At 71.9% G+C, this 55,265-nt stretch carries 57 protein-coding genes, 1 pseudogene and 1 riboswitch (2 of these 59 running past the window's edge); of the genes and pseudogenes, 37 read left to right on the top strand and 21 right to left on the bottom strand.

The genetic code is table 11. From position 1 onward, the window contains the following. A protein-coding gene (locus ACWEVP_RS36795; protein WP_452067178.1) for a crotonase/enoyl-CoA hydratase family protein crosses the window boundary here: on the top strand, positions 1–484 show its 3' portion. It extends 359 nt beyond the left edge of the window; the window shows 484 of its 843 coding nt (coding positions 360–843); its start codon lies beyond the left edge, outside the window; its stop codon occupies positions 482–484. A gap of 13 nt (positions 485–497) precedes the next feature. Continuing rightward, positions 498–2,201, top strand: a complete 1,704-nt coding sequence (locus ACWEVP_RS36790; RefSeq protein ID WP_452067177.1) for an AMP-binding protein — start codon at positions 498–500, stop codon at positions 2,199–2,201. A 28-nt stretch (positions 2,202–2,229) separates the two neighbouring features. Here ACWEVP_RS36790 and ACWEVP_RS36785 read toward each other — a convergent pair whose 3' ends face one another. Both ACWEVP_RS36785 and ACWEVP_RS36780 read right to left on the bottom strand, forming a co-directional pair. After that, positions 2,230–2,634, bottom strand: coding sequence for a hypothetical protein (locus ACWEVP_RS36785; RefSeq protein WP_452067176.1), 405 nt, complete (start codon positions 2,632–2,634; stop codon positions 2,230–2,232). A 34-nt stretch (positions 2,635–2,668) separates the two neighbouring features. Next, positions 2,669–3,178 (bottom strand): hypothetical protein, encoded by a 510-nt coding sequence (locus tag ACWEVP_RS36780; protein WP_452067175.1) that lies wholly within the window; start codon positions 3,176–3,178, stop codon positions 2,669–2,671. A 317-nt stretch (positions 3,179–3,495) separates the two neighbouring features. On the opposite strand from ACWEVP_RS36780, the gene ACWEVP_RS36775 reads away from it, so the two are divergent. The 8 genes and pseudogenes from ACWEVP_RS36775 to ACWEVP_RS36740 all read left to right on the top strand — a co-directional run. Next, positions 3,496–3,738, top strand: a complete 243-nt coding sequence (locus ACWEVP_RS36775; RefSeq protein ID WP_452067174.1) for a hypothetical protein — start codon at positions 3,496–3,498, stop codon at positions 3,736–3,738. Positions 3,739–3,751: 13 nt separating this feature from the next. Then, positions 3,752–4,408 carry a CDP-alcohol phosphatidyltransferase family protein gene (locus ACWEVP_RS36770; protein ID WP_452067173.1) on the top strand — a complete coding sequence of 219 codons (657 nt, stop codon included), beginning with the start codon at positions 3,752–3,754 and terminating at the stop codon, positions 4,406–4,408. Between the two features lie 100 nt (positions 4,409–4,508). Then, positions 4,509–4,895 (top strand): glycine cleavage system protein GcvH, encoded by a 387-nt coding sequence (gcvH, locus tag ACWEVP_RS36765; protein ID WP_072478753.1) that lies wholly within the window; start codon positions 4,509–4,511, stop codon positions 4,893–4,895. Positions 4,896–5,010: 115 nt separating this feature from the next. Beyond that, positions 5,011–5,481 (top strand): glycogen accumulation regulator GarA, encoded by a 471-nt coding sequence (gene garA, locus ACWEVP_RS36760; RefSeq protein ID WP_086679381.1) that lies wholly within the window; start codon positions 5,011–5,013, stop codon positions 5,479–5,481. Next, complete coding sequence (gene ftsR / locus ACWEVP_RS36755) at positions 5,478–6,224, top strand: transcriptional regulator FtsR (protein ID WP_452067172.1); 747 nt, start codon at positions 5,478–5,480, stop codon at positions 6,222–6,224. The genes garA and ftsR overlap by 4 nt, the downstream gene beginning before the upstream one ends. Positions 6,225–6,440: 216 nt before the next feature. Continuing rightward, positions 6,441–6,914 carry a bifunctional nuclease family protein gene (locus ACWEVP_RS36750; protein ID WP_009078856.1) on the top strand — a complete coding sequence of 158 codons (474 nt, stop codon included), beginning with the start codon at positions 6,441–6,443 and terminating at the stop codon, positions 6,912–6,914. Between the two features lie 41 nt (positions 6,915–6,955). Next, entirely contained in the window at positions 6,956–7,345 is a 390-nt protein-coding gene (locus ACWEVP_RS36745; protein WP_452067171.1) for a MerR family transcriptional regulator, read from the top strand. Beyond that, positions 7,321–7,590: pseudogene (locus ACWEVP_RS36740) on the top strand (thioredoxin family protein); the annotation flags it as partial. The gene ACWEVP_RS36745 and the pseudogene ACWEVP_RS36740, both read left to right, overlap by 25 nt. Before the next feature lie 92 nt (positions 7,591–7,682). Here ACWEVP_RS36740 and ACWEVP_RS36735 read toward each other — a convergent pair. After that, positions 7,683–8,315 (bottom strand): TetR/AcrR family transcriptional regulator, encoded by a 633-nt coding sequence (locus ACWEVP_RS36735; RefSeq protein ID WP_452067170.1) that lies wholly within the window; start codon positions 8,313–8,315, stop codon positions 7,683–7,685. Between the two features lie 279 nt (positions 8,316–8,594). Here ACWEVP_RS36735 and ACWEVP_RS36730 point away from each other — a divergent pair, with 279 nt between their 5' ends. Then, a complete protein-coding gene (locus tag ACWEVP_RS36730) occupies positions 8,595–9,173 on the top strand; it encodes a MerR family transcriptional regulator (RefSeq protein ID WP_308210239.1) in 579 nt (192 codons plus the stop codon). Positions 9,174–9,215: 42 nt separating this feature from the next. Beyond that, a riboswitch (glycine riboswitch) is annotated at positions 9,216–9,314 on the top strand. A 168-nt stretch (positions 9,315–9,482) separates the two neighbouring features. Further along, the gene (gene gcvP, locus ACWEVP_RS36725; RefSeq protein ID WP_452067169.1) at positions 9,483–12,368 is read left to right on the top strand and encodes an aminomethyl-transferring glycine dehydrogenase; all 2,886 of its coding nucleotides are present in this window, start codon (positions 9,483–9,485) and stop codon (positions 12,366–12,368) included. On the opposite strand, the gene ACWEVP_RS36720 is transcribed toward gcvP, so the two are convergent. Next, a complete protein-coding gene (locus tag ACWEVP_RS36720) occupies positions 12,352–13,086 on the bottom strand; it encodes a helix-turn-helix transcriptional regulator (RefSeq protein WP_452067168.1) in 735 nt (244 codons plus the stop codon). The genes gcvP and ACWEVP_RS36720 overlap by 17 nt on opposite strands. Before the next feature lie 68 nt (positions 13,087–13,154). Next, complete coding sequence (locus ACWEVP_RS36715; protein WP_452067167.1) at positions 13,155–13,823, bottom strand: hypothetical protein; 669 nt, start codon at positions 13,821–13,823, stop codon at positions 13,155–13,157. A gap of 124 nt (positions 13,824–13,947) precedes the next feature. On the opposite strand from ACWEVP_RS36715, the gene ACWEVP_RS36710 reads away from it, so the two are divergent. Both ACWEVP_RS36710 and ACWEVP_RS36705 read left to right on the top strand, forming a co-directional pair. Next, the gene (locus ACWEVP_RS36710; protein WP_452067166.1) at positions 13,948–14,895 is read left to right on the top strand and encodes an NAD-dependent epimerase/dehydratase family protein; all 948 of its coding nucleotides are present in this window, start codon (positions 13,948–13,950) and stop codon (positions 14,893–14,895) included. Continuing rightward, positions 14,892–17,066 carry a glycosyltransferase family 2 protein gene (locus tag ACWEVP_RS36705; protein WP_452067165.1) on the top strand — a complete coding sequence of 725 codons (2,175 nt, stop codon included), beginning with the start codon at positions 14,892–14,894 and terminating at the stop codon, positions 17,064–17,066. Before ACWEVP_RS36710 ends, ACWEVP_RS36705 begins: the two co-directional genes overlap by 4 nt. Here ACWEVP_RS36705 and ACWEVP_RS36700 read toward each other — a convergent pair. Then, entirely contained in the window at positions 16,996–17,493 is a 498-nt protein-coding gene (locus ACWEVP_RS36700; protein ID WP_452067164.1) for a GtrA family protein, read from the bottom strand. The two genes, ACWEVP_RS36705 and ACWEVP_RS36700, sit on opposite strands and share 71 nt — an antisense overlap. 137 nt (positions 17,494–17,630) lie before the next feature. On the opposite strand from ACWEVP_RS36700, the gene ACWEVP_RS36695 reads away from it, so the two are divergent. Next, entirely contained in the window at positions 17,631–18,785 is a 1,155-nt protein-coding gene (locus ACWEVP_RS36695) for an NAD-dependent epimerase/dehydratase family protein (protein WP_452067163.1), read from the top strand. A gap of 46 nt (positions 18,786–18,831) precedes the next feature. Here the strand turns inward: ACWEVP_RS36695 and ACWEVP_RS36690 are convergent, their stop codons facing one another. After that, a complete protein-coding gene (locus ACWEVP_RS36690) occupies positions 18,832–19,194 on the bottom strand; it encodes a nuclear transport factor 2 family protein (RefSeq protein ID WP_452067162.1) in 363 nt (120 codons plus the stop codon). Between the two features lie 168 nt (positions 19,195–19,362). On the opposite strand from ACWEVP_RS36690, the gene ACWEVP_RS36685 reads away from it, so the two are divergent. Continuing rightward, positions 19,363–20,157, top strand: coding sequence for a helix-turn-helix domain-containing protein (locus ACWEVP_RS36685; RefSeq protein ID WP_452067197.1), 795 nt, complete (start codon positions 19,363–19,365; stop codon positions 20,155–20,157). Between the two features lie 43 nt (positions 20,158–20,200). Next, entirely contained in the window at positions 20,201–20,974 is a 774-nt protein-coding gene (locus tag ACWEVP_RS36680) for an aldo/keto reductase (RefSeq protein WP_452067161.1), read from the top strand. On the opposite strand, the gene ACWEVP_RS36675 is transcribed toward ACWEVP_RS36680, so the two are convergent. From ACWEVP_RS36675 to ACWEVP_RS36650, 6 genes are all read right to left on the bottom strand, one after another. Next, positions 20,971–22,572: a hypothetical protein gene (locus ACWEVP_RS36675; protein WP_452067160.1), complete on the bottom strand. Its 1,602-nt coding sequence runs from the start codon at positions 22,570–22,572 to the stop codon at positions 20,971–20,973. The genes ACWEVP_RS36680 and ACWEVP_RS36675 overlap by 4 nt on opposite strands. 115 nt (positions 22,573–22,687) lie before the next feature. Beyond that, entirely contained in the window at positions 22,688–23,569 is an 882-nt protein-coding gene (locus tag ACWEVP_RS36670) for a 3-methyladenine DNA glycosylase (protein WP_452067159.1), read from the bottom strand. Next, positions 23,566–24,609 (bottom strand): hemolysin family protein, encoded by a 1,044-nt coding sequence (locus ACWEVP_RS36665; protein ID WP_452067158.1) that lies wholly within the window; start codon positions 24,607–24,609, stop codon positions 23,566–23,568. Before ACWEVP_RS36665 ends, ACWEVP_RS36670 begins: the two co-directional genes overlap by 4 nt. Then, entirely contained in the window at positions 24,606–25,943 is a 1,338-nt protein-coding gene (locus ACWEVP_RS36660; RefSeq protein WP_452067157.1) for a hemolysin family protein, read from the bottom strand. Before ACWEVP_RS36660 ends, ACWEVP_RS36665 begins: the two co-directional genes overlap by 4 nt. A 215-nt stretch (positions 25,944–26,158) precedes the next feature. Further along, positions 26,159–26,725 (bottom strand): TIGR03086 family metal-binding protein, encoded by a 567-nt coding sequence (locus tag ACWEVP_RS36655; protein ID WP_452067156.1) that lies wholly within the window; start codon positions 26,723–26,725, stop codon positions 26,159–26,161. A 23-nt stretch (positions 26,726–26,748) separates the two neighbouring features. Further along, a complete protein-coding gene (locus ACWEVP_RS36650; RefSeq protein WP_452067155.1) occupies positions 26,749–27,330 on the bottom strand; it encodes a TetR/AcrR family transcriptional regulator in 582 nt (193 codons plus the stop codon). 186 nt (positions 27,331–27,516) lie between these two features. On the opposite strand from ACWEVP_RS36650, the gene ACWEVP_RS36645 reads away from it, so the two are divergent. The 5 genes from ACWEVP_RS36645 (at position 27,517) to pip (ending at position 31,663) form a co-directional block, all read left to right on the top strand. Beyond that, entirely contained in the window at positions 27,517–27,918 is a 402-nt protein-coding gene (locus tag ACWEVP_RS36645; protein WP_452067154.1) for a hypothetical protein, read from the top strand. Positions 27,919–27,920: 2 nt separating this feature from the next. Beyond that, on the top strand, positions 27,921–28,541 hold the full coding sequence (locus tag ACWEVP_RS36640) for a DUF3558 domain-containing protein (protein ID WP_452067153.1): 621 nt from the start codon (positions 27,921–27,923) through the stop codon (positions 28,539–28,541). A gap of 3 nt (positions 28,542–28,544) precedes the next feature. Next, complete coding sequence (locus ACWEVP_RS36635; protein ID WP_452067152.1) at positions 28,545–29,879, top strand: WXG100 family type VII secretion target; 1,335 nt, start codon at positions 28,545–28,547, stop codon at positions 29,877–29,879. A 34-nt stretch (positions 29,880–29,913) separates the two neighbouring features. Next, a complete protein-coding gene (locus ACWEVP_RS36630) occupies positions 29,914–30,642 on the top strand; it encodes an ESX secretion-associated protein EspG (RefSeq protein WP_452067196.1) in 729 nt (242 codons plus the stop codon). 79 nt (positions 30,643–30,721) lie between these two features. Next, positions 30,722–31,663 (top strand): prolyl aminopeptidase, encoded by a 942-nt coding sequence (pip, locus tag ACWEVP_RS36625; RefSeq protein WP_452067151.1) that lies wholly within the window; start codon positions 30,722–30,724, stop codon positions 31,661–31,663. Positions 31,664–31,730: 67 nt separating this feature from the next. Here pip and ACWEVP_RS36620 read toward each other — a convergent pair whose 3' ends face one another. Continuing rightward, positions 31,731–32,930, bottom strand: a complete 1,200-nt coding sequence (locus tag ACWEVP_RS36620; protein WP_452067150.1) for a Glu/Leu/Phe/Val dehydrogenase dimerization domain-containing protein — start codon at positions 32,928–32,930, stop codon at positions 31,731–31,733. A 123-nt stretch (positions 32,931–33,053) separates the two neighbouring features. Here ACWEVP_RS36620 and ACWEVP_RS36615 point away from each other — a divergent pair, with 123 nt between their 5' ends. From ACWEVP_RS36615 to ACWEVP_RS36585, 7 genes are all read left to right on the top strand, one after another. Then, entirely contained in the window at positions 33,054–33,980 is a 927-nt protein-coding gene (locus ACWEVP_RS36615; protein WP_452067149.1) for a LysR substrate-binding domain-containing protein, read from the top strand. A 120-nt stretch (positions 33,981–34,100) separates the two neighbouring features. Then, positions 34,101–35,363 carry a glutamate-cysteine ligase family protein gene (locus tag ACWEVP_RS36610; RefSeq protein ID WP_452067148.1) on the top strand — a complete coding sequence of 421 codons (1,263 nt, stop codon included), beginning with the start codon at positions 34,101–34,103 and terminating at the stop codon, positions 35,361–35,363. Beyond that, a complete protein-coding gene (gene egtB, locus ACWEVP_RS36605; RefSeq protein ID WP_452067147.1) occupies positions 35,360–36,697 on the top strand; it encodes an ergothioneine biosynthesis protein EgtB in 1,338 nt (445 codons plus the stop codon). The genes ACWEVP_RS36610 and egtB overlap by 4 nt, the downstream gene beginning before the upstream one ends. A 4-nt stretch (positions 36,698–36,701) precedes the next feature. After that, positions 36,702–37,457 (top strand): ergothioneine biosynthesis protein EgtC, encoded by a 756-nt coding sequence (gene egtC / locus ACWEVP_RS36600; RefSeq protein ID WP_452067146.1) that lies wholly within the window; start codon positions 36,702–36,704, stop codon positions 37,455–37,457. Further along, a complete protein-coding gene (egtD, locus tag ACWEVP_RS36595; protein ID WP_452067145.1) occupies positions 37,454–38,431 on the top strand; it encodes an L-histidine N(alpha)-methyltransferase in 978 nt (325 codons plus the stop codon). The genes egtC and egtD overlap by 4 nt, the downstream gene beginning before the upstream one ends. A gap of 46 nt (positions 38,432–38,477) precedes the next feature. Then, on the top strand, positions 38,478–38,900 hold the full coding sequence (locus tag ACWEVP_RS36590; protein ID WP_452067195.1) for a nitroreductase family deazaflavin-dependent oxidoreductase: 423 nt from the start codon (positions 38,478–38,480) through the stop codon (positions 38,898–38,900). A 143-nt stretch (positions 38,901–39,043) separates the two neighbouring features. Beyond that, a complete protein-coding gene (locus ACWEVP_RS36585; protein WP_452067194.1) occupies positions 39,044–40,648 on the top strand; it encodes an alpha/beta hydrolase in 1,605 nt (534 codons plus the stop codon). Positions 40,649–40,693: 45 nt separating this feature from the next. Here the strand turns inward: ACWEVP_RS36585 and ACWEVP_RS36580 are convergent, their stop codons facing one another. Next, positions 40,694–41,272 (bottom strand): TetR/AcrR family transcriptional regulator, encoded by a 579-nt coding sequence (locus tag ACWEVP_RS36580; RefSeq protein WP_452067144.1) that lies wholly within the window; start codon positions 41,270–41,272, stop codon positions 40,694–40,696. A gap of 90 nt (positions 41,273–41,362) precedes the next feature. On the opposite strand from ACWEVP_RS36580, the gene ACWEVP_RS36575 reads away from it, so the two are divergent. Beyond that, positions 41,363–42,217: an alpha/beta fold hydrolase gene (locus tag ACWEVP_RS36575; RefSeq protein WP_452067143.1), complete on the top strand. Its 855-nt coding sequence runs from the start codon at positions 41,363–41,365 to the stop codon at positions 42,215–42,217. 169 nt (positions 42,218–42,386) lie between these two features. Next, positions 42,387–43,562: an MgtC/SapB family protein gene (locus ACWEVP_RS36570; protein WP_452067142.1), complete on the top strand. Its 1,176-nt coding sequence runs from the start codon at positions 42,387–42,389 to the stop codon at positions 43,560–43,562. On the opposite strand, the gene ACWEVP_RS36565 is transcribed toward ACWEVP_RS36570, so the two are convergent. Then, entirely contained in the window at positions 43,508–46,339 is a 2,832-nt protein-coding gene (locus ACWEVP_RS36565; RefSeq protein ID WP_452067141.1) for an aconitate hydratase, read from the bottom strand. The genes ACWEVP_RS36570 and ACWEVP_RS36565 overlap by 55 nt on opposite strands. Positions 46,340–46,668: 329 nt before the next feature. Here ACWEVP_RS36565 and ACWEVP_RS36560 point away from each other — a divergent pair, with 329 nt between their 5' ends. Together ACWEVP_RS36560 and ACWEVP_RS36555 are read left to right on the top strand one after the other, a co-directional pair. Next, positions 46,669–47,979 carry an NlpC/P60 family protein gene (locus tag ACWEVP_RS36560; RefSeq protein ID WP_452067193.1) on the top strand — a complete coding sequence of 437 codons (1,311 nt, stop codon included), beginning with the start codon at positions 46,669–46,671 and terminating at the stop codon, positions 47,977–47,979. A gap of 44 nt (positions 47,980–48,023) precedes the next feature. Next, a complete protein-coding gene (locus tag ACWEVP_RS36555) occupies positions 48,024–48,737 on the top strand; it encodes an SAM-dependent methyltransferase (protein ID WP_452067140.1) in 714 nt (237 codons plus the stop codon). Here ACWEVP_RS36555 and ACWEVP_RS36550 read toward each other — a convergent pair. Continuing rightward, on the bottom strand, positions 48,724–49,116 hold the full coding sequence (locus ACWEVP_RS36550; protein ID WP_452067139.1) for a DUF1801 domain-containing protein: 393 nt from the start codon (positions 49,114–49,116) through the stop codon (positions 48,724–48,726). The two genes, ACWEVP_RS36555 and ACWEVP_RS36550, sit on opposite strands and share 14 nt — an antisense overlap. A gap of 27 nt (positions 49,117–49,143) precedes the next feature. Here ACWEVP_RS36550 and mobA point away from each other — a divergent pair, with 27 nt between their 5' ends. The 4 genes from mobA (at position 49,144) to ACWEVP_RS36530 (ending at position 52,926) form a co-directional block, all read left to right on the top strand. Then, positions 49,144–49,689, top strand: coding sequence for a molybdenum cofactor guanylyltransferase (gene mobA / locus ACWEVP_RS36545; protein WP_452067138.1), 546 nt, complete (start codon positions 49,144–49,146; stop codon positions 49,687–49,689). A 160-nt stretch (positions 49,690–49,849) separates the two neighbouring features. Continuing rightward, the gene (locus ACWEVP_RS36540; protein WP_086673929.1) at positions 49,850–50,920 is read left to right on the top strand and encodes an AAA family ATPase; all 1,071 of its coding nucleotides are present in this window, start codon (positions 49,850–49,852) and stop codon (positions 50,918–50,920) included. Positions 50,921–50,927: 7 nt separating this feature from the next. Then, complete coding sequence (locus ACWEVP_RS36535) at positions 50,928–51,872, top strand: DUF58 domain-containing protein (RefSeq protein WP_452067137.1); 945 nt, start codon at positions 50,928–50,930, stop codon at positions 51,870–51,872. 73 nt (positions 51,873–51,945) lie between these two features. Beyond that, positions 51,946–52,926 (top strand): VWA domain-containing protein, encoded by a 981-nt coding sequence (locus tag ACWEVP_RS36530; protein WP_452067136.1) that lies wholly within the window; start codon positions 51,946–51,948, stop codon positions 52,924–52,926. A 1-nt stretch (position 52,927) separates the two neighbouring features. On the opposite strand, the gene ACWEVP_RS36525 is transcribed toward ACWEVP_RS36530, so the two are convergent. The 4 genes in view from ACWEVP_RS36525 to ACWEVP_RS36510 are tightly spaced (at most 23 nt apart) and all read right to left on the bottom strand, a layout consistent with a single transcriptional unit that may run on beyond the window. Further along, entirely contained in the window at positions 52,928–53,437 is a 510-nt protein-coding gene (locus tag ACWEVP_RS36525) for a hypothetical protein (RefSeq protein ID WP_452067135.1), read from the bottom strand. 23 nt (positions 53,438–53,460) lie between these two features. Beyond that, positions 53,461–53,922, bottom strand: a complete 462-nt coding sequence (locus ACWEVP_RS36520) for a tRNA (cytidine(34)-2'-O)-methyltransferase (protein WP_452067134.1) — start codon at positions 53,920–53,922, stop codon at positions 53,461–53,463. A 4-nt stretch (positions 53,923–53,926) separates the two neighbouring features. Beyond that, positions 53,927–54,349, bottom strand: a complete 423-nt coding sequence (locus ACWEVP_RS36515; protein ID WP_452067133.1) for an acyl-CoA thioesterase — start codon at positions 54,347–54,349, stop codon at positions 53,927–53,929. 16 nt (positions 54,350–54,365) lie between these two features. After that, on the bottom strand, positions 54,366–55,265 hold the 3' portion of the coding sequence (locus tag ACWEVP_RS36510; protein ID WP_452067132.1) for a TAXI family TRAP transporter solute-binding subunit. Its footprint extends 45 nt past the window's final position; the window shows 900 of its 945 coding nt (coding positions 46–945); the start codon falls outside the window, past its right edge; the stop codon is at positions 54,366–54,368.

Raw genomic sequence — 55,265 nt, 5'->3', positions numbered from 1 at the left:
CGCGGCCGTTTCGGGCTGGTGCATCGGCGGCGGGGTCGACGTGGTCGCCGCCGCGGACATCCGCCTGGCCAGCGCCGACGCCAAGTTCAGCGTCCGCGAGGTGCGCGTCGCCATCGTGGCCGACCTCGGCAGCCTGCAGCGGCTGGCCTCGATCATCGGGGAGGGGCACCTGCGCGAGCTCGCCCTGACCGGCAAGGACATCGACGCCGCCCGCGCCGAGAAGATCGGCCTCGTCAACGACGTCCACGCCGACCAGGAGGCCCTGCTGAAGGCCGCGCGGGAACTCGCCGGGGAGATCGCTGCGAACCCGCCGCTCGTGGTGCAGGGTACGAAGCAGGTACTGGCGACGAACACCGAGCGCCAGGTCGCCGACGGCCTCCGGTACGTCGCGGCGTGGAACTCGGCGTTCCTGCCCAGCAAGGACCTCGGCGAAGCGGTCCAGGCCTTCCTGGAGCGCCGCTCGCCGGAGTTCAAGGGCGAATAACGGAGGAGGCAGCGTGAGCGCTTCGGAAGTCCACCACGCGTTCCGCGTCGCGCGGGACTACCTGCAGGTCCACCGCGAGGACTACGAGACGGCCTACCGGGACTTCGCCTGGCCGGAGTTCGACGAGTTCAACTGGGCGATCGACTGGTTCGACGTCGTCGCGCACGACCCGGCCAACGCCGAGCGGTACGCGTTGTGGATCGTCGAGGAGGACGGCCGCGAGAACCGCTGGACCTACCCGGAGATGTCCGGCCGCTCCAACCAGGTCGCGAACTGGCTGCGCTCGCTCGGTGTCCGCCGCGGCGACCGGCTGATCCTCATGCTGGGCAACCAGGGCGAGCTGTGGGAGACCATCCTCGCCGCGATCAAGCTCGGTGCGGTGATCATCCCGGCGTCCACGCTGCTCGGGCCGGCCGACCTGACCGACCGCGTGGAGCGCGGCGCGGCCAAGCACGTCGTGGTGCGCTCGGTGGACGCGCCGAAGTTCGCGGACGTCTCCGGCGGCTACACGCGGATCGCGGTGGGGGAGCCGGTCGAGGGCTGGCACTCCTACTCGGCGGCGTTCGCCGAGTCCCCGGAGTTCGCCCCGGACGCCCCCACGAAGGCCGGCGACCCGCTGCTGCTCTACTTCACCTCCGGCACGACGGCGAAGCCGAAGCTCGTGCAGCACACGCACGTCTCCTACCCGGTCGGCCACCTGTCCACGATGTACTGGATCGGGCTGGAGCCGGGTGACGTCCACCTGAACATCTCCTCGCCCGGCTGGGCGAAGCACGCGTGGAGCAACTTCTTCGCGCCGTGGAACGCCGAGGCGACGGTGTTCCTCTACAACTACAACCGCTTCGACGCGGGCGCGCTGATGGCGCAGATGGACCGCTGCGGCGTCACGAGCTTCTGCGCGCCGCCGACGGTGTGGCGGATGCTGATCCAGGCCGACCTGACGGCGCTGAGGACCCCGCCGAAGAAGGTCGTCGGGGCGGGGGAGCCGCTCAACCCCGAGGTCATCGAGCAGGTCCAGAAGTCGTGGGGCGTCACCATCCGCGACGGCTTCGGCCAGACCGAGAGCAGCGTCCAGATCGCGAACACGCCGGGCCAGGACGTGGTGCCCGGCTCGATGGGCCGCCCGCTGCCCGGGTTCGTGGTGGCGCTGGTCGACCCGGTGTCGGGCAAGCGCGCCTCGGAAGGCGAGATCTGCCTGGACCTGCAGCACCGCCCGGTCGGTCTGATGACCGGCTACGCCGGCGACGACGAGCGCACGTCCGCCGCGTTCTCCGGCGGCTTCTACCACACCGGCGACGTCGGCTCGATCGACGAACGCGGCTACATCACCTACGTCGGGCGCACCGACGACGTGTTCAAGGCGTCGGATTACCGGATCTCGCCGTTCGAGCTGGAGAGCGTGCTGATCGAGCACGAGGCGGTGGCGGAGGCCGCGGTGGTCCCGGCGCCCGACCCGATCCGGCTCGCGGTGCCCAAGGCGTACGTCGTGCTGGCTTCGGGCTTCTCCCCGGACGCCGGGACCGCGCGGTCGATCCTCGCGTACTGCCGCGAGCACCTGGCGCCGTACAAGCGGATCCGCCGGCTGGAGTTCGCGGAGCTGCCGAAGACGATCTCGGGCAAGATCCGCCGCGTCGAGCTGCGGGGCCGCGAGAACGACCCGGCCCGCGGCGCCGGCACGGAGTTCCGCGAAGAGGACTTCCCGGACCTCAAGTCCTGACCCGAGCGCCCCCAGGTGGCGGCGCTGGTCAGCCGCGGGTGCCCTCGACCTGGCGGCCGTCCTCGGTCGAGCACGCCGTCACCGGGTCGTTCGGGCCGCTGCCGCACGTCCACTCGTCGAGGACCACCGGGCCCGGGCCGTCGGCGGAGGCCGCCTCGGCCGGGGTCAGCTTCGCGAAGTAGTCCTTCAGCAGCTTGGTCGCCGCGGCGCAGTCGACCTGGCCGTGCGCGACGACCGCCGTCTTCGCGCCGCCCGTGCCGGTGACGTCGCCGCAGGGCACGCCGGGAGCCGTCGACCCGGCCGCCGCGGCCGCGGCCGGGACCGGTGCGGGCTCGCCGGAGGACGGCGCGGCGGGTGCCGGGTCGCCGCCGCCGCAGCCGGCCAGGAGGGCGGTCGCGGCGACGAACAGCAGGGGGTAGGCGAATGTCTTCATGGGCCCTTCAGGAGCGGGAACGGATCGGGAGGGGTCACTCGGAGGGCACGACGGCGGCGAACACCGTCTGCTCGCCCTTCGTGCAGGTGGTGCCGCCTTGCGCGGCCGGCGGCCCGGAGGTGCACAGCCAGCCGTCGACGGTCTCGTTCACCGCGTCGTTCGAACCGGCGCCCTGGCGTCCGGCGATCTTGCGGTGGAAGTCGCCGACGAGCTTCGTCGCCGCGACGCAGCTGACGCCGGCCGAGCCGCTGTCGAACACGTAGAGCGTCAGCCCGCTGGCGGCGGTCACCGTGCCGCAGGACCCGGGCACCGACGGCGGCGCGCCGGACGGCTTCGTCACCGGCGCGGGCGCCGACGAGCCGGCGCCGGCGGGCGGTGGCGGGGGAGCGGTGGTCGGGGACGACGCCGCCGCGGACGTCGAAGGCGGGGCCGACGTGGCGGGGGCCTGCGCGGCCGGCTCGCCGGAGCAGGCCGCGAGCGCGGGTGCGGCGAGGCAGGCGGCGAGCAGCGGCCGCCACGTCCTCGTGGTGGTCGGGTGGGGCACCGCGATCGTTTCCTCCCCGGTCAGGTGGACCCGGTCATTCTGGCCCATCCGGGGCGGGGCGCCGTGGAGCGGCTCGCCCACAGGTGTGCCGCAGATTACTCCGGCCGGGTGGCGGCCGGTCACGGTGGGCGGCCCTAGACTGTCCACAATGGACGATTAACATTCCGTTCACGCTCCGAAACCTCACGCTGTCATCAAGAATCGATCGGTCTAATTCCGCCTGTGCCGGTTAACAATCCGGCTTCGCGGGCCGAAGATCTTGGTGGAAGCGCCGAGCGCTTCCCGTCCCCGAAACCCGTCCCGAGCCCGTGAGAGCGATGAACGCCGACGCTGTGACCAGCCCCGAAGCCAGCACCGACGAGACCCCCGACGACACCACCGGCCCGGCCGGCCCGCCGACCGTCCCCAGCAGCGTCGTCTGGTGCTGCGGGCGGCCCTACGTCCTGGAGGCGCGCCCCGGCCGCGCCCGCTGGATGGGCACCGACTACCGGGGCCGTCCCGAGGCGCTGAGCAGCGCCGAACTGCAGCGGCGCGGCTGGAGCCGCCGCCGCGCCTGCTGACTACGCTGAGCGGGTGAGCACAGCCGCACCCGAACCAGCCGCTCAGGCGAGCGCCGCCGAGCCGTCCCTGCTGAAGCAGGCGTTCAACGTCCCCAACATGCTGTCGCTGCTGCGGCTCGCCGGCGTGCCGGTGTTCCTGTGGCTGCTGCTGGGGCCGGAGGAGGACGGCTGGGCGCTCGCGCTGCTGGTGTTCAGCGCGCTGACCGACTGGCTCGACGGCAAGCTGGCCCGCTGGCTCAACCAGATGTCCCGGCTCGGCCAGCTGCTCGACCCGGCGGCCGACCGGCTCTACATCCTCGCGACGCTCATCGCGTTCCTCGTCCGCGGCATCATCCCGTGGTGGGTCGTGGTGCCCCTGGTGCTGCGCGAAGCGGTGCTGGGCGTCTGCGTGATCGTGCTGCGCCGCCGCGGCTTCGCCCCGCCGGAGGTGACCTACATCGGCAAGGGCGCGACGTTCGTGCTGATGTACGCGTTCCCGTTCCTGCTGCTCGCGCAGGGTGGCTCGGACGTGGCCGCGGTGGCCCGGCCGATCGGCTACGCGTTCACGATCTGGGGCGCGGTCCTCTACGTCTGGTCCGGCGTGCTGTACGTCGTGCAAGCGCGCAACGCCCTGCGCGGTGACGCCTCACCCGAGAGCGAGCCGGTCGCGCCCGGCGCCGCCGGCGACTGAGCGCGACCTTTTTCCCGGCCCGTGCCGGGCGGCTGCGCCGTGTGGGTGTAAGACTTCGCCCAGCACGTTTCGCCAGTGAGGGCATGAAAGGGGACCGGCATTGTCCGCTCCTGAAGAGCTTCGCTACACCGAGGAACACGAGTGGGTCGCCACCCGCGGCGAGGACACCCTCGTCCGCGTCGGCATCACCGAGTACGCGCAGGACCAGCTCGGCGACGTCGTCTTCGTCGACCTGCCCGAGGTCGGCCGCCAGGTGAGCGCGGGCGACGTGTTCGGCGAGGTCGAGTCGACCAAGAGCGTTTCCGAGCTGTTCGCGCCCGTCGACGGCGAGGTCGTGGCGGTGAACGACGCCGTCGCCGACTCGCCCGAGCTGATCAACAGCGACCCCTACGGCGAGGGCTGGCTGATCGAGATCCGGCTCGACGACCCGGCGGGCCTGGAAGCCCTGCTCGAAGCCGAGGCGTACGACGCCCTGACCAAGGGCTGAAGCCCGCTCCGCCGGTTCGGGGAGCCGGGGCTCGGAGAATCGATCAGGCACGGTACGTTGGCAGCTACACGTTCTTGAGTACTAGGCATCACAGCATGTGTGGAGGAGAGCTCAGGTGAGCACGAACGACGGGCCCGGCGGCGTTCCCCCGGAGCAGTCTCCGGAGCGGACCTCTGTCTTCCGGGCCGACTTCCTGGCCGAAGCCGAAGGTCACGAGCCCGCCCCGGCCGCGGAGGCGCCGGTCCAGGGTGTCGACGCCCTGCCGCCGGGTTCGGCCCTGCTGGTCGTGAAGCGCGGGCCCAACGCGGGTTCGCGGTTCCTGCTCGACCGCGACACCACCAGCGCCGGGCGGCACCCGGACAGCGACATCTTCCTGGACGACGTCACGGTCTCCCGGCGGCACGCGGAGTTCCGGCGCGAGGGCGGCGAGTTCGTCGTCATCGACGTCGGCAGCCTCAACGGCACCTACGTCAACCGCGAGCCGGTCGACCAGGCCGTTCTCGCGGGCGGCGACGAGGTGCAGATCGGCAAGTTCCGCCTGGTCTTCCTGACCGGCCCGGGTCACGGGGGCCAGGGGGCGCAGTGACGGCGGCCGGGCGGCCACAGAACCACGGACTGAGCATCGGGGCGGTACTCGCGCAGCTGCGCGGGGACTTCCCCGATGTCACCATCTCCAAGATCCGGTTCCTCGAAGCGGAAGGCCTGGTCACGCCGGGCCGGACGCCTTCGGGCTACCGGCAGTTCGCCGCGGCGGACGTGGAGCGCCTGCGGTTCGTCCTGGCCGCCCAGCGGGACCACTACCTCCCGTTGAAGGTCATCAAGGAGCAGCTGGACGCGGTGGATTCGGGCGCCGAGCCCACCGCGGCCCTGCCCCGCCCGCCGCGCCGGCTGGTGCCGATCGACGCGCCGGCGGAGAACGTCGGCCTGCCCGTGGCGGAAGACTTCGCCACCGGCAAGGACCTGCGCCTGACCCAGGAGGAGCTCCTGGAGCAGGCCGGCATCGACGCCGCCGCGCTGGCCGAGCTGCAGCAGTACGGCCTGGTCCGGCCCGGCCCCGCCGGGTTCTTCGACCCGGACGCGGTGCTGGTCGCCCGGACGGTGAAGGCGATGACCGAATTCGGTATCGAGCCGAGACACCTGCGTGCCTTCCGCGCCGCGGCCGACCGCGAGGTCGGGTTGCTGGAGCAGATCGTGACCCCGGTGTATCGGCACCGTGACCCGGAAGCGAAGTCCAGGGCCGACGAGGTGGTCCGGGAGGTCGCGGCACTGTCCGTGACGCTCCACACGCTCCTCGTCAAGGCGGGAATCCGCGGCGTCACGGGGTGTTGATCCGTAACGGGGCAGTGAGATCCTCTTTGCGGTCCCATGTCAATGACTGAATGTTCGGTGCCGCATGCCGTACCGTGAAGGCAGGGGTTTGCGGCAGGCGAACCGAGATAGTCTCGACAGCGAGCACAGCGTGGGAATGACGGGTAGCGTCGGCAGTGGCGGCGCCGAAACGTTCCAGCACCTGCGCCCGCGTGCACGAGAGGGAGGCGAAGCCCGATGAGCGAGATGCGCGTCGTCGGTGTGCGGGTCGAGCTGCCCGCGAATCAGCCGATCTTGCTGCTGCGGGAGACCGAGGGTGAACGGTACCTGCCGATCTGGATCGGCTCGGTCGAAGCGACCGCCATCGCCTTGGAGCAACAGGGAGTCCGGCCCGCCCGTCCGCTGACCCATGACCTGCTGAAAGAGGTCATCGGGGCACTCGGCCGGGAGCTCGAGCAGGTCGTCATCACCGACCTCAAGGAAGGCACGTTCTTCGCGGAACTGGTCTTCGACGGCGACATCCGGGTGTCCGCCCGGCCGAGCGACTCGGTCGCGCTGGCCCTGCGGATCGGCGTCCCCATCCACGCCGTGGACGCGGTACTGGAAGAGGCCGGCCTGATCATCCCGGACGAGCAGGAGGACGAGGTCGAGAAGTTCCGCGAGTTCCTCGACTCCGTGTCGCCCGAGGACTTCCGGGGTGCGGATACGTGAGAACTTGCCTTGACGCGGACGGCAACGTCTAGCGTCGGGGCATGCGGATCGGAGAACTTGCGCAGCGCACGGGTGTGACCACCCGTGCGCTGCGTTTTTACGAGTCCCAGGGTCTCCTGGCGGCGCGTCGCGCGGCGAACGGCTACCGCGAGTACGACGAGGAAGACCTGCAGCTGGTCAAGGAAATCCAGACCCTGCAGACGGTCGGCCTGACCCTGGAGGAGACCCGCCCCTTCGTCGAGTGCCTGCGCAGCGGCCACGAAACCGGCGACTCCTGCGCCAGTTCGATCGAGGTCTACCGCCGCAAGCTCGAAGAAGCCGACGCGCTTCTCGCGCGGCTCGGCGGCATCCGCGGCGAACTGGCCGCGAAGCTCGCCGGCGCCCTCGCGCGGCAAGCACCCGATCCGTGTGTCGTCCGCCCACGCCCGTGAAGGAGCTCCTCGTGTCCGAAAACACCACAGTCAGCGAAGTCACCGACGCCACGTTCGCGGAGGTCGTCGGCAGCGACGTCCCCGTGCTGGTCGAGTTCTGGGCCACCTGGTGCGGCCCGTGCCGGATGGTCGGCCCGGTGCTCGAGCAGCTGGCCGCCGAACGGGCCGGGAAACTCGCCGTCCGCAAGATCAACGCCGACGAGAACCCGGAGACCACCCGCTCCTACCAGGTCATGTCGTTGCCGACGATGATCCTGTTCCGCGGTGGCGAGCCGGTCGAGACGATCGTCGGCGCGTTCCCCCAAGGCCCGCATCGAAGACCGCCTCGACCGGGCCCTCACGGCGCCGTCGCTTTGACGAAGGCGGCCGCCACCTCACGCCCGTACTTCTCCAGGTCGAGCGACGGGTCGGCCGCGTACGCCGCGGCCACCCCGTCGATCGCCTGCGCGACGGACATCGCCATCACCTCCGGCGTGAACTCGCCGAACACCCCCTCGGCCTGACCCTGCTTCAGCTGACGGGCGAGGCCGTGCACGCGCATGTCGTCGACCAGCACCTTCGTCATCACCCAGCCGTCCTCGTCGTCGGCGTTGGCCGACAGCTCGGTCAGCGCGCGGACGCACTCCGGGTACGCGCGCAGGAACGCGATCGACGTCTCGATGTGGGCCCGCAGGTAGCCGGGCCGGTCCGCGGGGTCGACCCCGCCGCCGGTGCGCTCCTTCAGGAACTCGTTCTTCGTCTCGACGACCGTGCTCAGCACGGCCTGCATCAGGCCGGCCTTGTTCGTGAAGTGGTAGGAGATCAGCCGGGTGCTGCTGAGCCCGGCCCGCTCCTTGATCTTGGCGAACGTCGTCTTGCGGTACCCGAGGTCGGCGAGGACGCCGATGGTCGCCCCGATGATCTGCGCGCGGCGGGCCGCCTCGGTGACGCTGAGCCCCAGTTCCGCCATGAGGTCGGTGTTTACTTGCATGAGTAAAAAGTTACTCGGATGAGTAAAACCGCGCAAGAGGTTTGAACCACCGTCGTGGGGGTACGGCGAACGGTGCAAAGGCTCATCCGACCGTTGAGGCTTGCCGCGCGTCGCGTTGACCGGCACTGTCCGGGCGCTTACCGTCGAAGGAGGTAAATCGCCACGGTGTGATTCACGGTCTGGGGCCGGACCGTGGCGGTTGATCTCCGGCGGGTCCCGCTCCTGGGACTCCTCCGGCTGTCATTCGCCGGCCGCCAGGTCGGGCGAGGGGAGGCTTGCGTGGTCGAGGCTGGTTCCGAGAAGCAGCCTGTTGAGGTCGCGAGTGGCGAGCAGGGTGAGCTGTTCCCCGACAACTCGCTGCCGGACGAGCTGGTGGGCTACCGCGGCCCGGCGGCGTGCCAGATCGCGGGCATCACCTACCGCCAGCTCGACTACTGGGCCCGGACGAAGCTGGTCGCACCCAGCATCCGCACCGCACACGGCTCCGGCTCGCAGCGGCTGTACTCGTTCAAGGACATCCTGGTCCTCAAGGTCGTCAAGCGGCTGCTGGACACCGGGGTCTCGCTGCAGAACATCCGCGTCGCCGTCGACCACCTGCGCGTGCGCGGAGTCCGCGACCTCGCGCGCGTGACGCTGTTCTCCGACGGCACCACCGTCTACGAGTGCACCTCGCCGGAGGAGATCGTCGATCTGCTCCAAGGCGGCCAGGGCGTCTTCGGCATCGCGGTCAGCGGCGCCATGCAGGAAATCAGCGGCACCATCCACGAGTTCCCGGCCGAACGCGCCGACGGCGGCGTCGTCGAGACCCACGAACCGGACGAGCTGACCCAGCGCCGCAACGCCCGCCGGACCGGGTGATCACCGCCGCGGGGGTGCGAGTAAGGTTCTCCCCGCGGTCGACGAATCCGCGCGGGAGAGTCCGAGTCACACCTTGAACTCGGCGCCGAAGGAGCAAGTCCTCCCCGGAACCTCTCAGGCACCCTGGACCGCGCGGACGAGACGCCTCTGGAAAGCGGGTCGTCAGGACACAACCTGATGGCCCCGCCGACGGTGCAAGCCCGGCTCAACCTCGGGCGAAACTCTCAGGCGCCCCTCGGGGTCAGACAGAGCGGGGAGGACCAGGACACTGCCGTCCCGGTCCACCCCCGCTGTCCCCAGGAGGCCATCGTGGATCCGTCACTTGCCTCGCTGGAACAGGGCATCCCCTTCGCCGACCGGCACATCGGGCCCGGCCCCGGCGAACTCCGCCGGATCCTCGACGTCATCGGCGTCACCTCTCTCGACGAGCTCTCCGAGCGTGCCGTTCCCGAATCGCTCCGCCGGTCCGCGCAGCCGCTCGAACTCCCGCCCGCCGCCACCGAAGCCCAGGCGCTCGCCGAACTGCGCGAGCTCGCCGGCCGCAACCGGCCCATGGTGCAGATGATCGGGCTCGGCTACCACGACACCGTCACCCCGCCCGTCATCCGGCGCAACGTCCTCGAGAACCCCGCCTGGTACACCGCCTACACGCCGTACCAGCCGGAAATCTCCCAAGGCAGGCTCGAAGCGCTGCTCAACTTCCAGACCATGGTCGCCGACCTGACCGGCCTGCCGGTCGCCAACGCCTCGATGCTCGACGAAGCCACCGCGGCCGCCGAAGCCATGACCCTCGTGCGCCGGGCGGGCACATCGCCGTCGAACCGGTTCGTCGTCGACGAGGACACCCTCCCGCAGACCCTCGCCGTGCTCCGCACCCGCGCCGAGCCGCTCGGCATCGAGCTGGTCGTCGAAGACCTCTCCCAGGGACTCACCGGGCTCGGGCTCGGCGGCGACTTCTTCGGCATCCTGCTCGCCTACCCCGGCGCCTCGGGTGCGGTGCGCGAGCCGGACCTGACGATCGCCGATGCCAAGAAGCACGGCGCCGCCGTGGTCGTCGCCGCCGACCCGCTCGCCCTGACCCTGCTGCGGCCGCCCGGCGAGCTCGGCGCCGACGTCGCCGTCGGGTCGACTCAGCGGTTCGGCGTCCCGCTCGGCTTCGGCGGCCCGCACGCCGCCTACCTCGCCGTCCGGAAGGGCCTCGAGCGGCAGCTGCCGGGACGGCTCGTCGGCGTGTCGACCGACGCCGACGGCGCGCCCGCGTACCGGCTCGCCCTCCAGACGCGGGAGCAGCACATCCGCCGCGAGAAGGCGACCTCGAACATCTGCACCGCGCAGGTCCTCCTGGCGGTGATGGCGTCGATGTACGCGGTCCACCACGGGCCCGACGGCCTGCGCGACATCGCGCTGCGCGCCCACCGGATGGCCACGGTGCTCGCCGCCGGGCTCTGCGAAGGCGGTGTCGAGGTCGTGCACGGCGAGTTCTTCGACACCGTCGTCGCGGCCGTCCCCGGCCGGGCGGACACGGTCGTCGACGCGGCCCGCGACCTCGGCGTCAACCTCCGGCGCGTCGACGACGACCACGTCGGCGTCGCCTGCGACGAGACGACGACCCGCGAGCGGCTTTCCCGGGTGTGGAAGGCGTTCGGCGTCTCGGTGTCCGATGTGTACGGTCTGGACGCCGACACCGCCGACGCGCTCCCCGCTCCGCTGCGCCGCACGAGCGAGTTCCTCACCCACCCGGTGTTCCACGCCCACCGCTCGGAAACCGCGCTGCTGCGCTACCTGCGGCGGCTCGCCGACTCCGACGTCGCGCTCGACCGCAGCATGATCCCGCTCGGCTCGTGCACCATGAAGCTCAACGCCACGGCGGAAATGGAGCCGATCACCTGGCCGGAGTTCGCCGGCCTGCACCCGTTCGCACCCGCCGAGGACGCCGCCGGGCTCCTGGAGGTCGTCGCCGACCTGAGCGCGTGGCTCACGCGGATCACCGGCTACGACACGGTTTCCCTGCAACCGAACGCGGGCAGCCAGGGCGAGTTCGCCGGCCTGCTCGCGATCCGCGCCTACCACCGTTCGCGCGGCCAAGGCGAGCGGGACGTCTGCCTCATCCCGGCCAGCGCGCACGGCACCAACGCGGCGAGCGCCGTCATGGCCGGCATGCGGGTGGTCGTCGTCCGCTGCGACGACGACGGCAACATCGACCTCGGCCACCTGCGGTCCACTGTGGACGACCACCGCGCCGACCTCGCCGCGATCATGATCACCTACCCCTCGACGCACGGGGTCTACGAGGACACCATCGGCGAGGTGTGCGCGCTGGTGCACGACGCGGGCGGGCAGGTCTACGTCGACGGCGCCAACCTGAACGCGCTGATCGGCGTGGCGCAGTACGGCCGCTTCGGCGCGGACGTCTCGCACCTCAACCTGCACAAGACGTTCTGCGTCCCGCACGGCGGCGGCGGACCCGGCGTCGGCCCGATCGGCGCCCGCGCGCACCTGGCGCCGTTCCTGCCGAACCACCCCCTCCAGCCGGCGGCCGGCCCGGCGACCGGGGTCGGGCCGGTCAGCGCGGCGCCGTGGGGGAGCGCGTCGATCCTGCCGATCTCGTGGGCGTACGTCCGGATGATGGGGGCCGAGGGCCTGCGCCGCGCGACGCTCGTGGCGGTGGCCAACGCCAACTACGTCGCCCGCCGCCTCGGCGAGCACTTCCCGGTGCTGTACGCGGGCCACGGCGGGCTCGTCGCCCACGAGTGCATCCTCGACCTGCGGCCGCTGACGAAGGCGACCGGCGTGACGGTCGACGACGTGGCCAAGCGCCTCGCGGACTACGGCCTCCACGCGCCGACGATGTCGTTCCCGGTGGCGGGCACGCTGATGGTGGAGCCGACCGAGAGCGAGGACCTCGCCGAGCTGGACCGCTTCTGCGACGCGATGATCGCGATCCGCGCGGAGATCGACCGCGTCGCGGCGGGGGAGTGGGCTCTGGCGGAGTCCCCGCTGCGGCAGGCTCCGCACACCGCGCGGTGCCTCGTGGGCGACTGGGACCGGCCGTACAGCCGGGAAGTCGCGGCGTTCCCGGCGGGCCCGGCGGCGGCGAAGATCTGGCCCCCGGTCCGCCGCATCGACGGCGCGGCCGGCGACCGCAACCTGGTCTGCTCCTGCCCACCCCCGGAAGCCTTCACCGGGGGCCGGTGAGGTGGACCATCAGCTCCGTGCGGCTGGCCAGCGCCAGCTTGCGGTAGATCTGTTGCAGGTGCTTCTGGACCGTCCGGGGGCTGATGCCGAGCCGGCGGGCGATCTCCCGGTCCGGCGCGGCGCGCGCGACCAGCCCGGCCACCTCCCGTTCCCGGGCGGTCAGCACCCCGACCGGCCCGCCGGTGACCGGCCGGACCGGCGGTGGCGATTCGCGGGCGAACGCCTGGGCCAGGTGCGGCGCCAGCAGGTCCACGAGCTCACGGTCCCGCGCGGCGAACCCCGGCCGTGACCGGCTGAGCGTCAGGACCCGTCCGTGCCGGTCGTCGACCTGGACCACGCACAGCAGCTGGTCCACCGTCCCGCGCGGGCGGTAGAAGTCGGTGTACAACGGCAGCGCGCGCAGCGTCCGCAGGTCGGCCAGGTCGCTCAGCGCGGCGGACGTGCCCAGCCGCAGCGCACCGGAGCGGTAGGCCGCGAAGCCCGGGTGCTGGTGCACGTGCGCCCGGAACTCCGGGTGGCGCATCAGGTTCTGCTCCGGCCGGTCGGTGACCGTGCCGGTCAGCCTGCGCGTCGTGTGCTCGGTGCTCGTGCACGAGACGACGTCGCAGCCGATCAGCCGGCCCAGTCCGGCCAGCCCCTCGCCCGGCCCCGCCGCCTTCAGCTCGCGCACCACTTCGAGGGCGCGGTGCAGGCACCGCGCCGTCAGTTCACTGCTCACCCCAGATCCCCCTCGGTTCTCCCGGACTGGAAAGACCCGGAAGAACCGAGGGAGATACGAACCGGGTGTTACCGGGCGATCCGGACGTTCAGCGTGGTGTTCGAACCGGCGCTCACGATCGACTGGGCGATGCTGGTGATCCCGGCCGGCGCGGAGTACTGGTTGTTGTTGCTGTCGTCCTCGTCGTCGGTGTGGAAGAAGCCCGACGAGTCGACCCCCGAGAACACCAGGTAGCCGAAACCGACGTTCGGGAACGCCGTCGTCGTGGCCACCCCCGGCGCGAACAGGCAGAACCGCAGCAGCGTGTTGCTGTCGCTCACGTTCGGGAAGATGTTGCCCGAGAACGAGTTGTTGTTGCTGTCGTCTTCGTTGTCGAACCGGCGCGAGAACTCCTGCGAGCCGTTCGGGCAGTTCGCGCCGAGCTTCAGCACGGCGTAGGGCCGGAACGAGCCGGACTGCGTGACCCCGCGGAACGCGGTCCCGTCGACCCGGCAGAAGAACATCTCCGTGTTGCTCGTGCTGCTGACGGCCCCGATGAACCCGCCGCGCGAGTTCGCGTTGCCCGAGTCCTCGTCGTCCATCCGGATGACGATCGCCTCGGTGCCGACCGGGCACGACCGGCTGGACGGGATGACGCCGACATCCGTCGTCGCCGCGCTCGCGGGCGCGGCGGACACGGTGAGCGCCCCGGCCAGCGAGGCCAGCAGCAGTGCCGGAACGGTGAAGAGTCGTTTCATGGTGAGCCTTCCTCCCCGGTGCTTCATGACCCGTCCAGGACACCAATCCGGCCGGGACCGCGGCCATACGCAGTTCTGCGTACGCGCACGGCCCCCGCACAGGAACGGGAGGTAGGTTGACGCCATGGCGAATGCGCACGGTCCTGATCGGACGTCCGTGGTCGTGACCGGCGGCAGCGGCTTCATCGGCCGGGCCGTCGTGCGGGCCCTCCGCGACCAGGGCGCGGGGGTCACCGTCGTCGACCGGGTCCCGTTCCCCGAGGAGCTCGAGGGCGTCCGCGTGGTGACCGGCGACCTCCGCGACGCCGCCGTCCGCGAGGAAGCCGTGCGGCAGGGGACCACCGGGATCGTGCACCTCGCGGCGCTCACGTCGGTGCTGAAGTCGGTCGAGCTGCCCGAGGACACCTTCGCCGACAACGTCCTGGTCACCCAGGAACTCCTCGAGCTCGCCCGCGTTCGCGAGGTGCCGGCGTTCCTGCTCGCCTCGACCAACGCGGTGATCGGCGACGTCGGCACCGCGACGATCACCCCGGACCTGCCGCCGCGCCCGCTGACGCCGTACGGCGCCACCAAGGCGGCGTGCGAAATGCTGCTGTCGGGCTACGCCGGCGCGTACGGCATGACGACGTGTGCGTTGCGGTTCACCAACGTCTACGGCCCGGGAATGTCCCACAAGGACAGTTTCGTGCCGCGCATGATGCGGGCCGCGCTCGCCGGCACCGGCGTCAAGGTCTACGGCGACGGCCGCCAGCGCCGTGACCTCGTGCACGTCGACGACGTCGTCCGGGCGATCCTGCTGGCCCTCGGCAGCGGCTACTCCGGCCGGGCGATCGTCGGCGCCGGGCGGTCGGTGTCGGTGCTGGAGATGGTCGAAGCCGTGCGCGAGGTGACCGGCGCCGAACTGCCGGTCGAGCACGTCGACGCGCCCGCGGGGGAGATGCCCGCCGTGGTCGTCGACGTTTCGGCCAGTGCCGGGACCATCGGGTACCGGCCGGAGGTCTCGCTCACCGATGGCCTGGCCACGGCGTGGAAGTACTTCTCCGGCCTCGACCGTCCAAACGCGACACCGTGACCGCTTTTCCGAAGCGCCACTGGCTGCTGCTCGTTCTCCTCGTCCCGGCGATCGCCCTCCGGGTGCTGACCTGGCTCGCCTACCGGCCCGCGCTGCTGTTCATCGATTCGTTCCGCTACATCGACAACCTGCACGCGCTGCGCGCCGACCAGCTCGACCCGATCGGCTACGACCTCGTGCTGCGCCCGCTGCTGGCGGTCGGCGGGCTGGCGTGGGTCACCGCCGTCCAGCACGTCGGCGGGGTCCTGATCGCGATCGGCGTGTACGGGCTGGTCCTGCGTCTCGGCGGCCGCCCGTGGGTCGGCGCGCTCGCCGCCGCGCCGGTGCTGCTCGACGCCTACCAGCTGCAGATCGAGCAGAACATCATGTCCGAGGTGACGTTCGAGGCGGTGCTCCTGGGGCTCCTGTGGCTGCTGCTCGGCTGGGGCACCCCGGGCTGGAAACGCGCCGGCGCCGCGGGTCTGCTGCTCGGGTTCGGCGTGCTGACCCGGCTGATCGGCATCTCCCTGGCCCTGCCCCTGCTGGTCTTCCTGGTCGTCGCCGGGGGAGCGTGGCGGCACTGGGCGGGCTGGCGCCGGGCCGGCGTCGGGCTGCTCGGCCTGCTGGCCGTGCTCGTGCCGTACTCGGCGCGGGTGCATTCGGAGACCGGCAAGTGGGGACTGACCGGGCCGTCCGGGAACATGCTCTACGGCCGCACCGCCGCCGTCGCCGACTGCGCGAACCTGCACCTCGACCCGACGCTGCGGGTCTTCTGCCCGGCCGAGCCGCGCGAGACGCGGCTGGTGGACAACTACACCCACGCCGACCTCGACCCGAACTGGCCGGGCCCGCTGCCCCCGGGCGCGGACAAGGCCGCGCTGGCGCACGAGTTCGCGGTCGACGTGCTGAAGGAACAGCCCGGCGACGTCGCCGACGCGATCCTGACCGACTTCGCCAAGAGCTTCGCCTGGACCCGGGAGCAGGACCCGACCGACGTCCCGCTGGACCGCTGGCAGTTCCAGCTCACCTACCCCCAGTGGGCCGACCAGTCGCTGATCGACCTGGTCACGCAGCAGAACGACGGCGTGAACGCGAGTGTCGACCAGCCACTGGCCAAGATCCTCCGCGACTACCAGCTCGGCGGCGGGTACGTCCCGGGCGCGGTGCTGGGCATCGGCGCGATCCTGGGCCTGCTGACGGTGTTCCGCCGCAAGAAGCCCCTGGACCGGGCGCGGGCGGGCGCGCTGCTGGCGGCGTCGAGCGGGTTGGTGCTGCTCTTCGCGTCAGCGGTGTTCCAGTTCTCCTGGCGCTACCAGATCCCCGCCCTCGTGCTGCTGCCCGTGGCGGGCGCGCTCGGCTTCACCACGCTGACCTCGGCCAGCCGGAAGCGCCTCGCCGCGTTCCCCGACGACGTCGACACCGGCGCCCTCGACGACTTCCGCGGCCGCCACCCGGGACTGGAGCTGGCGCCGCTGACCGTCGTCATCGCCGCCTACAACGAAGCCGGCGGCATCGGCGAAGTCCTGGAGAAGATGCCCGACGAGTGCCTCGGCATGCGCGTGGACGTGCTCGTCGTGGTCGACGGCGGCACCGACGACACGGCCGCCATCGCCGAAGACCACGGCGCGTACGTCTGTGTGGCGCCCCGCAACCGCGGCCAGGGCGCCGCGCTGCGCCTGGGCTACCACCTCGCGGAGGAGGCCGGCGCGGAGTACGTCGTGACCACCGACGCCGACGGCCAGTACGACAACAGCGAGCTGGAAGCGCTGGTCCGCCCGGTCGTGGCGGGGACCGCGGACTTCGTCACCGGGTCCCGGCGGCTCGGGCACGAGGAGGCCGACAGCCGCGTCCGGTGGCTGGGCGTGCGCGTGTTCGCGGCGTTGGCGACGGTGCTGACCGCCCGGCGGATCACCGACACGTCGTTCGGGTTCCGCGCGATGCGGGCGGAGCTGGCCTGCTCGGTTCCGCTCAACGAGCCGCAGTACCAGTCCTCGGAGCTGCTGCTCGGCGTCACCGCGCGCGGCGCCCGGGTCGTGGAGCTGCCGATGAGCATGCGGCTGCGCAAGGCGGGCAAGAGCAAGAAGGGCGGCAGCGTCGTCTACGGCGCGAACTACGCCCGGGTCATGACCGGGACGTGGTGGCGGGGGTACGTGCTGCGCCGCGGCCGAACACGAGCCGGTCGAGCAGCGTGAACTTGACGACGAACACCAGCGCGTAACTGGCCACGTACGCGCCGTCGACGAGCACGACCCACCAGAAGTGCGGCAGGTCCAGCGGCGTCAGGAGCGAGCCGGCCAGCGTCGTCAGGCCGATCGAGGCGAGCCCGCCGAGGCCGATGACGGCCAGGTAGGGCAGCAGCTCACGGCGGACGCGCGGGCGCCCGGTGCGGCCCCACACCCAGCGGCGGGTGACCAGGAAGTTCAGCACCGCGCCGGCCGCCCAGGCCAGCGTGCTCGCCCACGCCGCGGCACCGCCGGTGGCGAGCACGGCGAGCAGGACGACCTGGCTGAGGACCGTGGCGGCGACCGACGTTGCGGCGGCGCGGGCCAGGCGGGCCCAGCCGCGGCGGCGGGTCTTCTCCGTTGTGCGGGGCCGCACGCCGTTGGTTACGGTCGTCATGTCCCCATCCTCCCCGTGGGCCCGGGAAGCCGCCGTCCGGGTCCCCTACGCATAGGAGATTCACAGCTTATTGCCAGGTCTTCATCAGCACGTGATCGATAGCGTCGGGGGCGTAAACGAGCAGGAAAGGCGGCACAATGCGGGTGCTGGTTCTCGGCGGTGACGGATATCTGGGCTGGCCGACCGCGCTGCACTTATCGGACAAAGGCCACGAGGTAGCCGTTCTCGACAATTTCGCGCGCCGCGGTTACGACGCCGAACTCGGCGTCGAAAGCCTCGTCCCGATCGAGTCCCTCGCCGGCCGGATCGCCGCGTGGGAGGAGGTCTCCGGGCGGACGATCACCAGCTACGAAGGTGACCTGCTCGACGCGGAGTTCCTGTTCGGGGCGGTGCGGGACTTCGGCCCCGACGCCGTGGTGCACTACGCCGAGCAGCGGTCGGCGCCGTACTCGATGATCGACCGCGAGCACGCGGTGTACACCCAGCACAACAACGTGATCGGCAACCTCAACCTGCTGTACGCGATCGCGGAGATCGACCCCTCGATCCACCTGGTCAAACTGGGCACGATGGGCGAATACGGCACGCCGAACGTCGACATCGAAGAAGGCTGGCTGGACCTCGAGCACAACGGGCGTTCCGATCGGGTGCTGTTCCCGAAGCGGCCGGGGTCGTTCTACCACCTGACCAAGGTGCACGATTCGCACAACATCGAATTCACCTGCCGCGCGTGGGGGCTGCGCGCGACGGACCTGAACCAGGGCGTCGTGTACGGCCAGCAGACGCCGCAGACGGCGGCGGACCCGCGCCTGGCGACCCGCTTCGACTACGACGCGGTGTTCGGCACGGTGCTGAACCGGTTCGTCATCCAGGCGGTGCTGGGGCAGCCGCTGACGGTGTACGGCAAGGGCGCGCAGACGCGGGGGCTGATCGACATCCGCGACACCGTCGAGTGCATCCGGCTCGCCGTGGAGAACCCGGCCGAGGCGGGGGAGTTCCGCGTGTTCAACCAGATGACCGAGAGCATGTCGGTGGCCGCGATCGCCGACCTCGTCGCCGACCGGTTCCCCGGTCCGGTGCAGATCGAGCACCTGGACAACCCGCGCACCGAGGCGCCGGAGCACTACTACAACGTGAAGCACACCGGGCTGGTCGGGCTGGGGCTGGAGCCGCACCTGCTTTCGGACACGCTGATCGAGTCGATGTTCGACATCGTGGGCGCCAACAAGCACCGCGTGAACCCGGAGAAGCTGCGCCCGACGGTGCGCTGGCGGGGCGCGCTGAAGGACTGACGGGTCCGTGCGGGCTCCCGGGGCCGGGAGCCCGCACGCCGGGTGGTCAGCCGGGGATCTTGTCCAGGAAGCCGTGCACCTTGGCGATCTTCCCGTCTTCGAGCTCGACGACGTCGAACCCGATGGCGACCGGCTCGGCCGCCCCGGGAGTGCCGAGGTACCACTGGAACCGCGCGAGGCCGTGGTGGGCGTCGGGCTCGGCGGGCAGGCTGAAGGTGAGGCCGGCGAACTGCCGCTGGGCCCCGCCGACGAACTGGTCGATCCCGTCGTGGCCGGCGACGGCGCCGAGCGGGTCGGTGTAGCTCGCGCCGTCGGTGAAGACGTCGGCGATGAGGGCGCGCCGCTTGCCGCCGTCGGTCTCGTTCCAGACGGCGATGTACTGTTCGACGAGGGCGCGGACGTCGGTCATGGTGGTTCCTTTCGTTGGGGGACAACGGATTCGGTCGTCCCTGCGCTGAGGACCACTCTGGCCGGTGGCGTGCGGCGCGTCGATTACGCGGGAGGTAATGCGGTGGCATTACCCCGGAAGTAATGGCAGGGGCGCCTTGGGCGCCGTAGCGTCGCCTCCGTGACGACCATGGTGCAGGCGCGGCAGCGGCCCGTCGGCGAGCTCCTCCGGGAATGGCGCGACCGGCGCCGGATCAGCCAGCTCGACCTCGCGATCTCCGCGGACATCTCCACCCGCCACCTCAGCTTCGTCGAAACCGGCCGCTCGAAGCCGAGCCGGGACATGGTGCTGCGGCTCGGCGAGCACCTCGACGTCCCGCTGCGCGAACGCAACCGGCTGCTGCTCGCCGCCGGGTACGCCCCCGCCTACACCGAGAACGCGCTGGGGGACCCGGACATGGACGCCGTCCGCCGGGCCGTGCGGCAGCTGCTCGCGAGCCACGAGCCCTTCCCGGCCGCCGTCGTCGACCGCAACTGGGACCTCGTCGACGCCAACGCCGCGGTCGGCCTGTTCGTCGCCGGGATCCCCGCCGAGCTGACGACCAACGTCCTGCGCGCGACCCTGCACCCCGACGGCATGGCCCCGCACATCACCAACCTGGGCGAGTGGCGGGCCCACCTGCTCGGCCGGCTCCGCCGTCAGGTCGGCCAGACCGCCGACCCCGGCCTGGCCGACCTCCTCGCCGAGCTGCGCGGCTACCCGTGCGCCCAGCCGGTGCCCGAGGTGGAGGTCCCTGGACCGGGTGAGATCTTCGTCCCGCTGAAGTTCCGCCACGAGGGCGCCGACCTGACGTTCTTCAGCACGGTGGCCACGTTCGGCACGCCGTTGGACGTCACGGTCGCGGAACTGGTGATCGAAGCGTTCTTCCCGGCCGACGCGGCGACGTCGGCATACCTGCGCAAGCGCGCCGCCGCGGTGGAATGATGGGGGACACCCGCGCAGCATCCGACGTGAGGATCACCGGTAGATGGCCGTCCCGCCTTCGCTCGCCCTGTCCGACGGAGTCCGCATCCCCCAGCTGCTGTTCGGTGTCGGCGGGCTGACCGCCGCCGAAACCGGCCGGGCCGTCCGCATCGCCCTCGACGTCGGCTACCGCGGCTTCGACACCGCGCCGGGGACCGAGGCCGCGGTGGGCACCGCGCTCGCCGGGGTGCCCCGGGACGAGCTGTTCGTCAGCTTCAAGGTGCCCGCGCAGGGCTACGACACGGCTCGTCGCGCGGCCGACCAGGCGCTGGCCGCGCTCGGAGTCGAGCGGGCCGACCTGTGCCTGCTGGAGGGCACCAAAGGCGCGTTCACCGACACCTGGCGCGCCCTGAGCAGGCTGCGCGCCGACGGCCGCGTCCGCGCGGTGGGCGTCGCCGGGTTCGGTGTCGCGGAGCTGCGCCGCCTGATCGACGCCACCGGCGCGGTCCCGGTGCTGAACCAGGTCGAGCTGCACCCGTGGCTGCAGCAGCTGCCGCTGCGCGAGTTCCACGCCGAGCGCGGCATCGTGACGGCGGCGTCGAGCCCGGCCGCGAACGCCGGGCTGCTGGCCGACGAGACCGTCACCGCCCTCGCGGCGAAGTACGGCAAGACCCCGGCCCAGATCGTGCTGCGGTGGCACCTGCAGGCCGGCACGGTCGCCGTGGCGGCCTCGGCCACCACGACCCGCACCCGGGAGAACTTCGGGATCTTCGACTTCGAGCTGGCCGACGACGACCTCGCCGTGGTGGCCGAGCTCGACAACGGCACGCGCGTCTAGCTCTTGATCCCCGCGGCGGCGAAGTCGGCCTGCTGGGGCGGCTGCTCGAGGTACTCGCGGAACGTCTGGGCCGCGCGGAGCACGGTGTCGTCGATGCCGGGCCCGGTCAGGCCGACGAACGGGTAGTCCGCGGAGCGGGCGTTCGCGACCGACTGGGCGGGGGAGCCGATCATCTCCGGCTTCTTCGTGGTCAGCTCGCTGACCCAGTACGACGACTCGGGCAGCCACGCGGCCGGGAGACCGCCGATGGCGTCCAGGTTGGCCCGGCCGACCAGCGAGTCGAGGACCTGCGAAGACGGCTTGGCGTCGATCGTCACGTGCACGCACTGGCCGTGGACGACGGTGGCGGCCTGGTTCCAGCGGTCGGCCGCGGCGGTCACCGGCTTCTGCACGCTCGGCGTGACGACGATCCGCATCTGCGACGTGCCGCCGGAGCAGCTGGCCGCCTGCGCCTCGGCGCGGCTGTTGAGCTCGCTGTCGGCCCAGTTCCAGCCGATCACGCCGAGCCCGATCAGGGCGGCGAGCACGGCGCAGGCGATCGGCCAGGTGGCGATCCGCCGCCGCGGCGCCTTCTTGCCGACGATCCGGTGCGAGCCGGTGGCCTCGCCCTTCCCGGCGATCCGGTGCGACCCGGTCGTTTCGCTCTTGCCCTCGGCGCGGTTCGGCCCGGTGCTGTCGCCGCGGCCCGGCGCGCGGCGGGTGGAGGTCTCGCCGGCGTCGTCGTCGCGGCGGCGCCGGCGAGAGGTGCTTTCGCCGCCGGCGCCGTCGGTGCGGTCCAGGGTGCGGTGGGAACCGGTGTTCTCGCTGCGCGCGGTGATGGGGTAGTCGCCGGAGGCTTCGCCGTGCCGGGTGATGACTTCGGTCCGCTCGGCGGCGCTCTCGTCCCGCCGCGCGACGGGGAAGGCACCGGAGGCTTCCCCGCGCCGGCCGGCACGCCGGCCCGTGACGGGGTGGGAGCCGGAGGCCTCACCTCGGCGGGTGGTGGGCTTCGCGCTGGTTTCGCCGCGCCCGGCGGCGTAGGAGCCGGAGCTCTCGCTGCGGGTGGCGACGGGGTAGGCGCCGGAGCTCTCGCTGCGGCGGGTGGTGGGCTGTGCGCCGGTGGTCTCACCGCGGCCGGTGGCGGGGTAGGAGCCGGAGGCCTCGCTGCGGCCGGCGACGGGGTAGGCGCCGGAGCTCTCGCTGCGGGTGGCGACCGGATAGGCGCCGGAGTTCTCGCCTCGGCGGGTGGTGGGCTGTGCGCCGGTGATCTCACCGCGGCCGGTGACCGGGTAGGCGCCGGATGTTTCGCCGCGGCGGGCGACGGGCTGCGCACCGGTGGTTTCACTGCGCCCGCCGGCGGGGTACGAGCCGGAAACCTCACCGCCGCCGGAGACGAAGTAGCCGGACGACTCGCCGCGGGGGGTGCCGCGGCCGGCGATCCCGAAGGCGTCGGAGATGGAGCTGCGCTTCGGGGTCTTCGCCGGTGCCGGGCCCTGGTTCGCGACCGGGTGGGCGCCGGAAACCTCGCCGGGGTGCGGGCGGCGCGGAGCGGCCGGCCTGCCGGCCGCGCGGTCCTGAGGGTGCGGCACGGGCTCGTCGTCCCGGGTGTGTCGCCCCATCGTCGTCCTTTCGGGGTGAGGGCATGTCAAGCACGCGCTGCGATGCAATGAAACCGTTATCACCCTAACAGGTGAGTATCGGAGAGAGAATAATCTGACTCACAGTGGAGCGCGCTCAGGGTGCTGCTCTGACCAGGCGATGGCAGTGCGCTATCAGCCGAGCACGCAGCGGTGCCGCCCGCCGGGCGAACCCGCCCTGTGCCCTGGCGTATTCGGCTCGCCCTTCGGCCGTCTCGATCCGCACGGGCGGGTAGCCGAGCGCGGCCAGGTCGTACGGGCTCGCCCGCATGTCGAGCGTCCGGATCTCCACGGCCAGCTCGAAGCAGTCCGCCACCAGCTCCGCGGGCACGAACGGATCGAGCTTGTACGCCCATTTGAACAGATCCATGTTCGCGTGCAGGCACCCCGGCTGCTCCAGTGCGACCTGCGTCTCCCGGGACGGCGTCAGCTCGTTGCGCGGCCGCGCGTCGGCGGTGAAGAACCGGAAGGCGTCGAAATGCCCGCAACGGACGTCCAGCGCCTCCACGACGGCGTCCGTGCCCGCCGACCCGAGCCGCAGCGGCACCTGGTTGTGGCGCACCGAGTCCGCCGGCTCGCGGTAGACCATGGCCCACTCGTGCAGGCCGAAGCAGCTCAGCCGCGGCGCGCGGGACGCCGTCGCGGACAGCAGGCCGAGGACGAACTCGGCGGTCCGCGCCTTGCTTCCGGTGAAGCCCGCCGGGTCCAGCACCACGCCGTCGCCGGTGGCGACGTACCCCTTGCGGTCCAGGAAGCGCCGCGCCGCGGGCCCGGCGAGAGCGACGCCGGGCCCGGGCTGCCACCGTTCCAGGTGCGACGGCCGGTACGAGTAGTAGGTGAACAGGAAGTCCAGCACCGGGTGCTTCTCGCCGCGCGAGCGCCGGTCCTGGTGCGGGCCGGTCCACCGCCGCATCCGCTCGACGTGCGCCGCCTCCCGGGCCAGCCAGTCCGGCTCGGCGAGCACTTCGACACCCGTCATGCGCCGACGTGGGTTCCGTCGCGCACGGTGCCCACGTACTCCTCGACGAGGTCCTCCAGCGCGACGACGCCGACGGCGTTGCCGCCCGTGTCGAGCGCACGCGCCAGGTGGCTGCCCTCCTTGCGCATGGCCGAAAGCGCGACGTCGAGCCGGGCGTCGGCGCGCAGCTCGGTGAGCGGGCGCGTCTTCGCGTCGGGCACGATCGTCGCCGGGTCCTGGCCGGCCAGCTCGAGGACGTCCTTCACGTGGATGTAGCCGGTCAGGCGCCCGTCGTCGGTGCAGACCGGGAAGCGCGAGAAGCCGGTCGAGGAGACCGCCCGCTCGACGTCGCCGACGGTCGGCCCGCACGGCAGCGTGGTCAGCTCGGCCGTCGGCACCAGCACGTCGGCCACCGTCTTCTGCACCGACGACAGCGTCTGGGTGAGGCGCCGGTGCTCGGACTGGTCGATCAGGCCCTCCCGGCGCGACTCGCTGAGCAGCTCGGCCAGCTCGTCGGACGTGTAGGCCGTCTCCAGTTCGTCCTTCGGCTCGACCTTCACCGCGCGCAGCAGCGAGTTGGCGACGAAGTTCAGCAGCCAGATGAAGGGGTTGGCGATCTTGACCCACCCGACGTGCACCGGCACCAGCCACAGCGCGAGCCGCTCGGGCTCGGCGATGGCGAGGTTCTTCGGCACCATCTCGCCGATCAGGACGTGCAGCACGGTGATGAACGCCAGCGCGATCGCGAACGAGATCGGGTGCAGCAGCGCTTCGGGCAGGCCCAGCAGGTCGAAGAACGCCGAGAGCCGGTGCGCGACCGCGGGTTCGCCGAGGCGGCCGAGCAGCAGCGAGCAGATGGTGATGCCCAGCTGCGCGCCGGCGAGCATCAGGGACACGTGCTTGCTCGCGTTGATGACGATCTTCGCGCGCGTCTTGCCCTGCTCCAGCAGCGCTTCGAGCCTGTCCCGCCGGGAGGAGATCAGCGTGAACTCCGCGCCGACGAAGAACGCGTTGGTCAGCAGCAGGAGCACGACGAGGGCGATGTTCAGCCAGTCGCTCACGAGGCCACCTCCGCCGGCTCTTCGGCGCGGACCGGGGCGACTTCGACCTCGGCGATCCGGCGTTTGTCCATCGTGGTGACGGTGAGGCGCCAGCCGTCGACCTCGGCGGCGTCGCCCTCGGCGGGGATCTTGCCCAGCCGCTCGAGGATGAGCCCGGCGATGGTTTCGTAGTCACCGTCCGGCATCCGGAACCCGGTGACGTCGGTGACCTCGTCGGCGCGCAGCTGCCCGGACACCAGCCAGCTGTCGGTGCCGACCTGCTGCGACGCCGGGCCTTCGTGGTCGTCGTGCTCGTCGCGGACGTCGCCGATGATCTCCTCGACGACGTCCTCCAGGGTGACCAGCCCGGCGGTGCCGCCGTACTCGTCGACGACGATGGCGAGCTGGAAGCGGGAGTCGCGCAGGCGGTTGAGCAGGTCGTCGCCGGGCAGCGACTCGGGCACGGTCGGCACCGGCCGCATGACCGAGCCGATCGGCACGGCGGCCCGGTCGGCGGCCGGCACGGCGAAGGCCTGCTTGACGTGCACGGCGCCGCGGACGTCGTCGAGGTCCTCGGCGTGCACCGGGAACCGCGAGAACCCGGTGCGGCGCGAGATGTCGATGAGGTCCGCGATGGTGTCGCCGATCGCGAGCGACTCGAGCTGCACGCGCGGGGTCATCAGTTCCTCGGCGGTGCGCTCGCCGAACCGCAGCGAGCGGTCGAGCAGCTCGGCGGTCGAGGTGTCGAGCGTCCCGCTTTCGGCGCTGGACCGCACGATCGAGCCGAGCTCCTGCGGCGAGCGCGCGGACCGCAGTTCCTCCTGGGGCTCGACGCCGAACTTGCGCACGAGGAAGTTCGCGCTGTTGTTCATGAGCGTGATGAGCCACCGGAAGAGCGCGGAGAACCGCGAGTGGTAGCCGGCGACGGCCCGCGCGGTCGGCAGCGGCCGCGCGATGGCGAGGTTCTTCGGCACCATTTCGCCGAGGATCATCGACAGCGAGGTGGCGATGACCAGGGCGAGCACGATCGACGCGCCGGCGGCGAACCCCGCCGGGAGCCCGACGCCGGTGAGCAGCGGCCGGACGAGCTCGCCGATGAGCGGCTCGGCCAGGTAACCGGTGATCAGCGTGGTCAGGGTGATCGCGACCTGGGCGCCTGAGAGCTGGAAGGACAGCGTCCGGTGGGCCTTCTGCACGGTGAGGGCGCGGCGGTCGCCGACCTGCCGCACGTTGGCCTCGACGGTGCTGCGTTCGAGCGCGGTCAGCGAGAACTCGGCGGCGACGGCCAGCCCGGTGCCGACGGTCAGCAGCACGAAGAGCAGGACGCCGAGCACGGCGAAGAGGATGTGGATCATTCCGCACCCGCCCGGTCGGCGGGGGATGAACCTATCGGACAGCCGGGTCGGTCACCCGGCTCGGTACTGTCACCAGGTGACTGCGCTGCGCGCACGAAACGGTCACTCCTAGTAGGAAATCGGCGTGTACTGCGACGATGCGGACAAGTTTAACGTGTCGACGGCCGGCGTCGCGGGGATATCGGTGTGTCGGCGCGCTCACCTTCGCGGGTGGTTCAGGCGGAGCGCCGTCCGAGCAGGGCGACCAGCCGCGTGGTCGGCCCGGCGCCGCGGTGCACCGGGACCGGTGGGTTGAAGATCCCCAGCCCCTGCCATTCGTCCACCCACGGCCGGACGATGTCCAGAAGGCGTTCGGCCAGCGGCTCGGTCACCGGGCAGGGGAGACCGAGCGCCGTCGCCAGGTCCCACGCGTGGACCGCCGCGTCGATCGTCATCTGCCAGCCGTACTCGCGGGCCGGGAGCAGGCCCGCCGACACGTGCACCGCGCGTTCGAGCACGCCGTCGTCGAGGAACGCTTCGCGGGCGGCCTCGGCCGCCGCGTCCCAGGCGGCCTCCGGGCTGTCGCCGAGGACGTCGCCGTCGAAGCGGTCGCCCACGTCGTCCAAAGTGGCCCCGGCGAGCAGGGGCGGCGCCCACAGCTGCTCGGCGACGACGTGGTTCACGAGGTCGCGGACCGTCCACTCGGTACACGGGGTCCGGCGGTCCCAGGCGCCGGCGCCGGCGGTGTGCACCGCGTCGCCGAAAGCCCGCAACGCCTGGCCGTGCGCCTCGAGAAGATCCACGCGGGCCATTGGACCACGGGGGATCAGCCGGTGCCCGGCCGGTGCCGCCGCACGGTCTCCTCGACGAGGTCGAGCACCGGCCCCAGCCCGGCGGCCGGCAGTCCCATGGCCAGGTGCGAAACGAGTCCTTCGAGGACGAGTTCGAGGAACGCGGTGAGCACGTCGACGTCGACGTCGTCGCGCAGGTTGCCGGCCTCCCGCTGGCGCAGCAGCCGCAGCCGGGTGGCGGTGGTGAGCTGCTCGGAGCGTTCGGCCCAGCGGGCGCGGAACTCGGGGTCGGTGCGCAGCCGCCGGCTCACCTCCAGGCGCGTCCCGAGCCAGTCGGCCGGGTGGTCGCCGCCGGCGAGCAGATCGCGCATGACCTGGACCAGGCCCTGCTCGGCGACGACGTCGGCCATCCGGATGGCGTCGTCCTCGGCGAGGGCGAGGAAGAGCGACTCCTTGTCGCGGAAGTGGTGGAAGATGGCCCCGCGGGAGAGCCCGGTGGCTTCCTCGAGGCGCCGGACTGTGGCACCTTCGTAGCCGTAGCGGGCGAAGCACACGCGCGAGCCGTCGAGGATCTGGCGCCGGCGTGCGTCGAGGTGATCCTGGCTTACGCGTGGCATCCTGAAATCCTGGCACCGAAGGCCGGGACTTCGCAATCCGTACGTACGTACTGTGACCCGGAGTGCCCGGGAACCGAACCGGGATCCCCGTCGTCGGAACGTTGCGGCGATTCGCTGACACGGCGTGAGACAGTTGGCTAATCTTTGCACCATCACGGTGGGTGAACTGAGGGGAAGGTGCGGAGCGTGATCATCGGCGAGGCCGGGCAGGCGGTCCAGGCGGTCTGGGGTGGCGACATCCTGGGCCAGAGCGGCCGGGTCTACGGCGGCGGTGGCGGCGGGGGCGGCCAGTTCAAGATGGACCCCGAGGAGCTCGCGTCGGTGATCGGTCTCTGGGAAGACGAGCTGGACAAGATCGTCGAAGACAAGGACAAGATCACCTTCATCATCGCGTCCTTGCAGGCGCCCGGCAAGGACGCCGTCAGCAATGGCTACGTCTCGACCACCATGGACTCCCTTTCGGCACTGCAGGCGCAGAACGACTCGATGTTGAAGTACGTGCAGAACTACGTGAAGAAGCTCAAGGAAGCCCAGACCAAGACCGTCGCCACCGACCACGGCATGGCCGACCCGTTCCGGACGGTGTGACCGTGCGCTTTCCCGTCCGCGGCACCATCGGCGCGGTGGCCGCCGTGCTCGTGCTCGCCGGCTGCTCCACCGAAAAGCCCGGCACTGCTTCGCCGGCGCCGAGTCAGCCTGCGTCCAGCGTTCCGGTCAACCCGGACGTTCCCAAAGTGACCACTCCGCTCGACGCCTCGAAGTACGCCGCCGAACCGTGCGACATCGTGCCGGCCTCGACGTTGTCGGCGCTGCAGTTCACCGACCCCGGCGACACTCAGCTGCAGGACAACGGCATCGGGGCCGCTGGTCCGGGTTGCAGCTGGAAGATCGCGGGCGCGGGCGTGAGTATGCAGGTCATCATCGGCACCGGGAACCGCGACAACGGGCTGGGTGGCCTGGCGGGGTTGTACACCGCTCACGAAGACGGCCAGCTCCCGTTCCTCGAGAAGGCGCCGGACGTCGAGGGTTACCCGGCGATCTACATCGACAAGCGCGACCGGCGCCCGCTGGGCAACTGCAGCTTGGATGTCGGGGTCGCCGACGACCTCGCGGTCGGTGTGTACTCCGGTGGCTACGAGGGGCAGCAGGATTCCTGTGCCGCGGCGAGCCAGGTGGCGGCCGCCATCATCACCACACTCAAGGGGGCATGACGAGTGGACGGCAAGCAGATCTACGACAACTTCAGACAGGGCAACACCTCCGGCCTGCGCACGGCCGCCGACGAGGTCGCGAACCTCTCGAACGCCTACCTGGACCGCGCGCAGGGCATCAAGGCGCTGCAGGACCGGATGAAGCAGGCCTGGACCGGAAGCGCGGCCGACGCCGCGAACGCCGGGGCCGGCCCGCTCGAGCAGGCCTTCGCCGAGACCGCCCAGCCGCTGGACGTCACCAAGGCGTCGGTCGATTCGCAGGCGACCGCGTTCGACCACTCCAGCAGCTCCGTCGTCGAGGTTCCGCCGAAGCCGGACAAGCCGAGCCCGTGGAGCGTCGGGCTCAAGGCCGCCATCCCGATCGCCGGTCCCTTCATGGCCAAGGACGACATCGACTCCTACCAAGAAGGCATCGCCAAGTACAACGCGGCCAACGAGACCAACGTCCGCGTGATGGACCAGTACAGCAACGTCACCGACAGCACCAGGTCCGCGCTGCCCACCGACTACGGCGTCCTCGAGTCCGACGGCGCCGCCATCTCCGTGAACACCCCCGAAACGCCCGGCCGGGTCGAGCCGACCGATCGGAGCAAGTGGCTGCCGGAAAACCCCGGTGGCGATCCCGGCGGCGACGACCACACCTCCACCAGCAGCGTCGACCCCGGCCGGACCGGTGGACCCGACAAGCCCGGCGGCACCGGCGGAACCGGAGGTACGGGCGGAACCGGGGGTACTGGAGGCACCGGCGGCACCGGGGGGACCGGCGGCACGGGGGGAACGGGCGGCGACGACACCACCCACACCACCGGCTCGGGCCGTCCGACGATCCCGACCGTGCCGACCCGGCCCGGGCCGGGCACCGACCGACCGGGCGGCACGCCGCCGAACGTCGACGGGTTCACCTACTACCCGACGAACAACAGCGGCGGGCAGAACTACTCGAACACCTTCGGCAACGACCCGAACTCCAGCACCGGTGGCCGCGGCCCGACGAGCGGCAACGCCGGCAGCCGGCTCCTGGACTCCAACGGACGGCCGATCAGCGGCAGCGGAAGCGGTGCCGGCGGCGGCAGCGGGTCGGCGGCGGGGGAGCGGGGCCTCGGCAGCGGCCGCGGGTCCGGCATGGGCAGCATCGGCAACGCGGCCGCCGCGGAGGCCGCCGCCGCCCGGTCGGCGGCCGGGCGGTCCGGGCAAATGGGGCCGATGGGCCCCGGCGGCCGGCGCGGCGAAGGTGAGGAAGATGATGAGCACCAGCGGCCGGACTTCCTGATCGAAGCGGATCCGGACGCCATTTTCGGCACCGACCAGCGGACCAGCCCGCCGGTCATCGGCGAGTAGAGCGAACAGGCGGGTGGACGTGGCAACAGGCCGGGTGGACGTTCCGGTCGAGGCGCTGGCGGCATTGGCCGAGCGCGAGCAGGTCGGTCAGCTGCACCTCACCCTCCGGCCGGAGCCGTTGTGGCTCTCGGTCGAGGAGCGCGCCGAGGCGGAGAAGCGAGTCGAGGCCGCGCTGGCCGAGGCCGGCCTGGTCGACGCGCGCGGGCGGGCCACCGTCGACTTCCTCGACTGGCTGCCGCTGCTGGTCAACCCGGCGCGGGAGTGCTACGGCTGGGTCGGGGTCGACGGCCGGACCTACGGCGTGCTCGCCGCGGCGAAAGGCCTCCAGGCGGTCCTCGCCGTCTCCGACGGCACGCACGTCGGCGTCCAGGAGATCGACCGGAACCGGCTCGCCGAGTCGCTCGTCGAGCAGCTGCCGCCGGTGGGGGCCGGCGGCGGCCACCCGCGCACCGTCCGGGTGGCGGACCTGACCGAGGCGGCCCGCCGAGGTCAGGACGCCTACCCGCTCGACCCGGCGGTCGCCGACGTGGTCAGCCTGGTGCAGCGGCCCGTTTCGGGCAGCGGCGAGCTGTACGTCGGCCGCCGCGACGACGTCGGCAGGCACACCTGCCTCCAGCAGCCGCTGCACTACGCCGACACGGACTGGGGCCGCTACCTCAGCTACACCTCGGGCGCGGGCGACGACGCCGTCATCCACATCGGCCCGGCGGGCCCGCGCGAACTGGCCGACACGCTCATGGAGCTGGCCGGCGCCCTGGTCTGAGCGGGCAAATCCCGCGCGCCGGGCCGCTCGCGGCGCTAACGTGACAGCGCTGTTGTATTCCGGGCGGAAGGACGCGCTGATGCTGTACCCCGAGATCGAGCCCTACGAGCACGGCCTGCTCGACGTCGGCGACGGGCACGAGATCTACTGGGAAACCTGCGGGAACCCGAAGGGCAAGCCGGCACTCGTCGTGCACGGCGGCCCCGGCACGGGCTGCTCGACGAACCTCCGCCGCTACTTCGACCCGGACCGGTACCGGGTCGTGCTCGTCGACCAGCGCGGCTGCGGCCGCAGCACCCCGCACGCCGGTGCCCCGGTCGCCGACCTGTCCGCCAACACCACCGACCATCTGGTCGCGGACTTCGAGCTGCTCCGGACGCGGCTGGGTATCGAGAAGTGGCTGCTGTTCGGCGGTTCCTGGGGCTCGGTGCTGAGCCTGACCTACGCCCTGCGGCACACCGAGCGGGTCAGCGAGATGGTCCTCATGGGGCTGGCGACCGACCGGTTCATCGAGATCGAGATGCTCATCCGCGGCCTCGGAGCGTACTTCCCGGAGGCCTTCGAGAAGTTCCGCGAAGGCGTGCCGGAGAGCGAGCGGGACGGCGACCTCTCCGCCGCCTACCACCGGCTGCTGATGGATCCCGACCCGGCGGTCCACCGCAAGGCGGCCGACGGCTGGTGCGCCTGGGAGGACGCGATGCTCCCGGGCGTGCCCGCGTACAAGTCCTTCGAGGACCCCGCCTTCCAGCTCTGCTTCGCCCGGCTGGTCACGCACTACTTCAGCAACCGGGTCTTCCTGCCCGACGGCGAAATCCTGCGCAACCTCGGCAAGCTCGCCGGCATCCCCGCGGTGCTCGCGCAGGGCGTGCTCGACACGAGCAACATCGTCGGCACGCCGTGGCTGCTGCACCACGGCTGGCCCGGCAGCGAGCTCGTCATGCTCGACGACATCGGGCACTCCACGCAAGACGCCCCGATGCAGGACGTGCTCGTCGGCGCGACCGACCGCTTCGCCCGCTAGCGCGGTCGTGGGTGGGAAACAGGGGCAGACACTGGTTCCCACCCACGGCCGGCTGCGGCGGACCCTGTCACGGGATGAGCAGCCCCGGCTCGCCTTCCGGCGCGAGAGCCGCCTCGGCCCGCTGGGCGCGGTTCGCCTCGGCCAGCTTCAGCCCGGTGACGCGCAGCGGCAGCCGGTCCATGTTCCACTCGGCCAGCAGCAGGGCCACCTTCGACTGCATCTCGGTGCGCAGCCGCAGGAACGAGTCGGCCGGGTCCGCGCCGACCTCGCCCAGCAGCAGCCACCACGCCCACGCCGCCGCGCCCGCGTTGGCGACGAAGTCCGGCACGACCGCGACCCCACGGGCCGAGAGCGCGGCTTCCGCCTCCGGCGTGGTCGCCGCGTTGGCCGCTTCGACGACGACCGCGGCCTTGACCAGGTTCTCGTTGTCCGGACGCAGCGCGTAGGAGATCGCGGCCGGCACGAAGATGTCCGCGTCGATGCCGACGACGGCTTCCCTGGCCAGCGAGCGCACCCCGGCCGGCAGCCGGGTCCGGTCGACCTCGCCGAAGCGGTCGCGCAGTTCCAGCAGCGCCGGGACGTCGAGCCCGGCCGGGTCGTGGAGCGTGCCCGCGGCGTCGGCCACCGCGACCACCTTCATCCCGGCTTCGTGCAGGTACCAGGCCGCGCCGCCGCCCATCGTGCCGATGCCCTGGATCGCCACGGTCGTCTCGCGCACGTCCCAGTCCCACGCCGCCGCGACGCCGAGGCAGGCCTGCGCCACGCCGTAGCCGCCGACGACGTCGCCGAGCAGCAGCCCGCCGGGCACCGGCGCGTTGAGCCCCGCCTGGACGCGGCGCAGGGTGCGCGCCGGGTCGGCCGAACGGCCGATCGCCGCGTGGTACGACTGCTCCAGCCCGAGCTCGGCGAACACCTCGTCGATCAGGTGCTGGGGCACGCCGAGGTCCTCGGCGGTCACCCAGTGCGCGTCCAGCCACGGCCGCAGGAACGCGCAGAACCGCTTCAGCACGCCGAACGCCCGCGGGTCCTTCGGGTCGAAGTCGATGCCGCCCTTCGCCCCGCCGACCGGCAGGTTGAAGGTCGCGGTCTTGTTGGCCATGCCCCGGGCGAGGTCCTCCACCTCGCTCATCGTGCAGCCCGCCCGCATCCGGGTGCCGCCGGTGGCGACGCCGGAGACCAGGCTGTGCACGACCAGGTAGCCGTGCGCGCCGGTGACGGGATCGGTCCACGTGAGCCGCATCAGCGGCTCGGCGTTGCGCGGGGTCATCAGGGCCACTCACCTCCAGGGAAGTCCGGGGCGGTCGTTCCCGGCCGCCTTCCCCGAGCGTGCGCCCCGCACCACCCACGCGTCCATTTAACGAACCTGCACGATCTCGTTTAGGTTTGGTGTATGGAGCTTTCGTTGCACCGCTTGCGGATGCTGCGCGAGCTGCACCGCCGGGGCACGGTCACGGCGGCAGCCGCTTCGCTGCACTACACCGCTTCGGCGGTATCGCAGCAGCTCGCGCAGCTGGAGCGTGACGTCGGAGCGAAGCTGTTCGAGCGGCTCGGCCGGCGCGTCCAGTTGACCGAACTGGGCAACCTCCTGACGGAGCACGCCGAGGAGATCCTCGGGTCGGTCGAACGGGCGACACTGGCCCTGGAGGAGGCGCAGGAGGCGCGCACGGTCCGGCTGACCGCCGGCGTCTGGGCGTCGGTGGCCTCCGGGCTCCTGCCGACGGCGCTGACCGCGCTGGCCGACGAACACCCCGGCATCGAGGTGCGCACGCGCGAACTGGCACCGGAGGACACCGCCGAGGCGGTCCGCGACGGCACGCTCGACCTGTCGTTCGTGATCGACTACTCCGACGCGCCGACGCCGTGGGACGCGGGGCTGGAACGCGCCGTCGTGGCGGTCGAGCGGCTGCACGCGGCGGTGCCGCGGGGCGCGGTGCCGTCCGGCTCGGCCTCGCTCGACGAGCTCGCCGAGCACCCGTGGATCCTGGCCAGCCCGAAGTCGCACTTCGGCCGGGCGATGCGCACGGCGTGCCAGCGGCACGGCTTCGCCCCGAAGATCAACCACGAGGTCGAAGAGCAGTCCACGGCGATGGCGATGGTGGGTGCCGGGCTCGGCGTCACGCTCGTCTCGGATCTGGGCCTGCGGCTGCTGCGGCCGCCCGGGATCGACGTCGTCGCGCTCACCACGCCGCTGCTGCGGACGGTGTCGATCGCCTACCGGCGCACCGCGTTCCGGCTGCCCGCGCTGCACCTGGTGATCGAGGCCGTGCGGGCGTCGGCGGCCTCGCTCGGCCTGGGCACGGAGTCCGCTTTGCCCTGATCCGGGACTTCTTACGGAGTGGTGAACCCGTCCTGCACCGCAAGATCCGGCCTGATTTTGTCGTACCCCGCGTGTAGCGTCCGAAGTCAAGAAGTTCCACCACACGGAACAGGAACGGACATGACAGCGGTGCACGATTTCCCCGAGAAGTCGGGTAGTGCGTCGAACCGCACCGCGCGGGTCCTGGCGGACCGCGCGGCCGGCGAGGCGTACGTCGCATCGGTGTGTTTCAAGCACGGACCACCCCGCCTGACCGGCGTGGAGCTGGAGTTCACCGTGCACCATGCCGAAGACCCGGCCAGACCCCTCGATCCCGACGTCCTCGCCACGGCGCTGGGTCCGCACACCCCGCGGACGCTCCGCCCCGAAAGTCCCGCTTCGCCGCTCCCGGCGGGTTCACCAGTGAGCCTCGAACCCGGGTGCCAGGTCGAAATCTCCGCTCTTCCCCAGGCCTCCCTGCGCGAACTCGCCGCAGTCGTCACGGCCGACCTCCACCACCTGCGTGACCGCCTCGCCCGGCACGGCCTCGTGCTGGGCGAAACCGGTATCGACGCCCACCGCGCGCCGCGCCGGGTCCTGCGCACCCCGCGCTACGCGGCGATGGAACGGCGGTTCGCGCCGATCGGTCCCGGTGGCCTCACGATGATGTGCAGCACGGCGGGCCTGCAGGTCTGCGTCGACGCGGGGGAGCCGGAGCACTACGCGGCCCGGTGGGCGGCGGCCCACGCGATGGGCCCGCCGTTGCTCGCCCTCTTCGCCAATTCCCGCGTCCACGCCGGACGGGACACGGGACACGCCTCCGCCCGCTGGCTCGCGGTGCACGACACGGAGGCGGTCCGCACGCGCACGTCCGGTGTCGCGGACGACGACCCGGCCGCGGTGTGGGCCGAGCGCCTGATGGACACCCCGCTGATGGTGCTGCCCCGCGGCGACCGGCCGTGGGACGCGCCGGAGGGGCTGACCTTCGCCGACTGGATCGACGGCCGGGGCGCGGCCGCGCTGCTGCCGAAGCCGACGGCGGCGGACCTCGACTACCACCTCACCACGATGTTCACGCCGGTCCGGCCCCAGGGCTACCTGGAGATCCGGTACCTCGACGCGCAACCGCCGGACGAGTGGCTGGCGCCGGTGGCGCTGGTTTCGGCGCTGCTCGCCCGGCCGTCCACCGTGGACAAGGTGCGGGCGATCTGCGCGCCGGTCGCGGACCGGTGGACCGAGGCGGCGCGGCGGGGACTGGCCGATGCGGAGCTGGCGGCCGTCGCGGCGGCGCTGGCCGACCTCGGCTGTGCCGAGCTGGGCGTGACGGGGCTGGCGGCGGAGTCGATCACCGAGATCAGCGAGAGCGTGCAGGGGCGCGCGTACCGATCGAGGAGCGAAGCATGAGCACGGAAGCACTGGGCGACCTGAGCGCGCAGGATCTGCGCGCCCGGGCGGCCGAAGCACTGACCCGGGCGCGGGCGCGCAGCGTGGCGCTGACCGACGCCGTGGACGACGAAGACCTGGTCCGCCAGCACTCCAAGCTGATGTCGCCGCTGGTCTGGGACCTCGCGCACATCGGCGTCCAGGAGGAGCTGTGGCTGGTCCGCGACGTCGGCGGCCGCGAGCCGCTGCGCCCGGACATCGACGACATCTACGACGCGTTCCAGCACGCCCGCGCCGACCGGCCGGAGCTGCCGCTGCTCGGGCCGGCGGAGGCGCGCGCGTACGTCAAGCAGGTCCGGGAGAAGGCGTTCGACGTGCTGGAACACGCGCCGCTGGAGGGGCGGCGGCTGACCGAGCAGGCGTTCGCGTTCGGCATGATCACCCAGCACGAGCAGCAGCACGACGAGACCATGCTGGCCACCCACCAGCTCCGCAAGGGCGATCCGGTGCTGCACGCGCCGGAGCCGCCGCCCGCCCGGTCGGGCACCCTGCCCGCCGAGGTGCTGGTCCCGGGCGGTGCGTTCACGATGGGCACGTCGGCCGAGCCGTGGGCGCTGGACAACGAGCGCCCGGCCCACGAGATCGCCGTCGAGGCGTTCTGGATGGACACCGTCCCGGTCACGGGCGGCGCCTACGCGCAGTTCCTCGACAGCGGCGGCTACGACGACGAGCGCTGGTGGAGCCCGGCGGGCTGGGCCTACCGGACCGAAAACTCGATCACCGCGCCGCGGTTCTGGAACCGGGAGCAGGACGGCTGGTGGCGGACGGCGTTCGGCGTCCACGAGCGCGTGCCCGCCGACGAGCCGGTCGTGCACGTCTCCTACCACGAAGCCGAGGCCTACGCGGCCTGGGCCGGGCGGCGGCTGCCGACCGAGGCGGAGTGGGAGAAGGCCGCGCGGTTCGACCCGGCGACCGGGAGGTCGCGGCGGTTCCCGTGGGGTGACGAGGAACCGACGGCCGAGCACGCCAACCTCGGCCAGCGGCACCTGCGCCCGGCGCCGGCGGGCGCGTACCCGGCCGGCGCGTCACCGACCGGCGTGCACCAGCTGATCGGCGACGTCTGGGAGTGGACGAGCACCGACTTCCACGGCTACCCCGGCTTCGCGGCCTTCCCGTACCGCGAGTACTCGGAGGTCTTCTTCGGACCCGAGTACAAGGTGCTGCGCGGCGGGTCGTTCGGCACCGACTCCGCGGCGATCCGGGGCACCTTCCGCAACTGGGACTACCCGATCCGGCGGCAGATCTTCGCCGGCTTCCGCACGGCCCGCGACGCGGCACCCGGCGAGGTGGGCTAGGCGCATGTGCCGCCACCTCGGATACCTCGGCGAGCCGCTTTCGCCCGCCGAGGCGGTTTTCCGCGCCCCGCACGCCTTGCTGGTGCAGTCCTACGCGCCGGCGGACATGCGCGGCGGCGGTTCGGTCAACGCGGACGGGTTCGGGCTGGGGTGGTACCCCGGCCCGGGCTCGGCCCCGCTGCGCCACCGGCGGTCCACTCCACTGTGGACGGACGAGACGCTGCCGCCGCTGGCCGCGGCGGTGACCTCGGGCGCGTTCGTCGCCGCGGTCCGCAACGGCACCACCGGCCTGCCGGTGACCGAAGCGGCGGCGGCGCCGTTCACCGCCGGGCGTTGGCTGTTCAGCCACAACGGCGTCGTCCGCGGCTACCCGGACTCGCTGGCCGAACTGGCCAAGGCACTGCCGGTCACCGAGCTGCTGACGCTGGAGGCGCCGACGGACTCGGTGGTGCTGTGGGCGCTGCTGCGTGCCCGGCTCGCTACGGGCGAGGACCCGCTGACGGCGGTGGCGGAGCTGACCCTCGCCGTCGAAGCGGCCGCGCCCGGTTCCCGGCTCAACTTCCTGCTGACCGATGGCGAAACGCTGATCGGCACGACCTGGACGCACGCCCTGTCCGCGCTGGAGACCCCGGCCGGCGTGTGGCTCGCGTCCGAACCCCTGGACGGCGACCCGCGCTGGCGGCCCGTCCCCGACCACCACGCCGTGCGCGCCACCGCGGCCGGCGTAGACCTGCTTCCCCTGACCCAGGAGCGTTCATGACCGAGATCGACCTCGACCACCACCGGTCCGACGACGCCGTCACCGCGGAACTGCGCGCGGACGTCGTCGCCGGGCTGACGGCCGAGCGGAAGTGGCTGCCGCCCAAGTGGTTCTACGACGCCGAGGGCAGCGAGCTGTTCGAGAAGATCACCCAGCTGCCGGAGTACTACCCGACGCGCAGCGAGCGCGAGGTGCTGGCCGCGCACGCCGGCGACGTCGCGCGGCTGTCCGGCGCGCACACGCTCGTCGAGCTCGGGTCCGGCTCGAGCGAGAAGACCCGGCTGCTGCTCGACGCGCTCACCGCGCACGGCACCCTGGAGGCGTTCGTCCCGCTCGACGTGTCCGAGTCCGCGCTGGCCGATGCCGCCGAAGCCATCTCGAAGGACTACCCGGGCCTGACCGTCCGCGGGGTCGTCGGCGACTTCACCCAGCACCTCGGCCTGCTGCCCGGCGGCCAGCCGCGCGTGGTGGCGTTCCTCGGCGGCACGATCGGCAACTTCCTGCCCGCCGAGCGCGCGAGCTTCCTGCGCTCGGTGCGCGAAGTGCTGGACGAGGGGGAGTGGCTGCTGCTCGGCACCGACCTCGTGAAGGACCCGGGCATCCTCGAACGGGCCTACGACGACGCCGCGGGCGTCACCGCCGAGTTCGACAAGAACGTGCTGCGGGTGATCAACGCCCGCCTCGGCGCGAACTTCGACGTCGACGAGTTCGAGCACGTGTCGCACTGGGACGCGGAGAACGAGTGGATCGAGATGCGGCTGCGCGCCCGGCGCGCGCTGACCGTCGAGATCCCCGGCGCGGACCTCACGGTGGCCTTCGCCGAAGGCGAGCACGTGCGGACGGAGATCTCGGCCAAGTTCCGGCCCGCCGGCGTCGAGGCGGAACTGGCCGCCGCCGGGTTCGCGCTGGAGCACTGGTGGACCGACTCCCAGCAGCGGTTCGGGGTGAGCCTGGCAAGATCTGTGCGTGGTTAATCCTCTCCGGGCGCTGGCCCGGGCCGTCGGCACGAAGCCGTGGCTGATGCGCACGGCCCGCGTGGTCGTCTGGGCGGACAAGAAACTGCGGCAGGCGTTCGGCGGCCGGGTGAGCCTCGTGGGGCTCGCCGGGCTGCCGTCGCTCTGCCTGACGACGACGGGCCGCAAGAGCGGGCTGGCCCGCAGCACGAACCTGCTCTACTACCCGCGCGGCGACGCCTTCGTGCTGACCGCCTCCAACTGGGGCCGGCCGAACGATCCGGCGTGGGCGCTGAACCTGCGTGCCGAGCCGAAGTGCCGGGTGGACCTCGCCGGGCGCCCGGTGGAGACCCTCGCGCGGGAGTTGCACGGCGAGGAGTACGACCGGATGTGGGCCGAGCTGCTCGAGTTCTGGCCGGGGTACCGGATGGAGCAACGGGAGGCGAACCGTCCGTTGCCGGTTTTCGTGCTGACTCGGCCGGTCCGGTAAGCCCCCACCATCCTTTTGGCCGGTGACGGCTTTCGCCGGTTTGTGCCAATCTCTCCCGGGTAACGCGCCGTGACGTCGTGAGCGCGCGCGGCGAATGCGTGACTCAGGGAGGAGACGTCTTGCCGAGATCCACACAGAGCCGGGTGCGCTCGTTCGCACTGGTGGGGGCGCTCGTGGCCGGCGTGGGCCTGGCGGGGACCGCCGGGACCGCCGCGGCGGCCGAAGACGCGGCGGTGAAGCCCGCCGTCGTCGGGGCGACCGCCGCCGTCAGCTGGGGTGCCTGCTCGAGCGACACCCTCGCCGGCGTACCCGCGGACCAGGTCAAGTTCTACAGCTGTGCCCGCTACCGCGTACCGATCGACCACGACAACGCGTCGTTGGGCACCATCGACATCGCGCTGCTCAAGCGCGCCGCGCGCACGCCCGACAAGCGGGTCGGCTCGCTGTTCCTCAACCCCGGCGGCCCCGGCGGCTCGGGCCTGCGGATGCCGATCAGCGGGCAGTACTACTTCCAGCCGCAGGTGCTCGACCGGTTCGACCTCGTCGGGTTCGACCCGCGCGGCGTCGGGCAGAGCAACCCGCTGCGCTGCTTCACCACCCAGGAGGACGCCGACGAGGTCTTCGGCGCCCAGATCCCGGTGCCGCTGAGCCGCGCCGAGATCTCCGGCACCCTCGCGAGCTACCGCGACTACGGCCGGTTCTGCAAGAACAACGCGGGTTCGCTGCTGAACCACATGTCCACCAAGGACGTCGTGCGCGACCTCGACACGCTGCGCGCGGCGGTCGGCGACCGGAAGCTGACCTACGTCGGCTTCTCCTACGGGACGCTGATCGGCTCGACCTACACGTCGATGTTCCCCAAGCAGTCCCGCGCGATCGTCATCGACGGCAACGTCGACCCGGCGCTGCGCACCAGCGACGGCGTGCAGTACGACCGGGAACGCGCGCAGGGCTTCGAAATCTCGCTCGACGGCTTCCTCAAGCGGTGCGACCAGGTGGGCGCCAAGTGCGCGTTCAGCGACGGCACCCCGCGCGCGAAGTTCGACGAACTGCGCGAGTACCTGCGCAAGCAGCCGATCACCATCCCCGGTGGCGGCACGGTGGACATCAACGCGTTCACCGGTGGCGTCTCCAGCGTCCTGTACTCGCCCTCGGCGTTCCCCGGCCTGGCCGAGGACCTGCAGGCGCTCTACAACGTCATCCACCCGGCGGCCGCGCAGGCGCAGACCCTGCAGGCCAAGCAGCTCAAGGTGCTGACGAAGGGCAAGCAGGGCCTGGCCGACCAGAACCCGGACAGCCCCTACACCAGTGACGACTCGTACTTCGCCGTCAACTGCTCCGACAAGCCGTTCAAGATCAGGCAGGAGCAGGTGCCGGACATCGCCGCGCAGTGGGAGCGCGAGTCGCGCACCTTCGGCCGCTACCAGGCGTTCGCCGACACGGCGGGCTGCCCGGTGTGGCCGGCGAAGAAGCCGGACGTCTACCGCGGCCCGTGGCGGGCCAAGACCGACGTCCCGGTGATCGTGGTCAGCAACTTCTACGACCCGGCGACGCAGTACCGGTTCGGCCAGCGGATGGCGGCCGAGCTGGGCAACTCCCGGCTGCTGTCGGTCGACGCGTTCGGCCACTGCATCCTCGGTGACGCGCTCGGCGTCGACAAGGCCGTGGCGGACTACCTGACCGACCTCAAGGTGCCGGCGAACGGCCAGGTGTTCCAGCCGAACGTCCAGCCGTTCGAAACCGCTTAGCGGCGAGGAAAACGGGCCGGGGTGACACCGTCGCCCCGGCCCGTTTCACTTGCCCAGCAAGCGATCCAGCACGTCCCCGGCCGCGGCTTCGGCTTCGGCGACCGCGTTCTCGTGGTCGTCGGCCCGGGCGGCCAGCAACGCGATCTCGTTCATCCCGGCGAGCAGCACGTGCGCGAAGAGGTCCACGCGCCCGGCGGGGATCCGGCCGTCGCGCCGCAGGGCCGCCTTGATCCGGCCGAGCGTGCGCGCCTCGTCGATCTCCCGCCAGCGCTGCCAGCCCAGCACCGACGGTGCGTCGAGGAGCATCACCCGCCGCACCACGGGGTCCCGGGTGCTCCGGATCCACGCCAGGCACGCGGCGCGCAGCGCCTCGATCGGGTCGGCCATCCCCTCGACGGCCTTGGCGCCCTCCGCGCCGACCCGGTCGTACACGGTGTCCAGCACCGCGGCGAACAGCGCGTCCTTGCCGGGGAAGTGGTGGTAGAGCGCGCCGCGGCTCACCTCGGCGGCCCGCAGGACGGCCTCGATCGACGTGCCGTCGTAGCCGTGCTCGGTGAACAGGCCGGTCGCGACCGCGACGAGGTGTTCACGGGTCGCCTGACCCCGGTCGATCTTCTTGTTCATGCGGGTCGGCTGCCTCCGTCGTTGACAAACCGACTGTCGGTCTGTTGATACTAGACCGTCAGTCGGTTTACTTCTGGAGGGACTCTACCGATGGACCTGCGAACCTGGGAGGACCAGCGCGGACGCGTGTCGGCGGCGTCCGGCGACGTGAGCTACACCGACGTCGGCGAAGGGGCGGTGGCGTTGTTCGTGCACGGCGTCGGCACGAACAACCTGCTGTGGCGCAACGCGATCGCCGAACTGGCGGGGGAGCGCCGGTGCCTCGCGCCGGACCTGCCGGGGCACGGCCGCTCGCCGGTGACGGCCGAGCAGGACCTCAGCCTGACCGGCCTCGCCCGGCTGCTCGCGGACTTCTGCGAGTCGCTGGAACTGGACGCGGTCGACCTGGTCGCCAACGACACCGGCGGCGCCGTCGCCCAGGTCTTCGCGGCGCACCACCCCGCTCGGGTCCGCACGCTCACCCTGACCAACTGCGACACGCGGGGGAACCTGCCGCCGGAGTCGTTCCGCCCCGTCGTCGAGCTGGCCGAACGCGGGAAACTCGCGCCCCTGCTGGTCCAGCTCGCCGAGGACCCCGAACGGGCGCGAACCGGGGCGCTCGGCGGCGGCTACGAACACCCCGAGCGGCTGGCGGCCGAAGTCGTGGAAGCGTTCGTGCGGCCGGTCGGCGGCACACTCGAAGCCGCGCGGCAGTTCGAGCGCCTGCTGACGTCCGTGCGCGGCGAGGAACTGGACGAGATCGAGCCCCTGCTCAAGGAGCTCCGCGTGCCGACGCTGCTGGTGTGGGGGACCGGCGACCCGAACTTCGGTCTCGAGTGGGCGTACCGGTTCCGCGACGCGGTGCCGAGCGTCACAGAAGTCGTCGAAGTGCCCGGCGCCAAGCTGTTCTTCCCCGACGAACGCCCCGGAGACCTCGTACCGCACCTGCGCCGGCACTGGAGGTAGCGCTACAGTGGCCCAGTTGATCGACCACGAGCACCGGAAGCGAGGTGAGCGGCACATGCCAGCGGACAGTCATCGGACGGCCGGGCGCGCGCTCACCGGAGGTTTCCGGCTGGGCTGAGTCCGGTCGCCCCCTGTCCGGCAGTGCGCGCACGCCGGAAAAGAGTCGGACATGACCATCTTCGAAATGCTGCTGCGCGTCGGCACCGGCGTCGGCCTGGGTGCCGTCATCGGGATCGAGCGCCAGTTCCGCGCCCGGATGGCCGGGTTGCGCACCAACGCGCTCGTCGCGGTCGGCGCGACGCTGTTCGTGCTGCTGTCCGCGCACGGCTTCGGCGGGCTGACCACGAGCGGCGACGCCGACCCGACACGGGTGGCGGCCCAGATCGTCTCGGGCATCGGGTTCCTCGGCGCCGGCGTCATCCTGCGCGACGGCCTGAACGTCCGCGGCCTCAACACCGCGGCGACGCTGTGGTGCTCCGCGGCGGTCGGCGCGCTCGCCGGGGCCGGGCTGTACGCGATCGCGGCGGCCGGGACGGCGGTCGTCGTCGGGGTGAACGTCGTGCTGCGGCCACTGGGCCGGGTCGTCGACCGCCGCCCGGACGCGGGCGAGGAGACGCCTACGCGGTACGCGTTCCAGGCCGTCACCCGCGACGCGACCGAGGCCCACGTACGGGCGTTGCTCGTGCAGTCGCTGACCCGCACGGACTTCCGGCTGCTGTCGGTGCTGAGCACCGACCGCGAGGACCGCACGGTCGAGGTCCGCGCCGAGCTGGTCGGCGACCAGCGCGACGACGCCAGATGGAGGCGGCGGTGTCGCGGCTTTCGCTGGAGCCGTCGGTGTCCAGCGTCCGCTGGGAAGCCGTGCCCGCCTAGGCGAGGAACTCCTCGAGCAGCTCGCCGAACCGGGCGGGCTGCTCGACGTTCACCATGTGCGCCGCGCCGGGCACCTTCGCCCGGCGCGCGTGCGGTGCCTCGCGGCCGACCAGGTCCGCGACGGCGAAGATGTCGGTCGAATCCACGTCGCCGGCCGCCGACCCCGTCCGGGTGCGCCAGTGCGAAATCGAGGAACACCCGGCTGCCGAAGGAACAGCCGACCAGCACGGGCTGCTCGATGCCTCGGGCGTCGAGCAGCTCCCGCAGGTCCTCGTCGTGCGAGAACTCCGGTGGCGGTCTCGGCGAGACGGGCGAACTGCTCGTCCCACCTCGCGCGGGTCATGCCACCCGCGTGCAGGAAGCGGACGACGAAGGCCTCCCCACCTGCTCGATGGGGAGGCCTTCGGGGCGAAATGCTTACGCCTGGGTCATCTTCCGCAGCACGTACTGCAGGATGCCGCCGTTGCGGTAGTAGTCCGCCTCACCCGGGGTGTCGATGCGGACGACCGCGTCGAACTCCACCTTGCCGCCGTCTTCCTTGGTGGCGGTGACGTGCACGGTGCGCGGGGTCTCGCCGTCGTTCAGCTTGGTGATGCCCGAGATGTCGAACGTCTCGGTGCCGTCCAGGCCGAGCGACGAGGCCGACTCGCCCTGCGGGAACTGCAGCGGGATGACGCCCATGCCGATCAGGTTCGAACGGTGGATGCGCTCGAACGACTCGGTGATCACCGCGCGGACGCCCAGCAGCGAGGTGCCCTTGGCCGCCCAGTCACGCGACGAGCCCGAGCCGTACTCCTTGCCGCCCAGCACGACCAGCGGGGTGCCCGCCGCCGCGTAGTTCTGGGCCGCGTCGTAGATGAACGCCTGCGGCGCGCCCTCCTGCGTGAAGTCGCGGGTGTAGCCGCCCTGGACGTCGTCGAGGAGCTGGTTGCGCAGCCGGATGTTCGCGAACGTGCCGCGGATCATCACCTCGTGGTTGCCGCGCCGCGAGCCGTAGGAGTTGAAGTCCTTCTTCTCCACGCCGTGCTCGGTCAGGTACTGCGCGGCCGGGGTGCCCGGCTTGATCGCGCCGGCGGGGGAGATGTGGTCGGTGGTGACCGAGTCGCCCAGCTTCGCCAGCACGCGCGCGCCGGTGATGTCGGTGACCGCCGACGGCTCCGGCGTCATGCCCTCGAAGTACGGGGGCTTCCGGACGTAGGTGGACTCCGCGTCCCACTCGAAGGTCTTGCCCTCCGGCGTGGGCAGCGACTTCCAGCGCTCGCCGCCGTCGAAGACGTCGGCGTAGTCCTTGGTGAACATCTCCTGCGTGATCGCGTAGTCGATGGTCTCCTGGATCTCCTGCGCGGTCGGCCAGATGTCCTTGAGGAAGACGTCGTTGCCGTCCGTGTCCTGGCCCAGCGGCTGCGACGCGAAGTCGAAGTCCATCGTGCCGGCCAGCGCGTAGGCGATGACCAGCGGCGGCGACGCGAGGTAGTTCATCTTCACGTCGGGGTTGATCCGGCCTTCGAAGTTCCGGTTGCCCGAGAGCACCGAGACCGCGGTGAGGTCGTTCTCCTGGATGGCCGCGGAGATCTCGTCCGAGAGCGGGCCGGAGTTGCCGATGCACGTGGTGCAGCCGTAGCCGACCAGGTGGTAGCCCAGCTTCTCCAGGTACGGCCACAGGTTGGCCTTGGTGTAGTAGTCGGTGACGACCTGCGAGCCCGGCGCCATCGACGTCTTGACCCACGGCTTGACCGCGAGGCCCTTGTCCACGGCGTTGCGCGCGAGCAGCGCGGCGCCGAGCATGACCGACGGGTTCGAGGTGTTGGTGCACGAGGTGATCGAGGCGATCACCACGGCGCCGTGGTCCAGCACGAACTCGCCGCGGTCCGCGGTGGAGACCTTGACCGGCTTGCTCGGGCGGCCCGACGCGCCGTTCGCGGCGGAGGAGGTGACCGGCGCGGCGTCGTCCTCGGCGAACGACAGCGACGGGGCGTCGCTGGCCGGGAAGGACTCCTCGGAAGCCTCGTCCATCTTGGTGTGCGGGGTGAGGTCCTCGCCGTCCACGTAGTCGTGGATCGACTTGCGGAACGACGACTTCGCGTCCGACAGCTCGATGCGGTCCTGCGGGCGCTTCGGGCCGGCGATCGACGGGACGACCGTCGAGAGGTCCAGCTCGAGGTACTCGGAGTAGGACGCCTCGTGCGAGGGGTTGTGCCAGAGGCCCTGCTCCTTGGCGTAGGCCTCGACCAGCGCGACCTGCTCGGCCGAGCGTCCGGTCAGCTTGAGGTAGCGGACGGTCTCGTCGTCGATCGGGAAGATCGCCGCGGTGGAGCCGAACTCCGGGCTCATGTTGCCGATGGTGGCGCGGTTGGCCAGCGGCACCTGGGCGACGCTCTCGCCGTAGAACTCGACGAACTTGCCGACCACGCCGTGCTTGCGCAGCATCTCGGTGATGGTGAGCACGACGTCGGTGGCGGTGACGCCGGCCGGGATCTCGCCGGTCAGCTTGAAGCCGACGACGCGCGGGATCAGCATCGACACCGGCTGGCCCAGCATGGCCGCCTCGGCCTCGATGCCGCCGACGCCCCAGCCCAGCACGCCCAGGCCGTTGACCATGGTGGTGTGGGAGTCGGTGCCGACGCAGGAGTCGGGGTAGGCCTGGCCGCCCCGGGACATCACCGTGCGCGCGAGGTGCTCGATGTTGACCTGGTGCACGATGCCGGTGCCCGGCGGGACGACCTTGAACTCGTCGAAGGCGCCCTGGCCCCAGCGCAGGAACTGGTAGCGCTCGCGGTTGCGCTCGTACTCGATCTCGACGTTGCGCTCGAAGGCGTCGGCGCGGCCGAAGACGTCGATGATCACCGAGTGGTCGATGACCAGCTCGGCCGGGGCGAGGGGGTTGACCTTGTCGGGGTCGCCGCCGAGGTCGGTGACCGCCTCGCGCATGGTGGCGAGGTCGACGACGCACGGCACGCCGGTGAAGTCCTGCATGATCACGCGGGCGGGCGTGAACTGGATCTCGATCGACGGGTCGGCGTTCGGGTCCCACGAGCCGAGCGCGCGGATGTGGTCGGCGGTGATGTTCGCGCCGTCTTCGGTGCGCAGCAGGTTCTCGAGCAGGATCTTCAGGCTGTAGGGCAGCCGCTCGGCGCCCTCGACCTTGTTCAGGCGGAACACCTCGTACGAGGCGTCGCCGACCTTCAGCGTGTCTTTGGCGCCGAAGCTGTCCTTGCTGGCAGGTGCGGTCACGTCTAACTCCAGTGGCATGGACTTCCGCGCCGGTGCGGCGGTCGAGTCCCGGGTCAGTTCGGTCGGTTCGGTGGTGGCGAGTCTTGCGCACCCCCACCGTAGGACCGGATTCGGGATGCCACACCTCGCGGTGCCTCAAACAGTACGCGTGTCCTGTTTGGCGGACAAGACGACACGCGGTGTGGGCTGCGCCATCCGCGACGGGGGTCCCTCAATAAGGGGAATTGGTGCCTACGGTGTGTGAGTTTCCGGTGATGCTTGTGATAGTGGTGTGACTGCAGTGACGCGCGATGTGCGCAGGTGAGCGGAGGTGGGCGGTCGTGGCGGGACGGCGTGGGGGTCCGGAGGTGCCGCGGACCCGCCGTGGACTCACCGTGAGCGCGCTCACGCTGGTGATCTTGTTCGGTGCCGGCGGCACGGGCCTCGCGGCGCCTCCGCCGCCGCCCAACCCGAGCGACTCGGACATCAACTCCAGCAAGGCCGAAGCGAACGCGAAGGCCGGCGAGGTCGGCCGGCTGACCAACCAGCTCGCCCAGGCCGAGCAGAAGCTGTCGCAGCTGCAGGACGACGTCGAGCTCAAGCAGGAAGAGGCCAACAAGGCCCTGGTCGACCTGCAGTCCGCGCAGGACGCCGCCACCCAGGCGGAAAACGACGCGAAGGCCGCCCGGACCGAGGCCGACGCGGCGGCCGGAGCCATCGAGAAGGCCCGCAACGACCTCAAGACCTTCGCCGCCGCGAGCTTCCAGCAGGGCAGCACGGTCGGCTCGCTTTCGGCGTACCTGAGCGCCGACAGCCCGAAGGACATGCTGGCCCGCGCGCAGCTGCTCGACGCCGTCGGCGGCGACCGGCTCAACGCCCTCGACCGGCTCCAGCAGGCGCAGACCGAGAAGTCGAACAAGGACGCCGCCGCCCGCAAGGCCGCGGAGATCGCCCAGCAGAAGCAGGACGCCGCCCGCCAGGCGAAGACCAGCGCGGACTCCGCGCAGTCCGCGGCCATCGCGGCCCAGGACAGCCAGGCGACGCAGAACACGCAGCTCGAGAAGAACAAGTCCGACGTCGAACAGCAGCTCTACGCCGCCCAGGCCAAGGTCAACGGCCTGCAGGGCCAGCGGCAGCGCTACCAGGACTGGCTCGCCGAGAAGCAGCGCGAGGACGACGAACGCGCCCGCCAGGCCGCGCTGGGCTCGTCCGGCGGGGGCGGCCGCCCGGCGAGCAGGCCGCCGTCGGGCCCGGCCGGTTCGTCGATCGAGGCGGTCATCGCGCGGGCGCTGTCGAAGATCGGCCTGCCCTACGCGTGGGGCGGCGGCAACGCGAGCGGCCCGACGCGCGGCATCCGCGACGGCGGGGTCGCCGACCGGTACGGCGACTACAACAAGATCGGCTTCGACTGCTCCGGCCTGATGATCTACGCCTTCGCCGGGGTGACGTCGCTGCCGCACTACAGCGGCTACCAGTACACGGCCGGGCGCCGGGTCCCGCTGTCGCAGATGCGCCGCGGCGACATGCTGTTCTGGGGCGGCGCGGGCGGTATCCACCACGTCGCGCTCTACCTCGGCGGCGGCCAGATGGTCGAGGCGCCGCAGTCCGGCCTGCGCGTCCGGATCGCGCCGGTCCGCTACGGCGGGATCATGCCGTACGCGACCCGCCTGATCGGCTGAAACCCGCTCGACGCCCGGGTGGCCGAGCCGACAGGATCGGCCGGGTGGACGACGAACTGAACGCGCTGCGGCGCTCGCGGATGCGCTGGAACACGCCGCTGTCCGAACCGCACGCGCAGCTGCTGCTCGATCGCATGGCCCTGGACGAGGGACGCCTGGTCGACCTCGGCTGTGGCTGGGGTGAGCTGCCGCTGCGGGCCGCGGCCCGGGCGCCGGGCCTGCGCGTGACCGGGGTCGACACCGACGAGGGCGCGCTGGCGAGGGGCCGGGCGGCGGCCGGCGAGCGCGGCTTGGCGGTGGACTTCGTCGAGGCGGACGCCGCGACCTGGGACGGTCCCGCCGAGCGGGCCTTCTGCATCGGCTCGGCGCACATCTTCGGATCGACGAAGGCGGCGTTGGCGCGGCTGGCCCGGGTGGTGCCGTCGGGCCGGCTGCTCTACGGCGACGGTTTCTGGGCGGCACCCCCGGACGACGCGGCCCGCGAGATCTTCGGCCCGGACATGCTCACGCTGCCGGAGCTGCTCGACGCCGCGACCGCGGCCGGCTGGCGCGTTCGCCACCTCAGCACGGCCGACCAGCTCGAATGGGACGACTTCGAGTCGACCTCACGGGCCGGCTGGGAGGACTGGCTGGCCGCGCACCCGGACGACCCGCGGGCGGGGGAGGTCGGGGAGTGGCTTGACCGGCGGTTGCGCGAGTACGTGGGCGTCTACCGGGGTGTGCTCGGCCTGGCTTACCTCGTGCTCACCCGCGCTTGAGCTTGCGCCAGCCACCGGCGCGGTTGTTCGCGATGATCTGCCGGAACATCGCCGTGAGCGCGGGCGCGTTGATCGGCTCGCCCTCGCGGAAGGCGACCGTGCGCGCGGTCTTGTTGCCGTGCCCGGCGGTGATGATGCCGTCCGGGTCGGGGACGATGCCGCCGTCGTAGACGAAGACGTTGACGTGGTCCTTGGCCGCCAGCAGCGCGCAGACGTTGCCCTGGAGCACGAAGTAGGGCTGCCGGGTGCGCTTGATGGTCTCGACGACCTCGGGGTCCGCCGCGTGGACCAGCTCGCGGACCTCCCGGCAGATCGCCTGCTGCCACTCGGGCAGGGCGTCGATGTAGGCGTCGACGCGGGGCTCGACGGTGTAGGACACGCGTCCAGTATGGGCTAGATTCCCGGGATGCGGTACGCGGGGATCGTGGTGGCCGGGGGTTCGGCGCGCAGACTGTCCGGTGTGGACAAACCGGCCCTCTCGGTGGGCGGGAAGCCGTTGCTGGCCCGTGCGATCCACGCCCTGGGCGGCGCCGAGCGCGTCATCGCGGTCGGGCCGCGACGGCCCGGCTTCGACGTCGTGTGGACCCGGGAACCGGTGCCGGGCACCGGGCCGGTGGCGGCGCTGGCCGCGGGGCTCGCCTTCGTGCCGGACGACGTCGAAGCGGTCGTCGTGCTGGCCGCCGATCTCCCCGGCGTCCGGAAGTCCACAGTGGACCGCCTGGTCGCCGCGCTCGGCGACGGTGACGGCGCGGTGCTGGTCGACGGCGCCGGCGCCCGGCAGTGGCTGCTGGGCGCGTGGCGGGTCGCGGCGCTGCGGGCGGCGCTGCCCGAGCAGACCGAGAACGCGGCGCTGCGCCGGGTGCTCGGCGGACTGAGCGTCACCGAGGTCCCGGCCGAACGGGGCGAAGCGGACGATATCGACACCCCCGAGGACCTCGAGCGGCACCGCTGACGGGCAGCTTCACAGATGTCACACCGGGGGAGGTGTTGGCTACTCACGGGCGAACCCGCGCGTCCGCGTGCCGGATGCGACGGACGACCGGGGGACGCAGTACGGTCGCACCGCGTGATCACCGTCGCGGGGGCGGCGCACGAACTTTCGAGGAGGCAGAGTGACCGAGCCCGGCTACGCCGAGGGCGGGAACGGCCAGCAGGCGACACCGGCGCGGGACGCCCAGTTGCTGGAGCGGACCGTGTTCGAGGTCAAGCGGATCATCGTCGGCCAGGACCGCCTGGTCGAGCGGATGCTGGTCGGCCTGCTGGCCAAGGGCCACCTGCTGCTCGAAGGCGTGCCCGGCGTGGCGAAGACCCTCGCCGTCGAGACGTTCGCCCGCGTCGTCGGCGGCTCGTTCTCCCGCGTCCAGTTCACCCCCGACCTGGTGCCCGCCGACATCCTCGGCACCCGGATCTACCGCCAGGGCGCCGAGCGCTTCGACGTCGAGCTCGGCCCGGTCGTGGCGAACTTCGTGCTCGCCGACGAGATCAACCGCGCACCCGCCAAGGTCCAGTCGGCGATGCTCGAGGTGATGGCCGAGCGGCACGTGTCGATCGGCGGGCAGACGTTCCCGATGCCCGACCCGTTCCTCGTGCTGGCCACCCAGAACCCGATCGAGAACGAGGGCGTGTACCCGCTGCCGGAGGCGCAGCGCGACCGCTTCCTGTTCAAGATCCTCGTCGAGTACCCCTCCGCCGAGGAGGAGCGCGAGATCATCTACCGGATGGGTGTCACCCCGCCCACCCCGCACGAGGTGCTCAGCCCGGGCGAGCTGGTCCGGCTGCAGGGCGTCGCGTCGCAGGTGTTCGTCCACCACGCGCTGGTCGACTACGTCGTGCGGCTCGTGCTGACCACCCGGACGCCGAACGAGCACGGCCTCGCCGACGTCGCCGGCTGGGTGTCCTACGGTGCCTCGCCGCGCGCGAGCCTCGGCATCATCGCCGCCGCCCGCGCGCTGGCCCTGGTCCGCGGGCGCGACTACGTGCTGCCGCAGGACGTCGTCGACGTCGTCCCGGACGTGCTGCGCCACCGGCTCGTGCTGTCCTACGACGCCCTCGCCGACGGTGTGCCGATCGACCACATCATCACGCGCGTGCTGCAGACCGTGCCGCTGCCGCAGGTCTCGGCCCGGCCGCAGGGCGGGGCCGGCCAGGGCGGCCCGGTCCCGGCGGGCGCGCCGGTCAGGTAACCCGGCGATGGCGAAGAACGAGAAGGGCGAACGCCCTTCGTGGGCGCCCCCGGTGCTGCGGGGCGACCGGATGGAAGCCGGGCTCCGGACCCTCGAGCTCGACGTCCGCCGCCGGCTCGACGGGCTGCTGCAGGGCAACCACCTCGGCCTCGTGCCGGGGCCGGGGTCCGAGCCCGGCGAGGCCCGTCCGTACCAGCCCGGCGACGACGTCCGCCGGATGGACTGGGCGGTCACCGCCCGCACCACGACCCCGCACATCCGCGAGACCGTGGCCGACCGCGAGCTGGAGACGTGGGTGGTGGCCGACCTGTCGGCGAGCCTCGACTTCGGCACGGCCCTGTGCGAGAAGCGCGACCTCGTGGTCTGCGCGGTCGCGGCGGTCGCGCACCTGACCGGAGGCGGCGGCAACCGGATCGGCGCGCTGGTCTCCACCGGTGCCGAGACGGCCCGCATCCCGGCCCGCGGCGGCCTCGCGCACGCCCGCGGCCTGGTGCGGAAGCTGGCCGAGACGCCGCGGGCGGCCGAGGGCACCCGCGGTGACTTCGCGCAGGCCTTGGAAGCGCTGCGCCGTCCGCCGCGCCGCCGTGGCCTGGCCGTGGTCATCTCCGACTTCCTGGGCGACCTGTCCTGGGAGCGGCCGCTGCGGGCGCTGGGCGGGCGCCACGAACTGATCGCGATCGAAGTCCTCGACCCGCGCGACGTCGACCTGCCCGAGGTGGGCACCGTCGTGCTGGCCGACCCGGAGACAGGGAAGCAGCGCGAAGTGCATGCGTCGGCCTTGCTGCGCAAGGAGTTCGGGGCCGCGGCCCACGCCCACCGCCAGCAGGTGGCGGCCGGCCTGCGGCGCGCGGGGGCGGCCCACCTGACGCTGCGCACGGACGCCGACTGGATCGCCGACATGGTGCGGTTCGTCGTCGCCCGCAAGCGCCGCTGGTCGGGGGGTGTGGCGTGAGGGAGCTTGCGACCGAACCATTCAACACAGCGTTGCCGACTCAGGCCGCACCGAGCGTCAGCGAGGTGTGCGCATGAGTCTGACGGGCTTCACCGCGCCGTGGTGGTTCCTGCTGCTGATCGCCGTCGCGGCGGTCGCCATCGGGTACGTGCTGGCGCAGCGCGCGCGGCGGAAGCGGACCATGCGGTTCGCCAACCTCGCGTTGCTGGAGAAGGTCGCGCCGAAGAGCCAGGGCTGGGTGCGGCACCTGCCGGCGGTGCTGATCGTGCTGTCGCTGCTGATCCTCACCGTGGCGCTGGCCGGCCCGACCGCGGAGCAGAAGGTGCCGCGCAACCGGGCGACGGTGATGCTGGTGATCGACGTGTCGCTGTCGATGGAGGCCACCGACGTCGCCCCGACGCGGCTGAAGGCGGCCCAGGACGCGGCGACGCAGTTCGCGCGGAACATGACCCCGGGCATCAACCTGGGCCTGATCTCGTTCGCGGGCACGGCGACCGTGCTGGTCAACCCGACGACCGACCGCAACGGCGTGATCAAGGCGATCGAGAACCTGAAGCTGGCCCAGTCCACGGCGACCGGCGAAGGCATCTTCGCGGCCCTGCAGTCGGTGGAGAGCTTCTCCAGCGTCGTGGGCGGGGCCGACGGGCCGCCGCCGGCGCGGATCGTGCTGATGTCCGACGGCAAGCAGACGGTGCCGGAGGACCTCTACGCGGCACGCGGCGGCTACACGGCGGCGCAGGCGGCGAAGCAGGCCGGCGTGCCGATCTCGTCGATCTCGTTCGGCACGACGCACGGCTCGGTCGACATCGACGGCAAGGCCCAGCCGGTGAGCGTGGACGACGAATCGCTGCGCGAGATCGCCCGGCTGTCGGGCGGCGACTTCTACAAGGCGGCCAGCGCCGAGGAGCTGAAGAAGGTCTACGCGGACCTCGGCGAGCAGATCGGCTACGAGCTGAAGGACGCCGACGCGAGCAAGCCGTGGGTGGTCGCGGGGACGCTGATCCTGATGCTCGGCGCGGCGGCGAGCTTGTTCTACGGGCAGAGACTGCCGTGACTCAGGCTCGGCGGACGCCGTAAAGGCTTCCGCCGAGCAGGGTCACCCCGGAGAGCACCCCGCTGACGAAAGGAACCCAGGCCGCGGCGCTGCCGAGCAGGGCCAGGCCGACGACGCCGAGCACGGTCAGGACCACGCCGACCACCAGGATGGAGCGGGTCTTCCACGCCGAGGCGAGCGCGACGAAGTGCAGGCCGACGATGGTGGCGATCCACGCGACGTTCGCCTGCACCGGCGCGTCGAGCAGGCTCAGCACGAAGAACCCGGCGATCAGCAGCACGACCTCACCGATGACGATCACCCGGTAGCTCGGCCCGAACACCGGCCGGCCCTCCAGCGTGGGCCGGCCGCCCGCGCGGAGGCCGAGGACGACCACCGCCGCGAGCGCGAGCACGGCGAGGGCGCGCAGCACCCAGCCGACCGCGGCGGGAAGCGGATCACCGGAGTTGACCAGGACGAACACGGTGCCGAACGCGGCGCCGATGAGCGCCCCCAGGAACTGCTGTCGCATCCGGCGAACCTACCGGACGGTGATCACGAGCCCGCGAACCCGTTCTGCCGCCAGGCTTCGTAAACCGTGATGGCCGCCGTGTTGGCGAGGTTGAGCGACCGGCTCGTCGGCAGCATCGGCAGCCGCACGCGGTCGGTCACTTCCGGTGCCTGCTGGACGTCGGCGGGGAGCCCCACCGACTCCGGGCCGAACATCAGCACATCGCCCGGCGCGTAGGACACCTCCGTGTACAGCCGCGTCGCCGACGCGCTGAACGCGTACACCTTGGCCGGCAGCAGCACTTCCCAGGCCGCCGCCAGGTTCGCGTGGACGTGCACCCGTGCCAGGTCGTGGTAGTCGAGCCCCGCGCGGCGCAGCTGCTTGTCCGCCAGCGTGAACCCGAGCGGCTCGACCAGGTGCAGCTCGCACCCGGTGTTCGCGGCGAGCCGGATCGCGTTGCCGGTGTTCGGCGGGATTTCCGGCTGGTAGAAGAGAACGCGGAACACGGGCTCAGTCCCCGAGCAGGGCGGCGTAGGCCTTGCGGACCGCTTCCGGTGGCGCCGCGGGGCGCAGCGTCTCCGGGTCGATGAACACGTACCGCAGCGTCGCCGCCGCGATCGGGGTCTCGCCGCGGTGGATCTCGAAGTCGAAGATCAGCGACGTCGTGCCGAGGTGGTTCAGGTACTGCGAGACGACCAGCTCGTCGTCGTAGCGGGCCGGGGCGCGGAACTTCACGTTCGCCTCCGCCACGACGACGTCGGTGCGGTGGGCCAGGAACTCTTCGTGCGAACCGAAGAGCGCCTTCTCCGCCTCGAAGGAGCACATGTCCACATAGGCCAGGTAGTGGGCGTTGAAGACGATGCCCTGGCCGTCGCACTCGTGGTAGCGCACGCGCAGCGGCAGCTCGGCGACGGGGCGGCGGGGTTCGGTCACCGGCCCAATCTAGCGTTCAGCCGTGCAGCGCCCGGTACGCGGCCGCCGCGCCCGGCTGCAGCGGCACCGGCTGCGTGCCGATGAGCGTGCGGACGTCGAGGAACTGCGTCCCGACGGCCTCGGCGGGCACCAGGTCGGTGGCCCGTTCGACGAGCAGCCGGACGACGGCCGTGGCGACGTCGTCGGGCAGGGCGGGGGAGCAGACCAGCAGGTTCGCGACGCCGATGGTGCCCAGCGCGCCGACGCCGCGGTAGGCGCCGTCGGGCACCTGGACCTGGTCGTAGACGGGCCCGTACGCCGCGCGCAGCGCGGGCACCACCGCGTCCAGGGGCACCAGGGCGATCGGGGTCGTGCGGGTGAGGTCCGCGAGCTTCGGCGTCGGCACCCCGCCGGACCACAGCATGGCGTCGACGCGACGGCCGGCCAGCGCGCGGACGGCGTCGTCGAAGAGCAGGTGCCGGGCGTCGACGGTGACGCCGGCCTTGGCGAAGAGGCGTTCGCCGAGCTGCGCCGCGCCGGAGCCGCCCGCGCCGAGCGACACCGGACGGCCGGCCAGGTCGCCGAGCCGCCGCACCGGCCCGTCCGCGCGCACCACGAGCTGGAGGTAGTTCTCGTAGACGCGGCCGAGCGCGAGCAGCGGCACCTTGCCGCCGAACGGCGTGCCGCCGGTCAGCGCCGTCTGGGCGACGTCGGCCAGGACGAGCCCGAGGTCGGCCTGCCCGCGGCGCACCAGCTCGACGTTGGCGACGCTCGCTTCGGTCGGCACGGCGGTGGCGTGCAGCCTCGGCTCGGCGCGGCTCAGCTGGGTGGCGAGCAGTTCGGCGAAGGCGAGGTAGAAGCCGCCGCGTTCCCCGGCGGCGATGGTGACCGTCCGCTCGGGGCCGCCGTAGCCGGACGTCGAACAACCGGTCAGGGC

This window comes from Amycolatopsis sp. NPDC003865, from assembly GCF_053605345.1.
Note: the sequence above shows the minus strand (reverse complement) of the source record. Positions and strands in the feature narration are given on the sequence as shown.

What these genes read in the sequence shown, in the direction of transcription:
- ACWEVP_RS36785 (WP_452067176.1), bottom strand. Translation starts at nt 2,634, where the DNA reads ATGAAGACATTCGCCTACCCCCTGCTGTTCGTCGCCGCGACCGCCCTC.
- ACWEVP_RS36775 (WP_452067174.1), top strand. Translation starts at nt 3,496, where the DNA reads ATGAACGCCGACGCTGTGACCAGCCCCGAAGCCAGCACCGACGAGACC.
- ACWEVP_RS36750 (WP_009078856.1), top strand. Translation starts at nt 6,441, where the DNA reads ATGAGCGAGATGCGCGTCGTCGGTGTGCGGGTCGAGCTGCCCGCGAAT.
- ACWEVP_RS36745 (WP_452067171.1), top strand. Translation starts at nt 6,956, where the DNA reads ATGCGGATCGGAGAACTTGCGCAGCGCACGGGTGTGACCACCCGTGCG.
- ACWEVP_RS36735 (WP_452067170.1), bottom strand. Translation starts at nt 8,315, where the DNA reads ATGCAAGTAAACACCGACCTCATGGCGGAACTGGGGCTCAGCGTCACC.
- ACWEVP_RS36715 (WP_452067167.1), bottom strand. Translation starts at nt 13,823, where the DNA reads ATGAAACGACTCTTCACCGTTCCGGCACTGCTGCTGGCCTCGCTGGCC.
- ACWEVP_RS36710 (WP_452067166.1), top strand. Translation starts at nt 13,948, where the DNA reads ATGGCGAATGCGCACGGTCCTGATCGGACGTCCGTGGTCGTGACCGGC.
- ACWEVP_RS36700 (WP_452067164.1), bottom strand. Translation starts at nt 17,493, where the DNA reads ATGACGACCGTAACCAACGGCGTGCGGCCCCGCACAACGGAGAAGACC.
- ACWEVP_RS36695 (WP_452067163.1), top strand. Translation starts at nt 17,631, where the DNA reads ATGCGGGTGCTGGTTCTCGGCGGTGACGGATATCTGGGCTGGCCGACC.
- ACWEVP_RS36690 (WP_452067162.1), bottom strand. Translation starts at nt 19,194, where the DNA reads ATGACCGACGTCCGCGCCCTCGTCGAACAGTACATCGCCGTCTGGAAC.
- ACWEVP_RS36685 (WP_452067197.1), top strand. Translation starts at nt 19,363, where the DNA reads ATGGTGCAGGCGCGGCAGCGGCCCGTCGGCGAGCTCCTCCGGGAATGG.
- ACWEVP_RS36680 (WP_452067161.1), top strand. Translation starts at nt 20,201, where the DNA reads ATGGCCGTCCCGCCTTCGCTCGCCCTGTCCGACGGAGTCCGCATCCCC.
- ACWEVP_RS36675 (WP_452067160.1), bottom strand. Translation starts at nt 22,572, where the DNA reads ATGGGGCGACACACCCGGGACGACGAGCCCGTGCCGCACCCTCAGGAC.
- ACWEVP_RS36670 (WP_452067159.1), bottom strand. Translation starts at nt 23,569, where the DNA reads ATGACGGGTGTCGAAGTGCTCGCCGAGCCGGACTGGCTGGCCCGGGAG.
- ACWEVP_RS36660 (WP_452067157.1), bottom strand. Translation starts at nt 25,943, where the DNA reads ATGATCCACATCCTCTTCGCCGTGCTCGGCGTCCTGCTCTTCGTGCTG.
- ACWEVP_RS36650 (WP_452067155.1), bottom strand. Translation starts at nt 27,330, where the DNA reads ATGCCACGCGTAAGCCAGGATCACCTCGACGCACGCCGGCGCCAGATC.
- pip (WP_452067151.1), top strand. Translation starts at nt 30,722, where the DNA reads ATGCTGTACCCCGAGATCGAGCCCTACGAGCACGGCCTGCTCGACGTC.
- ACWEVP_RS36620 (WP_452067150.1), bottom strand. Translation starts at nt 32,930, where the DNA reads ATGACCCCGCGCAACGCCGAGCCGCTGATGCGGCTCACGTGGACCGAT.
- ACWEVP_RS36615 (WP_452067149.1), top strand. Translation starts at nt 33,054, where the DNA reads ATGGAGCTTTCGTTGCACCGCTTGCGGATGCTGCGCGAGCTGCACCGC.
- ACWEVP_RS36610 (WP_452067148.1), top strand. Translation starts at nt 34,101, where the DNA reads ATGACAGCGGTGCACGATTTCCCCGAGAAGTCGGGTAGTGCGTCGAAC.
- egtB (WP_452067147.1), top strand. Translation starts at nt 35,360, where the DNA reads ATGAGCACGGAAGCACTGGGCGACCTGAGCGCGCAGGATCTGCGCGCC.
- egtC (WP_452067146.1), top strand. Translation starts at nt 36,702, where the DNA reads ATGTGCCGCCACCTCGGATACCTCGGCGAGCCGCTTTCGCCCGCCGAG.
- egtD (WP_452067145.1), top strand. Translation starts at nt 37,454, where the DNA reads ATGACCGAGATCGACCTCGACCACCACCGGTCCGACGACGCCGTCACC.
- ACWEVP_RS36590 (WP_452067195.1), top strand. Translation starts at nt 38,478, where the DNA reads ATGCGCACGGCCCGCGTGGTCGTCTGGGCGGACAAGAAACTGCGGCAG.
- ACWEVP_RS36580 (WP_452067144.1), bottom strand. Translation starts at nt 41,272, where the DNA reads ATGAACAAGAAGATCGACCGGGGTCAGGCGACCCGTGAACACCTCGTC.
- ACWEVP_RS36575 (WP_452067143.1), top strand. Translation starts at nt 41,363, where the DNA reads ATGGACCTGCGAACCTGGGAGGACCAGCGCGGACGCGTGTCGGCGGCG.
- ACWEVP_RS36570 (WP_452067142.1), top strand. Translation starts at nt 42,387, where the DNA reads ATGACCATCTTCGAAATGCTGCTGCGCGTCGGCACCGGCGTCGGCCTG.
- ACWEVP_RS36565 (WP_452067141.1), bottom strand. Translation starts at nt 46,339, where the DNA reads ATGCCACTGGAGTTAGACGTGACCGCACCTGCCAGCAAGGACAGCTTC.
- mobA (WP_452067138.1), top strand. Translation starts at nt 49,144, where the DNA reads ATGCGGTACGCGGGGATCGTGGTGGCCGGGGGTTCGGCGCGCAGACTG.
- ACWEVP_RS36535 (WP_452067137.1), top strand. Translation starts at nt 50,928, where the DNA reads ATGGCGAAGAACGAGAAGGGCGAACGCCCTTCGTGGGCGCCCCCGGTG.
- ACWEVP_RS36530 (WP_452067136.1), top strand. Translation starts at nt 51,946, where the DNA reads ATGAGTCTGACGGGCTTCACCGCGCCGTGGTGGTTCCTGCTGCTGATC.
- ACWEVP_RS36525 (WP_452067135.1), bottom strand. Translation starts at nt 53,437, where the DNA reads ATGCGACAGCAGTTCCTGGGGGCGCTCATCGGCGCCGCGTTCGGCACC.